At 72.2% G+C, this 55,464-nt stretch carries 54 protein-coding genes, 1 tRNA gene and 1 pseudogene (2 of these 56 only partly in view); 29 read left to right on the top strand and 27 right to left on the bottom strand.

The window, feature by feature from the left end:
- The 5 genes in view from P3X83_RS24615 to P3X83_RS24595 are tightly spaced (at most 35 nt apart) and all read right to left on the bottom strand, a layout consistent with a single transcriptional unit that may run on beyond the window.
- A protein-coding gene (locus P3X83_RS24615; RefSeq protein WP_277307557.1) for a hypothetical protein crosses the window boundary here: on the bottom strand, nt 1–237 show its 5' portion. 93 nt of this gene lie to the left of the window's left edge; only the first 237 of its 330 coding nucleotides appear in the window; the start codon lies at nt 235–237; its stop codon lies beyond the left edge, outside the window.
- The gene (locus P3X83_RS24610; protein ID WP_277307556.1) at nt 234–1,067 is read right to left on the bottom strand and encodes a hypothetical protein; all 834 of its coding nucleotides are present in this window, start codon (nt 1,065–1,067) and stop codon (nt 234–236) included. The genes P3X83_RS24615 and P3X83_RS24610 overlap by 4 nt, the downstream gene beginning before the upstream one ends.
- Entirely contained in the window at nt 1,064–1,924 is an 861-nt protein-coding gene (locus tag P3X83_RS24605) for a PD-(D/E)XK nuclease-like domain-containing protein (protein ID WP_277307555.1), read from the bottom strand. The genes P3X83_RS24610 and P3X83_RS24605 overlap by 4 nt, the downstream gene beginning before the upstream one ends.
- Entirely contained in the window at nt 1,921–2,214 is a 294-nt protein-coding gene (locus P3X83_RS24600) for a DUF5131 family protein (protein WP_277307554.1), read from the bottom strand. The genes P3X83_RS24605 and P3X83_RS24600 overlap by 4 nt, the downstream gene beginning before the upstream one ends.
- Nucleotides 2,215–2,249: 35 nt before the next feature.
- Nucleotides 2,250–2,615: an HNH endonuclease gene (locus P3X83_RS24595; protein ID WP_277307553.1), complete on the bottom strand. Its 366-nt coding sequence runs from the start codon at nt 2,613–2,615 to the stop codon at nt 2,250–2,252.
- Nucleotides 2,616–3,058: 443 nt separating this feature from the next.
- Here P3X83_RS24595 and P3X83_RS24590 point away from each other — a divergent pair, with 443 nt between their 5' ends.
- Nucleotides 3,059–3,253, top strand: a complete 195-nt coding sequence (locus P3X83_RS24590; RefSeq protein WP_277307552.1) for a hypothetical protein — start codon at nt 3,059–3,061, stop codon at nt 3,251–3,253.
- 91 nt (nt 3,254–3,344) lie between these two features.
- Here P3X83_RS24590 and P3X83_RS24585 read toward each other — a convergent pair whose 3' ends face one another.
- The 3 genes from P3X83_RS24585 to P3X83_RS24575 all read right to left on the bottom strand — a co-directional run bounded on the left by P3X83_RS24585 (nt 3,345) and on the right by P3X83_RS24575 (nt 4,193).
- A complete protein-coding gene (locus P3X83_RS24585) occupies nt 3,345–3,614 on the bottom strand; it encodes a hypothetical protein (protein ID WP_277307551.1) in 270 nt (89 codons plus the stop codon).
- Between the two features lie 82 nt (nt 3,615–3,696).
- A complete protein-coding gene (locus tag P3X83_RS24580) occupies nt 3,697–3,963 on the bottom strand; it encodes a hypothetical protein (protein WP_277307550.1) in 267 nt (88 codons plus the stop codon).
- On the bottom strand, nt 3,960–4,193 hold the full coding sequence (locus P3X83_RS24575; RefSeq protein ID WP_277307549.1) for a helix-turn-helix transcriptional regulator: 234 nt from the start codon (nt 4,191–4,193) through the stop codon (nt 3,960–3,962). The genes P3X83_RS24580 and P3X83_RS24575 overlap by 4 nt, the downstream gene beginning before the upstream one ends.
- Before the next feature lie 145 nt (nt 4,194–4,338).
- On the opposite strand from P3X83_RS24575, the gene P3X83_RS24570 reads away from it, so the two are divergent.
- The 3 genes from P3X83_RS24570 (at nt 4,339) to P3X83_RS24560 (ending at nt 7,031) form a co-directional block, all read left to right on the top strand.
- The gene (locus P3X83_RS24570; RefSeq protein WP_277307548.1) at nt 4,339–4,941 is read left to right on the top strand and encodes a helix-turn-helix transcriptional regulator; all 603 of its coding nucleotides are present in this window, start codon (nt 4,339–4,341) and stop codon (nt 4,939–4,941) included.
- A 147-nt stretch (nt 4,942–5,088) separates the two neighbouring features.
- Nucleotides 5,089–5,367, top strand: coding sequence for a hypothetical protein (locus P3X83_RS24565; protein ID WP_277307547.1), 279 nt, complete (start codon nt 5,089–5,091; stop codon nt 5,365–5,367).
- 71 nt (nt 5,368–5,438) lie between these two features.
- Entirely contained in the window at nt 5,439–7,031 is a 1,593-nt protein-coding gene (locus P3X83_RS24560) for a site-specific integrase (RefSeq protein ID WP_277307546.1), read from the top strand.
- Here P3X83_RS24560 and P3X83_RS24555 read toward each other — a convergent pair.
- Nucleotides 7,013–7,086 (bottom strand) — tRNA-Ile (locus P3X83_RS24555). The two genes, P3X83_RS24560 and P3X83_RS24555, sit on opposite strands and share 19 nt — an antisense overlap.
- 189 nt (nt 7,087–7,275) lie before the next feature.
- On the opposite strand from P3X83_RS24555, the gene P3X83_RS24550 reads away from it, so the two are divergent.
- The 3 genes from P3X83_RS24550 (at nt 7,276) to P3X83_RS24540 (ending at nt 10,120) form a co-directional block, all read left to right on the top strand.
- Nucleotides 7,276–7,527 carry an ROK family protein gene (locus P3X83_RS24550; RefSeq protein ID WP_277307545.1) on the top strand — a complete coding sequence of 84 codons (252 nt, stop codon included), beginning with the start codon at nt 7,276–7,278 and terminating at the stop codon, nt 7,525–7,527.
- Nucleotides 7,528–7,580: 53 nt separating this feature from the next.
- A complete protein-coding gene (locus P3X83_RS24545) occupies nt 7,581–8,729 on the top strand; it encodes an NAD(P)/FAD-dependent oxidoreductase (protein ID WP_277307544.1) in 1,149 nt (382 codons plus the stop codon).
- Nucleotides 8,730–8,860: 131 nt separating this feature from the next.
- Nucleotides 8,861–10,120 (top strand): lamin tail domain-containing protein, encoded by a 1,260-nt coding sequence (locus tag P3X83_RS24540; protein WP_277307543.1) that lies wholly within the window; start codon nt 8,861–8,863, stop codon nt 10,118–10,120.
- A gap of 18 nt (nt 10,121–10,138) precedes the next feature.
- Here the strand turns inward: P3X83_RS24540 and P3X83_RS24535 are convergent, their stop codons facing one another.
- Nucleotides 10,139–10,873 (bottom strand): NIPSNAP family protein, encoded by a 735-nt coding sequence (locus P3X83_RS24535; RefSeq protein WP_277307542.1) that lies wholly within the window; start codon nt 10,871–10,873, stop codon nt 10,139–10,141.
- A gap of 127 nt (nt 10,874–11,000) precedes the next feature.
- On the opposite strand from P3X83_RS24535, the gene P3X83_RS24530 reads away from it, so the two are divergent.
- Complete coding sequence (locus tag P3X83_RS24530; RefSeq protein ID WP_277307541.1) at nt 11,001–12,044, top strand: helix-turn-helix domain-containing protein; 1,044 nt, start codon at nt 11,001–11,003, stop codon at nt 12,042–12,044.
- Here P3X83_RS24530 and P3X83_RS24525 read toward each other — a convergent pair.
- Nucleotides 11,982–12,848, bottom strand: a complete 867-nt coding sequence (locus P3X83_RS24525; protein WP_277307540.1) for a BTAD domain-containing putative transcriptional regulator — start codon at nt 12,846–12,848, stop codon at nt 11,982–11,984. The two genes, P3X83_RS24530 and P3X83_RS24525, sit on opposite strands and share 63 nt — an antisense overlap.
- A gap of 115 nt (nt 12,849–12,963) precedes the next feature.
- On the opposite strand from P3X83_RS24525, the gene P3X83_RS24520 reads away from it, so the two are divergent.
- A complete protein-coding gene (locus tag P3X83_RS24520; RefSeq protein WP_277307539.1) occupies nt 12,964–13,182 on the top strand; it encodes a DUF397 domain-containing protein in 219 nt (72 codons plus the stop codon).
- A gap of 95 nt (nt 13,183–13,277) precedes the next feature.
- Here the strand turns inward: P3X83_RS24520 and P3X83_RS24515 are convergent, their stop codons facing one another.
- Complete coding sequence (locus P3X83_RS24515; RefSeq protein ID WP_277307538.1) at nt 13,278–14,162, bottom strand: helix-turn-helix transcriptional regulator; 885 nt, start codon at nt 14,160–14,162, stop codon at nt 13,278–13,280.
- A gap of 399 nt (nt 14,163–14,561) precedes the next feature.
- On the opposite strand from P3X83_RS24515, the gene P3X83_RS24510 reads away from it, so the two are divergent.
- The 4 genes from P3X83_RS24510 (at nt 14,562) to P3X83_RS24495 (ending at nt 21,170) form a co-directional block, all read left to right on the top strand.
- Nucleotides 14,562–16,586: a right-handed parallel beta-helix repeat-containing protein gene (locus P3X83_RS24510; RefSeq protein ID WP_277307537.1), complete on the top strand. Its 2,025-nt coding sequence runs from the start codon at nt 14,562–14,564 to the stop codon at nt 16,584–16,586.
- Nucleotides 16,583–16,984 (top strand): hypothetical protein, encoded by a 402-nt coding sequence (locus P3X83_RS24505; protein WP_277307536.1) that lies wholly within the window; start codon nt 16,583–16,585, stop codon nt 16,982–16,984. The genes P3X83_RS24510 and P3X83_RS24505 overlap by 4 nt, the downstream gene beginning before the upstream one ends.
- Nucleotides 16,985–16,987: 3 nt before the next feature.
- The gene (locus tag P3X83_RS24500; protein WP_277307535.1) at nt 16,988–18,223 is read left to right on the top strand and encodes a hypothetical protein; all 1,236 of its coding nucleotides are present in this window, start codon (nt 16,988–16,990) and stop codon (nt 18,221–18,223) included.
- Between the two features lie 103 nt (nt 18,224–18,326).
- Entirely contained in the window at nt 18,327–21,170 is a 2,844-nt protein-coding gene (locus P3X83_RS24495; RefSeq protein ID WP_277307534.1) for a LuxR family transcriptional regulator, read from the top strand.
- Between the two features lie 85 nt (nt 21,171–21,255).
- Here P3X83_RS24495 and P3X83_RS24490 read toward each other — a convergent pair whose 3' ends face one another.
- Nucleotides 21,256–24,678, bottom strand: coding sequence for a M28 family peptidase (locus P3X83_RS24490; RefSeq protein ID WP_277307533.1), 3,423 nt, complete (start codon nt 24,676–24,678; stop codon nt 21,256–21,258).
- Nucleotides 24,679–25,110: 432 nt separating this feature from the next.
- Between P3X83_RS24490 and P3X83_RS24485 the strand changes: the two genes are divergently transcribed.
- A complete protein-coding gene (locus tag P3X83_RS24485) occupies nt 25,111–25,491 on the top strand; it encodes an ATP-binding protein (protein WP_277307532.1) in 381 nt (126 codons plus the stop codon).
- On the opposite strand, the gene P3X83_RS24480 is transcribed toward P3X83_RS24485, so the two are convergent.
- The 6 genes from P3X83_RS24480 to P3X83_RS24455 are packed head-to-tail and all read right to left on the bottom strand — an operon-like array spanning nt 25,482 to nt 31,295.
- Nucleotides 25,482–27,053, bottom strand: coding sequence for a fused response regulator/phosphatase (locus tag P3X83_RS24480; protein WP_277307531.1), 1,572 nt, complete (start codon nt 27,051–27,053; stop codon nt 25,482–25,484). The two genes, P3X83_RS24485 and P3X83_RS24480, sit on opposite strands and share 10 nt — an antisense overlap.
- Nucleotides 27,046–28,710, bottom strand: coding sequence for an ATP-binding protein (locus P3X83_RS24475; RefSeq protein WP_277307530.1), 1,665 nt, complete (start codon nt 28,708–28,710; stop codon nt 27,046–27,048). Before P3X83_RS24475 ends, P3X83_RS24480 begins: the two co-directional genes overlap by 8 nt.
- Nucleotides 28,707–29,699 carry an ATP-binding protein gene (locus P3X83_RS24470; RefSeq protein WP_277307605.1) on the bottom strand — a complete coding sequence of 331 codons (993 nt, stop codon included), beginning with the start codon at nt 29,697–29,699 and terminating at the stop codon, nt 28,707–28,709. The genes P3X83_RS24475 and P3X83_RS24470 overlap by 4 nt, the downstream gene beginning before the upstream one ends.
- Nucleotides 29,696–30,097, bottom strand: coding sequence for an anti-sigma regulatory factor (locus P3X83_RS24465; RefSeq protein ID WP_277307529.1), 402 nt, complete (start codon nt 30,095–30,097; stop codon nt 29,696–29,698). The genes P3X83_RS24470 and P3X83_RS24465 overlap by 4 nt, the downstream gene beginning before the upstream one ends.
- Complete coding sequence (locus tag P3X83_RS24460) at nt 30,094–30,459, bottom strand: STAS domain-containing protein (protein ID WP_277307528.1); 366 nt, start codon at nt 30,457–30,459, stop codon at nt 30,094–30,096. Before P3X83_RS24460 ends, P3X83_RS24465 begins: the two co-directional genes overlap by 4 nt.
- On the bottom strand, nt 30,459–31,295 hold the full coding sequence (locus P3X83_RS24455) for an STAS domain-containing protein (RefSeq protein ID WP_277307527.1): 837 nt from the start codon (nt 31,293–31,295) through the stop codon (nt 30,459–30,461). The genes P3X83_RS24460 and P3X83_RS24455 overlap by 1 nt, the downstream gene beginning before the upstream one ends.
- Before the next feature lie 282 nt (nt 31,296–31,577).
- On the opposite strand from P3X83_RS24455, the gene P3X83_RS24450 reads away from it, so the two are divergent.
- From P3X83_RS24450 to P3X83_RS24425, 6 genes are all read left to right on the top strand, one after another.
- A complete protein-coding gene (locus tag P3X83_RS24450; RefSeq protein ID WP_277307526.1) occupies nt 31,578–32,747 on the top strand; it encodes an alkaline phosphatase PhoX in 1,170 nt (389 codons plus the stop codon).
- A 245-nt stretch (nt 32,748–32,992) separates the two neighbouring features.
- Nucleotides 32,993–33,247, top strand: a complete 255-nt coding sequence (locus P3X83_RS24445) for an acyl carrier protein (protein WP_277307525.1) — start codon at nt 32,993–32,995, stop codon at nt 33,245–33,247.
- Between the two features lie 19 nt (nt 33,248–33,266).
- Entirely contained in the window at nt 33,267–33,701 is a 435-nt protein-coding gene (locus tag P3X83_RS24440; RefSeq protein ID WP_277307524.1) for a thioesterase family protein, read from the top strand.
- A complete protein-coding gene (locus P3X83_RS24435; RefSeq protein WP_277307523.1) occupies nt 33,698–34,837 on the top strand; it encodes a beta-ketoacyl synthase N-terminal-like domain-containing protein in 1,140 nt (379 codons plus the stop codon). The genes P3X83_RS24440 and P3X83_RS24435 overlap by 4 nt, the downstream gene beginning before the upstream one ends.
- On the top strand, nt 34,827–35,378 hold the full coding sequence (locus tag P3X83_RS24430) for a beta-ketoacyl synthase N-terminal-like domain-containing protein (RefSeq protein ID WP_277307522.1): 552 nt from the start codon (nt 34,827–34,829) through the stop codon (nt 35,376–35,378). The genes P3X83_RS24435 and P3X83_RS24430 overlap by 11 nt, the downstream gene beginning before the upstream one ends.
- 73 nt (nt 35,379–35,451) lie before the next feature.
- Nucleotides 35,452–36,030: a GNAT family N-acetyltransferase gene (locus P3X83_RS24425; protein ID WP_277307521.1), complete on the top strand. Its 579-nt coding sequence runs from the start codon at nt 35,452–35,454 to the stop codon at nt 36,028–36,030.
- Between the two features lie 405 nt (nt 36,031–36,435).
- Here the strand turns inward: P3X83_RS24425 and P3X83_RS24420 are convergent, their stop codons facing one another.
- Together P3X83_RS24420 and P3X83_RS24415 are read right to left on the bottom strand one after the other, a co-directional pair.
- Nucleotides 36,436–37,014, bottom strand: a complete 579-nt coding sequence (locus P3X83_RS24420; RefSeq protein ID WP_277307520.1) for a sulfite exporter TauE/SafE family protein — start codon at nt 37,012–37,014, stop codon at nt 36,436–36,438.
- A gap of 275 nt (nt 37,015–37,289) precedes the next feature.
- Nucleotides 37,290–37,922: a hypothetical protein gene (locus P3X83_RS24415; protein WP_277307519.1), complete on the bottom strand. Its 633-nt coding sequence runs from the start codon at nt 37,920–37,922 to the stop codon at nt 37,290–37,292.
- 199 nt (nt 37,923–38,121) lie between these two features.
- On the opposite strand from P3X83_RS24415, the gene P3X83_RS24410 reads away from it, so the two are divergent.
- The 4 genes from P3X83_RS24410 (at nt 38,122) to P3X83_RS24395 (ending at nt 40,367) form a co-directional block, all read left to right on the top strand.
- Nucleotides 38,122–38,382: a hypothetical protein gene (locus tag P3X83_RS24410; RefSeq protein ID WP_277307518.1), complete on the top strand. Its 261-nt coding sequence runs from the start codon at nt 38,122–38,124 to the stop codon at nt 38,380–38,382.
- A 265-nt stretch (nt 38,383–38,647) separates the two neighbouring features.
- Entirely contained in the window at nt 38,648–39,490 is an 843-nt protein-coding gene (locus P3X83_RS24405; RefSeq protein ID WP_277307517.1) for a hypothetical protein, read from the top strand.
- A complete protein-coding gene (locus P3X83_RS24400; RefSeq protein WP_277307516.1) occupies nt 39,462–39,722 on the top strand; it encodes a hypothetical protein in 261 nt (86 codons plus the stop codon). The genes P3X83_RS24405 and P3X83_RS24400 overlap by 29 nt, the downstream gene beginning before the upstream one ends.
- 318 nt (nt 39,723–40,040) lie before the next feature.
- Nucleotides 40,041–40,367 (top strand): hypothetical protein, encoded by a 327-nt coding sequence (locus P3X83_RS24395; RefSeq protein ID WP_277307515.1) that lies wholly within the window; start codon nt 40,041–40,043, stop codon nt 40,365–40,367.
- Nucleotides 40,368–40,428: 61 nt separating this feature from the next.
- Here P3X83_RS24395 and P3X83_RS24390 read toward each other — a convergent pair.
- A pseudogene (locus P3X83_RS24390) lies at nt 40,429–40,848 on the bottom strand (ABC transporter ATP-binding protein); the annotation flags it as partial.
- A 5-nt stretch (nt 40,849–40,853) separates the two neighbouring features.
- Between P3X83_RS24390 and P3X83_RS24385 the strand changes: the two are divergent.
- On the top strand, nt 40,854–41,012 hold the full coding sequence (locus P3X83_RS24385) for a hypothetical protein (RefSeq protein ID WP_277307514.1): 159 nt from the start codon (nt 40,854–40,856) through the stop codon (nt 41,010–41,012).
- A gap of 5 nt (nt 41,013–41,017) precedes the next feature.
- Here P3X83_RS24385 and P3X83_RS24380 read toward each other — a convergent pair whose 3' ends face one another.
- Both P3X83_RS24380 and P3X83_RS24375 read right to left on the bottom strand, forming a co-directional pair.
- Nucleotides 41,018–43,711 (bottom strand): DUF6493 family protein, encoded by a 2,694-nt coding sequence (locus tag P3X83_RS24380; RefSeq protein ID WP_277307513.1) that lies wholly within the window; start codon nt 43,709–43,711, stop codon nt 41,018–41,020.
- Nucleotides 43,708–45,081 carry an SWIM zinc finger family protein gene (locus tag P3X83_RS24375; protein WP_277307512.1) on the bottom strand — a complete coding sequence of 458 codons (1,374 nt, stop codon included), beginning with the start codon at nt 45,079–45,081 and terminating at the stop codon, nt 43,708–43,710. Before P3X83_RS24375 ends, P3X83_RS24380 begins: the two co-directional genes overlap by 4 nt.
- Before the next feature lie 150 nt (nt 45,082–45,231).
- On the opposite strand from P3X83_RS24375, the gene P3X83_RS24370 reads away from it, so the two are divergent.
- The 4 genes from P3X83_RS24370 (at nt 45,232) to P3X83_RS24355 (ending at nt 52,071) form a co-directional block, all read left to right on the top strand.
- Nucleotides 45,232–45,726 carry a carbonic anhydrase gene (locus P3X83_RS24370; RefSeq protein ID WP_277307511.1) on the top strand — a complete coding sequence of 165 codons (495 nt, stop codon included), beginning with the start codon at nt 45,232–45,234 and terminating at the stop codon, nt 45,724–45,726.
- Nucleotides 45,727–45,972: 246 nt separating this feature from the next.
- Nucleotides 45,973–46,956 carry a hypothetical protein gene (locus tag P3X83_RS24365; protein WP_277307510.1) on the top strand — a complete coding sequence of 328 codons (984 nt, stop codon included), beginning with the start codon at nt 45,973–45,975 and terminating at the stop codon, nt 46,954–46,956.
- The gene (locus P3X83_RS24360) at nt 46,923–51,212 is read left to right on the top strand and encodes an AAA family ATPase (RefSeq protein WP_277307509.1); all 4,290 of its coding nucleotides are present in this window, start codon (nt 46,923–46,925) and stop codon (nt 51,210–51,212) included. The genes P3X83_RS24365 and P3X83_RS24360 overlap by 34 nt, the downstream gene beginning before the upstream one ends.
- The gene (locus P3X83_RS24355) at nt 51,205–52,071 is read left to right on the top strand and encodes an SIR2 family protein (RefSeq protein WP_277307508.1); all 867 of its coding nucleotides are present in this window, start codon (nt 51,205–51,207) and stop codon (nt 52,069–52,071) included. Before P3X83_RS24360 ends, P3X83_RS24355 begins: the two co-directional genes overlap by 8 nt.
- Here the strand turns inward: P3X83_RS24355 and P3X83_RS24350 are convergent.
- From P3X83_RS24350 to P3X83_RS24340, 3 genes are all read right to left on the bottom strand, one after another.
- Nucleotides 52,057–52,860, bottom strand: coding sequence for a hypothetical protein (locus P3X83_RS24350; RefSeq protein ID WP_277307507.1), 804 nt, complete (start codon nt 52,858–52,860; stop codon nt 52,057–52,059). The two genes, P3X83_RS24355 and P3X83_RS24350, sit on opposite strands and share 15 nt — an antisense overlap.
- 614 nt (nt 52,861–53,474) lie before the next feature.
- Nucleotides 53,475–54,446, bottom strand: coding sequence for a LysR family transcriptional regulator (locus tag P3X83_RS24345; protein WP_277307506.1), 972 nt, complete (start codon nt 54,444–54,446; stop codon nt 53,475–53,477).
- Nucleotides 54,447–54,545: 99 nt separating this feature from the next.
- On the bottom strand, nt 54,546–55,464 hold the 3' portion of the coding sequence (locus P3X83_RS24340; protein WP_277307505.1) for an LLM class flavin-dependent oxidoreductase. 140 nt of this gene lie beyond the right edge of the window; only the last 919 of its 1,059 coding nucleotides appear in the window; its start codon lies off the right edge, out of view; the stop codon is at nt 54,546–54,548.

Below are 55,464 nucleotides of genomic sequence, written 5' to 3'. Positions count from 1 at the left end.
GTGCTCGCGGGTCGGGTCGGACGCGTTGCGGCAGGCGCAGAGCGCGGTGAGGTGAACTCGGTTGCCGTTGCTTAGCGGGTCCGGGATCGCGCCCGGGTCCGGCTGTGGTCCGTTGGCGGTGGCGTAGGTGAGCAGGTGCCTCCAGCCGTTGACGTCGCGCTGGGCCTCGCCGAGCCGGTCCTCCGACGCCTTGAGCTGCGCGCGCAGGTGCTCGATGTGCGCGGTGGTGAGCGTCATGACGCCTCCCCCTGCGGGGGCGCCTGCTCGCCGATGACGTCCGACGCGGTGACACGCGGCGCCGGGAACACCTCGTCCGCGCTCAGTTCACCGTTGCGGATGCTGCGGTAGGTGATCTCCAGGCGGGAGACGTCACGGGGCGTCCACTCGCCGCGCGGGATGCCGAGCTTGCGTTCGATGCGGTCGGCCGTTACGCCGAGCGCATCGAACGCGGCGATGGCCTCGGTGACTCGCGCGGGCAGGACCCGCCCGTCGCCGGCCTCCAGGGTGGCACGGCAGATCGCCTGCGCTTCCTCGGAGAACCACGGCGGCAGCGTCGCGAAGATGGCTTCCCGGACGCGACGGGCGCCGTTGTTGGTGTTGTTCTCGTACACGCCGCGCATGTCGGTGATGGGCTTGGCGCCGCGGCGGGTGTCCCGCTTATGCGGGACGATGAACGTGCTGGAGACGCGGGTGTTCTTCTCGACGTCCCAGGCGAACGCCTGCATCTCCGACTGGCCGTGGTCGTCGTCGCGGGACAGTTCGTGGATGCCGTGCTGGATGTTTCCCCAGATCCGGGCCAGCTCGCGCGCCAGGTAGATCGTAGGGCCGGTGACGATCTTGTCATCGCGGGGGAAGTCGTAGAACGCCTTCTCCGCGAGGGCGAGCCGCTCGCAGGAGCGGCGCATCTCGGCGAGCGCGGCGTCGGTGTCGCGGGGGTTTTGCTGGGCCACCAGGATGGCGGCGTGGACTTCGGCGACGGCCCTGCTCTGCTCGATGGCGGTGGCCTGGCCGACTCGCCGCGGGGCGGGGAGTTGCGGCATGGCCCGATCGACGGTGTTGCCGGTCATGAAGCCTCCAGGAGGAATCGGTTTTCCAGCCACGCGGGCAGGCGGATGAGTTCGATGTCGTCGCTGTAGCCGGGCCACCGGCCGGTGGCGGTGCACTCGGCGTAGATCTCGATGGCCTGCCGGTTCAGGGCGCGTCCGATCCGCAGGGCGGTGGCGTCGATCTCGGCCACGGTCACCAGGTAGGGCGGTTCCTTTTCCTGGCAGATCAGGACGAACGCGGGGGCCGGGTCGAGGCCGAGGGCGGTGATGCCGTCGAGGTACCACGCCCCTTGGCAGTGGTAGCCGTAGGTGTGCACGGCACGCTGGATGGCGTCGGGATCGGCGGAGCGGCAGGTCTTGTAGTCGCCGACGATGAACCGGCCGCCCCCCGGGTGGCGCAGCCAGTCGAGCATCGCCCGACGCCAGACCCCGGTGACCAGGTCTCGCCAGATGAGCGTCTGCTCGGGGTCACCACGGTCGGGGTCGAGCAGCGCGGCGGCGATGCGGTGGCTGCGCAGCGCGGCGGCCATGGCGCGGACCTGGTCGTAGTCGGCGGGCCGCAGCGGGATGTCCCCTGCGGCGCGGACGGCGGCGACCTGCTGCTTGACCTTCCTGCTGCGCCATTCGGCGGCGTCGATGCGCACCAGCTCGGGGCCGGTGCCGAGGACGAGCCGGTGCGCGGCGGTGCCGAGGTCCCACGCGGGTTTGGGGAGCGTGCCGTGGTCGGCTTCCCACCGGTAGCGGGCGGGGCAGCCGGGCGGGAGGATCCGCCGGGCGCCGGTAGAGCTGAGGCTGCCGCCCGGCACGGGATCGGCGTGGTAGGTCTCGGCGGGGATGTCGTAGACGCCCGGGACGGTCGCGGGTGTGGTGGCGGTCATGCTGTCGCCGCCGGGTACTGATCCCAGGTCCGGCCGTCCAACAGGCGGCCGGCGGCCTTCTTACCGACGCGGCGGACCGTGATGTCCCGGCCGCGGCTCATCGGCGCAGCGACTGGCTTGCCGTTGACCAGGGGCCGGTGGGTGCCGTCGGTCGCCAAGAAGCCTGCGGGTGCCGTGTCGCGGTGCAGCCACAGCGACTCGGGGACCCAATCGCCCCACTGCTTGAAGTGGAAGGCGACGCCCGCTTGCTGGCACTGGTCACGGAGCCCGCGCGCCCAGTCCGGGTGCATCGGCCGTGCGCCGGGTCCGGACTCGCCACCCGTGACTATCCACGAGAGCGACGGTCTCCCCTGACGATCCTGGAGATCGTCTGCTCCCGCACGCCATAGTCCGCAGCGAGAACACGTAACAGCACCCCGTCCGCGCGGCGCGAGCAGATCTCTCGAACCTGCTCGGTCGTCAGCTTCGCCATCGCGTTGCGCGACCCGAACTGGTCGAGCCTCCCCCTTCGCAGGACTTGCCGTGCGTGCCGCGCCTGCTCCTCGGGAGTTGCGAGTTCCAGATTGCTGGGCCGGTTGTCCGTCTTTGTGCCGTTCTTGTGGTTCACCGTGAGCCCAACCGGAATCGGGCCGTTCAGGTGAAGCCACACCAACCGGTGCGCCATGGCGTTCACCCGCACGCTGGCGAACATCACCCGAACTTGGAGGTACGTCCCGGTCGGATGCTCCGCCCTGCGAGGCGAGCACGGAATCACTCGCGTTGGTCCGCCCCAGCGGTCGCCCCGACGCGCCGCTACCCGCCAGATCCTCCCTTGAGAGTCGATCGTCAGTTCTCCGGCCTCGACCGCCCGGTATACCTCGTTCTCCCGATATAAGGGGGCAACCACAGATTTCGTCCTTTCTTAGCCAACGGGACAGGTCCACCGGCCCCAACAGCGGCTCAGCTGAGATCCACCGGACGGCGGCAGGCGTCTCCAGCAGTGCCGGGATACGGACGTCCGCCCACTGCTGGGTCTCTACGCTCACGCCCAACCACAGATTCGACAGCACGGCGTTGGGCCAACGGGTGAACCACGCTCGCATCCGCGCGTGCCGCTTCGTGAGCACCTGGTAGGTGTGCTGCGGAGTCGCAGCCATGACCTCCCACACCTGGGCGATGTACTTGTCCGGCACGGCGTCGTGGAACAGGTCGCTCATGGAGTTGACGAAGATCCGGCGCGGCTTGCGCCACTTGAGCGGCTGGTCGAGCCGCTCCGGGTGCAGCGTCACCTCGAAGCCGTACGGGAACGCCCTGCTCCCGGCGAAGCGGCGGGCGATCGTCTCGGCGTAGCAGTTGTCACACCCGGCCGAGACCTTCGTGCAGCCGGTGACCGGCGACCACGTGGAGTCAGTCCATTCGATGCTGGAGTTCGCGACGGCCATCAGACAGCCCGCCCGTCGTTGGTGGGCTGCGGGGCGCGGAGCTTGGCGGCGGCCTCGGTGGCGGCCTGGGCGAGGCGGTCCATCGCGGCGGCGTCGGCCTCGCGGTCGCCAGCCGCGCCGCCGAGTTCGAAGTAGCCCTTGTTGCTGGGGGCCAGCTCCAGGACCACGATGCCGGGGAGGCGGTCGGCGCTGGTCACGTTGATGTGCTCGGCGCGGGGGTTGCGGATGACGATGGTGGCGGTGACGGTGGTGCGCGTAGGGTCGGTCATGGATCTTCGCTCCCAGAGGTTGAGGTGAGCGGGGGTTTGGGCGGGCGCCCGGCCGGGCCGTGGTCGGGGCCCGCGCTGGCCGTCAGTGCGAGATTTCGAGGCCGCGCACGGCTGCGGCGAGGACGCGTTCCATGAGGTCCTCCAGGCCGAGCGTGCGGAGAAGGTCGACCTTGGTGACTCGGTAGGTGTGGCCGAGGGGCAGCACCTGGCACGGGAAGTCGCCTGAGCGGACGAGTTCGTGGGCCTTGGTTCGGCCGACTCCGAGGGCGCGTCCGGCGGTGACGATGTCTACGGCCAGGGGCAGGGCGACCAGCTCTTGCTCGGTCATGCCGATGGGGCCGGCCTTCACGGTTGCTCGTCCCGCAGGTCGATCACGAACAGCTCGTCGAAGGTCATGCCAGTCGTCTTGAGGAGTGCGCGGGCGAGCTTTTCACCGGGAGCGGCCTTGCCTCGCGTGGCTCGGCTCCAGGTGGCGGGGTGGATCCCGACGCGCTCGGCGACCTCGCCATCGGTCGCGCATCCGAACGTCGCCTTGAGGCGCTCGGCGACCCCTTCGCGGAGTCGTGTGGTCGGTGCCATGAGCTCTCCCTGGTCTCGGAGGGTTGCCGTGCCGGAACCGTACCTCGCCCTTGCCGCCTGCGCAAGACACTTACGTAAGTTGTAAGGCGCAAGAACTTGATGACCGGATGCGGTCAATACAGCCAGTCAGGCGGCGGTTTGTGAGGTGACCTCGCACCTTGCGAGCGCCGCAACATTGACCGATCTTGCGCTTGCGTCTATCGTCTTGCGCATGGTCAGGAGTCAAGGCACGCCAGAGCCCGCGCTGCAGCTCGGCGCCCTGCTCGATCATGTCCTCGACAAGTCGGGGCTCACCCAGGCGGCGCTCGCCGCCGTGGTGGGTGTGAGCGAGGCGCAAATCTCACGCTGGAAGAGCGGGCGCAGCCAGCCCAAGTTCTCCAGCCTCGTCACCCTCGGCACCGCTCTGCGGGACCGCTTTCCCGTCCTGGGTGTAGGGCCAGAGGAACTGGTCGCCGCGGCAGGTTACGAAACCACAACACCCAAATCCCAACCGCCATTGCAGGCTGCGCCGAGTGGCAGCGAGGAGAATGATGCCGAATTCGATTTGGCAACGTTCGTTCCGACAACGCCCGTAGAAAAAGCACTCTTTGCGATCTATCAGGCGAACGAGCAGCGGATGGAAACGCTCATCGCCGACCAGCAGCGACAGTTCCGCGAACTGTCCAGCAAGCTGGACCGGCTCGCCGGACGTCAGCCCGAAGACGATGACGACGCGAACGGCGGCATGTCGGCGGGCAAGTCTGCCTGAAAAAGGCGGGTAGGGCCGCCTACCAGACGCAAATTATGTCACAAGCCGGTCACATCGCCGTAGAACATATGGACTATACCCGTCGTTTGGCGTCGGCTATTAGCCAGGCGAGGACGGGGCAACTCACCCACGTGGGGTGGAGGCGATGTGACCAGCAATACCGATCCAAGTTCCAGTCCTCAGCCGGACGCGCTCGACGCCCTCGTGGACCGCGCAGTCTTCTTAGCCAACAAGTTCGCCGGCGGCCAGGCCCGGCCGGGGGTGGCCGCCGCTGTGGGGCGGCGGGCTGCGGAGGCGGGCCGCGTGGAGCGCGCCGCGCGCACGTGGCCGCCTGGCACGGTGATCCGCGGCGGCGGTCGGCGCTCGGCGGGCAGGCGGGCGGGAAGGCAGGATGAGGGCCTGACGCGTCTGCGGGAGGTGCGGTGACCGGCAACGGGTTCAAGCGCTGCAAGTGTCGTACAGGGGACGGTCGGGAGTTGGGCGCGAGGTGCCCGAAGTTGCGCCGCGCGAACGGCTCGTGGAATCCGACCCATGGGAGCTGGTACGGCAAGGCCGAGGTGCCGGCCGGACCGGACGGCAAGCGTATCTATCTGAGGGCCGGAGGTTTCGCCAGCGCTGCCGAGCTGGACGCCTTCTACGAGAGAGCCGGGCGGCTCCTCGACATCCCGGACGCGGGCACGGAAGGGCATGAGGCGCGGATGGAGATCCTCGCCATGATTCGGGCTGCGCATCGCAGGGAGCTGCCGATGCCGGACTATGAGGAACTGCATCGGAAGTTTCGGGCTGGCCAGCCGCTGCAGGCCATGACGTTCGGTGACTACTGGGCGACGTGGCGGGCTCGCAGGGGCAGGCTCCAGGACATCCGGGAAAGCACGCTGATCAGTTACACCTCGCACTATGAGACCCATATCCGCGAGGTGCTGGAGAAGGTGCGGTTGGACCGGCTGTTCGTGCCGACTATTGAGGCGGTGTTTACCAGGATCGACGAGAAGAACGCTGCCCTGCTCGCGGCGCGGGCGTCGGAAGATCCCGGGATCCGGGCGGCGACCAGAGGCAAGCGGATCACCGGTCCAGTGACGAAGCAGCGCATTCGGGCGACCATCCGAACCGTCCTGGCCGCAGCCGAGCGGGAGCATCTCGTCGAGTTCAACGCCGCCGCGCTGGTCAAGCTGGACAGTGGGCAGAGGGCTAAAGGTGTGGTCTGGACGCGCCCGCGAGTGGAGGCGTTCGCGGCGGCGTTCAGGGAACGCCTGGAGGCTGAGCGGACGGCATCGGTACGCCCGGCGAAGCCGCTGGAGAAGTTCAGGGTCTGGCTGGCGACGACGCGTCCATCTCGTGTCATGGTGTGGACGCCGGTCCAGCTCGGCACGTTCCTGGACGCGATCGCAACCGAGCGGCTTTATGCCCTGTACCACCTCGTCGCTTTCCGAGGATTGCGCCGCGGCGAGGCATGTGGCGCGCGCTGGGTGGACGCCGACCTTGACGAGGGGCTTCTCACAACGGCGCGGCAGCTCACCACCGTGGGAAAGGTGGTGAAGGAGGGCGCTCCCAAGACGGAACTCTCGGATGCTGCGGTCGCGCTCGACTCCGTGACGGTGTCCGTGCTGCGAGCGTATCGGGCGCAGCAGCTTGAGGAGCGGCTGGCCTGGGGTGAGGCGTGGACGGACACCGGCCGGATCTTCACTCGTGAGGACGGGCGGGAGTTGTCCCCGGACTGGGTCAGCGAGCATTTCGAGCGGCTGGCGTTCGCGGCTGGGCTACCGCCGATCCGCCTTCATGATCTCCGGCATGGCGCGGCCACGCTGAGCCTCGCGGCGGGCAACGATATGAAGACCACGAGCGCGATGCTGCGGCACTCGTCGGTACGGATCACGTCGGACATCTACACGAACGTACTTCCGGAGGTGGCCCGCGCTGCGGCGGAGGCGAGCGTGAGCTTGGTGCCGCGGGCGGTGCCGGTAGGGGAAGGGTCCGAAACTGCCGGTCTCCCTTCGGTCTCCCATCTCCCGCAAGGGCGACCCACGGATTCCGACGGGGATACGAAGCCGCAGGCTGTGGGCCTGAACGTGGGTAGGGCGGGTGGGACTTGAACCCACGACCCACGGATTATGAGTCCGCTGCTCTGACCAGCTGAGCTACCGCCCCGCAGACGTGCAGTCTCTCACATATACCGCGTGATGCCAGTACAGATCACCGGTTACGGGGAGGGGGAAGTCTAGCGAAATCTGGTGAATCGGCGGTAGGGGAAGAGGGGGAGATCCGCGCCATTACGGCGCGGATCTCCCTCCCGTCCGCTACCTGCCGCCGGCCCGCAGGCTCGCCGACGAGTTCGGCGTGCGGGTGGCCGTGGACAACAACGCCCGGCTGGCCGCGCTGGCCGAGGCCACCTTGGGCGTCGGCAGGCCGATGCGCGACATGGTGTACGTGCGCTGGTCGGTCGGCGTCGGCGGCGAGATGGGGCACGTGTCGCTCGACGCCGAGGGCCCGCCGTGCCACTGCGGATCGCGCGGCTGCCTGGAGGGGCGTATCGGTTGCGGGCGGCTGCTCGCCGAGTGCGCCATCAGGGGCGTCGAGCTGCGGGCCTGAGCCGCGCGCCGGCGCGGGTTTCGGCGGGGGAGCGGGGTGGCAGGCTCTGGCGGGTGGAAGAGTCGTGGGATGTGGTGGTGGTCGGGGGCGGGCCCGCGGGCGCGGCGGCGGCGCTGGGGGCGCTGCGGGTGCGGCCGCAGGCCCGGGTGCTGCTGCTGGACCGGGCCGCCTTTCCCCGGGACAAGGCGTGCGGTGACGGCATCGCCGCGCACTGCCGGGACGAGTTCGCGCTGCTCGGCGTGCCCGGCCTGATCGACGACTACCGTCCGTCCGGGCGGCTCTCGATGATCTCGCCGGGCGGCGCGCACGTCTGCGCGGCGGTCGCGCGTCCCAACCACGTGGTGCCGCGGATGGTCTTCGACGCGCGGCTCGTGCGGGCGGCGGGGGAGCGCGGGGCCGAGGTGCGCCGCCACCGTGTCCGCGCGCTCGCCGTAAGGGGCGACCACGTGCTCGTGGACGGCACGATCCCGGCCCGCGTGGTCGTCGCCGCCGACGGGGCCAACTCGACCGTGCGCCGCCTGATCGGCGTACCCGCGCCGCCCGCCGGGCAGACGGCGATCGCGGTGCGCGGCTACGCCGACGTCCCGCCGTCCGATGACGTGCAGTTCATCGCCATGACCAGGGACGGCTGGCCCGCTTATGCCTGGTCGTTCCCCATCGGCGACGGCACCGCCAACGTCGGCTTCGGCATGCTGCGCACCCGCCTCGCGGCCACCGGACGGCCCGGCCGCGAGGTCCTGCACGGCGGGCTCGCCGCCCTCCTGCCGCACCTGCCCGCGCGCGACCTGCGCGCCCACCACCTGCCGCTGTCGCCCGGCAGGCCGGTCCCCGGCGTGGGCCGGGTGCTGCTCGCGGGCGACGCGGCGGGCCTGATCAACCCGCTGACCGGGGAGGGCATCTACTACGCGCTGGTGTCCGGCAGGCTGGCCGGGCAGGCCGCCGCCGGGCGGCCGGGCGCGCCCCTGCCCGCCTACCGCGGCGCCCTGCGCGAGGCGCTCGGGCGTCACCTGCGCACCACGGACGTGCTGGCCCGCGCCGCCCGGCGGCCGGGCTTCGTGGACGCCGCGATCGAGTCCGCCGCGCGCAGCCGGTCGATGTTCGACCTGCTGGTGGAGGTCGGCCTCGGCGCGGGCACGGTGCCGCCCGCGATGGCGCTGCGCGTGATGCGCAGGTGGCTGCTGAACGGGGCCGCCGGCTACTGACCCGACCTGGACAATCACCCCGTTTCGCCGCATAGCGCGATTTAGCCGTAAGTAGCGGGGCTGTGTAGTACAACGTGGGTACGTTCCAAGTCGGCGGGACCTGGGGGCAGTCCCAGAGTTGAGGGGTCGTCATGGGCTACACACTGCTGCGCGGCGAATTCGTGATCCGCTATCCAGACCTTCCTCGCCAGGGTCCCGAACCCGACGGCGACACCGTGAAGTTCCGCCCCGACTCGCCCACCCTGGTCGAGGGCCTGTCGCGGCCCTCCGGCACGCCCCCGGGCATCAACGCGCGGGGCATCTCGGTCCGCCTGGAGGCGATCGACGCGCTGGAGACGCACTTCGGCGAGACCCACCAGGAACTCGCCGGGGCCAACGCCGCCCGCGACGAACTGCTCCGCCTGCTCGGCTTCACCAACGTCGTCTACTTCCCCGACCTGCCCAACAAGGTGCAGTCCGCCGACCAGGACACGGTCCGCGGCCACGTGCTGTCCAACGGCATCGACGCCAACGGACGCCTCATCGCGTTCGCCTTCGCGGGCGAGCACCCCGGCCCCGACGGCTCGGTGATCTTCCTCGACGAGGCGCTCACCGACACCTCCGCCAACGCCGCGCTGCTCGCCGCCGGGCTCGCCTACCCCGCGTTCTACGCCACGCTGCCCGCCGTCCTGCGCGACCACCTCGCCGCCGTGTCACGCGCGGCGCGGGCCGCCGCCGCGCCGACCGGCCTGTGGCCGCGATCCGTCGCCGACCCCGACGGCGCGGCGACGGTCGCCGACCTCGACGCGTTGCAGGCGCTGGTCGTCTGGCCCAAGCTGTTCCGGCGGATCGTCCCCTACCTCGCGGCCGGGAACACCGGCTTCGACGGGTTCGACGCCTGGCTGCGCGCCGACCCGGTGCACCGCGACGACGAGCTGTTCCTGCTCGACCGGCTGGAGCGCGGGAACATCCACGACGTGGTCCGCGCCTCCGGGCAGCGGATCCAGCTCACCGTCTGGCCCGAGGACTTCGTCATCAGCCCCGACCCGGCCCTGCCGGGCACCCCCACGACGCCCAAGCCCGCCGCCGTCGGCGACCTGCTGATCGTCGCCGCGCTGCCCGACCCCCTGGGCGCCGACCGGGGCCACGAGACGGTCACCCTGCTGAACACCACCGCGCGGGAGATCACCCTCACCGGATGGAACCTCGCCGACACCGGCGGCGGACGCCAGGGACTCGGCGGCGTGGTCGCCGGGGGAGCGGTCACGCAGATCACCCTGGGCTCCGCGGTCCAGCTCGGCAACACGGGCGACGCGCTCACCCTCACCGATCCCTCCGGCGCCCTGGTCGACCAGGTCTCCTACAAGCAGGACCAGGTCAAGGCCGGCCGGACGATCTGCTTCGGCCGCTGAGGCCCCCGTACGGGCGTGTCAGCGCAGCAGGGACCGGGCCGTCGGGGACAGCCGCAGCACCTCCGGCGGCCCGGTCAGGCGGGCGCTCAGCTCCGTCTCCACCACCTCGTGCCACTCGGCCGGGAGACGGTCATCGGGCCACGCGGTGAACCACACGAAGACGTGCGTGTCCGTCCGCACCGGCAGGCGCGGGAACGTGTTGGGCGCGCTCTCGGTCTCGAACCAGGCCAGCGGGGCCGCCCCGGCGGCGGCCAGCGCGGGCCGCACCCGATCCTCGAAGGCCCGTACGAACCCGGCGTCCACCGGACGGTCGCGGTGGCAGATCGCCGCCGCCATCCGCCTCCCCGGCACGCCCGCGTCCCCCACCGCCGCGCGGGCGGCGGCCAGCGGCAGGCTCCCGCCCACCGGGCGCAGCAGCAGCGCGTCGGAGGAGTCCACCATGGTGGCGCCGGCCGCCGGGCCGTGGACCCGCCATGTGGGGCCGTTCACGTAGAAGGCGGTCAGCGACTCGGTACGCCGGGCCATGTCCGGGAAGGCCCGCATCCAGACGAACCGGTCGGGGTCGTCCTCGTCGCGGAACTGCCCGAGGATCCGCATGCCGGTCTCCTCCTGGGTCTCCACCAGCTCCCGGTCGAACAGGTCGATCATCGTCTCGCGGGCGCCCGGGTGCAGGGTGTACCGCCGCAGCTCGACCACCGGCCACGGCACGTCACGGGCGGCGCTGTGCGCACTGGAATCAGTTGAAGCGGTCATGAGTGCTCCATAACGGACAGGGGATTCGTTCGCGGTCCACCATGTCAGCCGCCCCGAGACCTACACGAGTGGCAGAAAGGCCGATATACGCACGCTTTCTGCCACCGGCGGCCCTAGAGTGCGGAGCATGGCCGCACGCCCCCTCGCACACACCGTCGCCCTCGCCGTGATCGACGACATGCCGCTGTTCGAGCTGGGCATCGCCTGCGAGGTGTTCGGCCCGCCCCGGCCGGACCTGGCCGACCCGTGGTACGACCTGCGGATCTGCGCCGCCACTCCGGCCCGCTCCGAGTTCGGGTTCCAGGTGCGCACGGTCGCCGGGCTGGACGCCGTCGCGGAGGCGGCCACGGTGATCGTGCCCGCGCTGCCGTACGCGTGCGTCATGGACGGGCGGCCGGTGCCCGCCGAACTGGTGGAGGCTCTGAGCGCGGCGGCGCGGGCGGGGGCGCGCATGGTCTCGCTGTGCACCGGCGCGTTCGCGCTCGCCGCCGCCGGCCTGCTGGACGGCAGGCGCGCCGCCACCCACTGGATGTACGCCGACCTGCTGCGACGGCGGCACCCCCGGGTCCAGGTGGACGACTCGGTGCTCTACGTGGACGAGGGCGACGTGCTGACCAGCGCCGGCCGTACGGCGGGCCTGGACCTGTGCCTGCACGTGGTGCGCACCGACCTCGGCGCGCACGTCGCCAACCAGCTCGCGCGCCGCATGGTCGCCCCCGCCCACCGGCCGGGCGGCCAGGCCCAGTACGTCGAGGTGGCCGTGCCGAAGACCGACGGCGACGCGCTCGGCCCGCTGCTGGACTGGATCACCGAACGCCTCGACCGCCCGCTGACCGTCGCCGCGCTGGCGCGAAGGGCCGGGATGAGCCCACGGACCTTCGCCCGGCGCTTCCTGGCCGCCACCGGGACGACCCCGCTGCGCTGGCTGCTCGCCCGGAGAGTGATCCGGGCGCGTGACCTGCTGGAGGCCACCGACCTGCCGATCGACCAGGTGGCCGAGCGCAGCGGGCTGGGGTCGCCGGCCAACCTGCGGCGGCACTTCGCCGAGCGGCTAGGCGTCGCGCCCGGCGACTATCGCCGCGCGTTCCGGGCGCGGACACGGGCGGCCTCAGCCGACCGGATAGGTGATCCCCTGCGGGGAATCAGCGGACATCTCGATGAATCCCGCTGAATCACGCTCCAGCAGGAGGTCCGGATCCTGGCGGATGATCCGCCCGCGTAACCCTTCGAGTTCGGGACCGGGACCTGCCCCGGTCGCGTCCGCCAGCCGCGCCCGGTAGGCCGAGAAGGCGGCGAGCGCGTCCTCGCGCAGCCCCGCCCGGTGGTAGGCGAGCATCAGCAGCCCGGTGATCTGCTCGTCCGGCGCCTCGGCGTCGGCCAGCTCGCCCAGTTCGGGGATGAGCTGCTCGTGCAGGCCGAGCCGCAGCTCCGCGCCCAGGCACGAGATCAGCGTGGCCCGGTGCTCGGCGAGCAGGCTGCGCCGCTCTGCCGCCGCCCAGCGGCCGGTCAGGCCCGTCAGCGGGTCGCCCACCGGCGCGCGGCCGGAGTCCCACTCCCGCGCCCGAGGGGGCAGCCACTCGCGCAGCGCCGCCCGCAGCGCCCGCACGGCCCGCTCGTCGTCGCGGTGCAGCAGCGACCGCCCCTCCCGAGCCTGGTCGCGGAACCGGTGCACGTCCACCTCGTCACGCCCGGCCAGGACCCGGTAGAGCCCGCCCTTGCCTTCGGGTAGCAGGAAGGTCCCGGAACCGGTCTTGCCCAGGTGGCGGCGCAGGTCGCTCGCGTAGTGGTGGATGACCTTGCGCGCGCTCTTGATCGGCTCGTCGTCCCAGAGACTGCCGATCAACTCGTCGATGGAGACCGGCCGGGCCTCGGCGAGGAGCAGGACGGCCAGCAGCAGTCGTTGCTTTCGATCACCGAGATGTACCCATACCCCCTCCCGATGAGCATCGACTTCACTCAACAATCGAAACCGCATCGCCCGCTCCTTCTCGATCTACAGGCCACCGCCCGGCGCGATATTCGATCCTCATTTCCAGAGCGGGCGACACAAGGACCCCCGCATTAGATCCCACAAGGGAAGGGGAAAACCGATGGGTACCGCACAGGAAAAGCGGCGACAGGGCGCCGTATGGTTCAAGGCCACCGCCAGTGACAACGGTGGCGGGTGTGTCGAGGTCTCGATGCGCGACGAGGGGGTTTCGGTGCGCGACTCGAAGGACCCGGGAGGGCCGGTGCTCCACTTCAGCGGCCAGGAATGGGCGGCTTTCATCGCATGCGTCCACGCCGGGGAGTTCGACGGGACGAGGTGATCCGCACTTGAGATCAGCGGGGGACCACGCCTGCCACCTGCCCACCCGCGCTGCGGGGTGGGTGGCGGGCGGACTTTCCTGCCTGGTCACGGCGGTCAAGACGAGGCACCGCGAATCTCGGCGCGCAGGGCCGCGAGGAACTCCGCGGCCTCCTCGTCGAAGATCGCCGTTCCGCTCAGCAGCGACCACTGGCGGTCGTAGATGGCGACGTCCTCGGCGTCGTTCGCGTTCAGCCGTACGTGGGTCGTCTCGACCTCCACGAAGGTGTCCTCGGCGCTCTCGTCGCCGATGTAGACGGTGAACCCGTGCGCGGGGCAGACCACAGCTTCCCGGTTGTGCGGTATCAGTCCGATGGAGATGTTCTCCAGGGTGCTCAATGAGCCCAGCCGGTCCAATTGTGCGAGCAACAGTTTGACCGGTCCCGGCCGGCACCTGAGCGCGGCCTCGGTGATGAGGAATTCGAAACGCCGGCTTTCCTCATAAAGCGCGAGCTGGCGTTGCAGGCGCGCCGCGACGGCCATGGCGAGGTCGCTCTCGGAGTACGGCGGGTCGAATAGCGAAAAGACCCGCCTGGCGTACTCCGCGGTCTGCAGGAGACCCGGAACCAGGGTGGGCTGGAACACGCGCACGATCTGCGCCTGATCCTCCTGGTCCCGGATGTCGTCCTGCAGGTGTGCCTGCCGCTGCAGTGCCGTCCGCCAGGTGTGCACCTCGGTGAACGCCGACTCGGTAAGGTCGCCCAGCCACTCGCGGGTCTGGGTGGACGCCGCCACGGCCTGCGCCCACGCGGTCACCTCGGGCATCGACGGAATGACGGTGCCCGACTCGATCCGCGACACCTTGGACTGGCTGATGCCGATCCGGTGCGCCAGGTCGCGTCCGGAGATCCCGGCGAGGTCGCGGAGCCGCCGCAGCTCGGTGGCGAGTCGCTGACGCTTGGTCAGATGGACCGCGCCGTCGCCACCGCTTCCGTCTTTCACCGAGCCCCCCGTGGCGTTGCCCCAATCAAGCATCATTGGATTACCTGATTTAGCGTGATTCCAAATGATGTAGCACTCAATCAGGTTGAGTCGATGATGTCAAACCAGTAGCAGACCGGACATCTCCTTCGCTTCGCCCTGTCAGCCGGGCGTGCTGGCGCCCAGACGGGCCATCCCCGATGCATGATGATTCAGAATGATTCAGAAGCCCGATCTCGGTGGCGTCATGTCCCTCCGTGATGACGGTGTGCCGATTCGGCCGCGCCAGGGGCGGCCGGGGCTGATTCATGAACATGCCTGACCGGCGCGGAGAAATTCGGCGCCATCGCGGGCCGCTTTGAGGTCACACTTGCGCATCGAGGGGCAGACGTGAGGTCGCGTCACATTTACCTTTGCGGCATGCCTTGGTCGAGGAGACTCGCGTCCGCCGCCGTTGCCACCCTCACAGCCGCCGTCCTCCTCCTGTCCGCCTCCACCGCACTGGCCCACGAAGAACGCCCGGTCGCCTTCCCCGACGGCTCGGGGAGCGTCCCCGTGTTCCGCACGCAGGGCCCGGAGTTATTGGTCTGCAAGACCGACAGGGCGGACTTCGAGCGCCGCGTGGCGGTCTTCCCCGCCGATCTCAAGGCGCGCAACCTGGAGCTCTTCGAACGCTGCGCGGCCAAGGGATACCGCCACCTCCAGGAGGCGGTGGACCAGGTCCGCGGACCCGGGTCGATCATCCGGATCCTGCCGGGCACCTACCTGGAGGAGCCGAGCCTGGCCGAGCCCGCCGAGGCGTGCAGGAGGCTCCAGGCGCGCTGGTCCGACCTGGGCTACCAGATCCTCTCCTTCGAACAGCAGCGGCAGTGCCCGCACAACCAGAACCTGGTCGCCATCATGGGCGTGCGCGACCTGCAGATCGAGGGCACCGGGGCCGCCCCACAGGATGTGATCATCGACGCGCGGTACCGCAAGCTCAACGCCATCAGGGCGGACACGAGCGACGGCGTCTACTTCCGCAACTTCACCGCGCAGCGGACCACGTTCAACTCGCTGTACGTGCTGGCCACCGACGGGTTCGTGATCGACCGGGTGCTCACCCGGTGGAACGACGAGTACGGCTTCCTCACCTTCGCCTCCGACCACGGCCTCTACAAGGACTGCGAGTCGTACGGCAACGGCGACTCCGGCATCTACCCCGGCAGCGCCTCCGACCTCAACGACGACCGCGGCCACGACGTGCGGCGCTACGCGATCGAGATCACCGGCTGCAAGAGCCACCACAACATGACCGGCTACTCGGGGACGGCGGGCGACTCCGTCTGGGCGCACGACAACGAGTTCTACGAGAACATGTCCGGCGTCGCGATGGACAGCCTCTTCCCCGGCCACCCGGGCCTGCCGCAGAACCACGCCAAGTTCGAGCGCAACGACATCCGCGACAACAACGCCGACTACGTCAAGTACATCCGCGACGGCACCTGCGCCAAGCCGCCCGCCGAGCGCGGCTACGAGCAGGGCGTCGTGTGCCCGCAGATCGGCACCGCGCCGGGCACCGGCATCCTGACCGCCGGGGGCAACTACAACGTCTTCTCCGGCAACTGGATCCACGGCCACGAGCGGGCCGCCTTCCAGTTGTTCGGCGCCCCGGCGTTCTTGCGCGGCGAGGAGGACCTCGCCAAGATGTTCGACACCTCGCACCACAACGCGTACATCGGCAACCGGCTCGGTGTGAGCCCTTCGGGGGAGCGCCGGCCGAACGAGGCCGATCTGTGGTGGGACGGGCAGGGCACGGCCAACTGCTGGCAGGCCGACGCCGTCACGACCAGCCCGGCCACGGTGCCGGTCTGCGGGAGCCGTCCGGGCGAACTGGCCGGGCCCGCGACCGGGCGCGTGCTCGGCGAGCCGGTCAAGCTGGCCAAGCTGATGGTCTGCGCGGAGTACAACGCGCGGGAGGCGCGGGTGCCCGCCGGGTGCGACTGGTTCGGGGCCACGGGGCTCGGCCGGGTGGACGTGCAGGTGACCCTCGGGCTGTCGGTGTTCCTCGGGCTGGTGACCGGGTTGCTGTGGTGGCGCCGGCTGCGCGGGTCGGTCCTCGGGACGCTCGGCGCGGTCGCCGTGCTCGCCGGGCTGGCGCTGGACGTGCCCGCCGTGGCGTACGACCACACCGTGCTGCCCGCCGTGGCGCTGGTGCTGACCGGTGCCGGGTGGGTGGCCGCGGGGCTGGCGCTGCGGCGGTCGCGGGCGGCCTTCGGCTGGACGACGGTGGCCGTCGGGGCGCTGGCCCTGGTGGACGCCTTCGACAAGGCGGTGCTGATGTTGCCGCTGCTGCCGCTCGGTCCCGGCTGGATCCGCGGGCTGGTGTCGGTGGTGTGGGTGCTGTGGGCGGTCGTCGTGCTGGCCCACCGGGAACCTACAAGGACGGCGGAGGCCCCGGCGTGATCTGCCTGGGCGGAACGCGGACGGTCGCCATGGCGCTGCTGGCCGTCGCGCTGACGGCGGCCTGCGGGCCGATCTCCGAGGGGCACCACCCGCCGGGGTCGTCGCACGCGACGGCGTCCGGACCGGCCGGGGAGGAGCTGCCGCTGGCGAACATCGCCGTGCGGGACGGCCGGGTCGCGCCGCCGCCCGGCCGCCTTGAGGTGAAGGTGGGGGAGCGGGTGAGCCTGTCGGTGACCTCCGACCGGGCCGACGAGGTCCATGTGCACGGGTTCGACGTGGGAGGGAAGCTCGTCCCCGGGAAGCCGCTGACCGTCACGTTCGTCGCGGACCGCACGGGCGTGTTCGAGGTGGAGACCCATGAGTCGGGGCTCCTGCTGACCCAGCTCGCGGTGCGGTGATCGGTGGAGGTTCTCGCGCACGGCATCGGCACGCGGATCGACCTGCCGATTCCGGTCTTCTACGCCTTCGCCGCCGCGCTGGCCGCGCTGTTCGTGTCGTTCCTCGGCCTGGCCGTGCTGTGGCGGGAACCGAGGTTCCGGGGCGCGGCGGCCGGGCGGCCGGTGCCGTTCCTGGAGCGGGCGGCGGACTCGCGCGCGGTTCGCGGGGTGCTGCGGGCGGGCGGCCTGGCGGCGGCGGCCATGATCACGTGGTTTCTGGTCGCCGGGCCCGCCGACCCGGCGCGCAATCCGGCGCCCTGGCTGGTCTACATCGTGTTCTGGGTCGGGCTGGCGCCGGTCTCGCTGGTCTTCGGGCCGGTATGGCGGCTGGTCAACCCGTTGCGCACGGTCGTGCCGCTGGTGCGGGCGATGTGGCGGCGTCCGCCCCGGCCGCTGCCGGAGCGCCTCGGCCTGCTGCCCGCGACGGCCGGGCTGCTGGCGTTCACCTGGATGGAGCTGGTCTGGCCGGAGCCCGCCGCGACGTCCACCCTGATGGTCTTCGGCGCGGTCTACACCGTGGCGCACCTGGCCGGGGTCGCGGTGTACGGCACGGCCTGGCTGGACCGGGCCGACGCCTTCGAGGTCTACTCCGCGCTGGCGGGCGCGCTCTCGCCGCTGGGCCGCCGGTCGGACGGACGCCTGGTGCTGCGCGGGCCGTTCAGCGGACTTTCCGCGCTGCCGGGTGAACGTGGCCTGGTGGCGACGGTGTGCGTGCTGCTCGGTGGCACCGCTTATGACGGGCTGTCGAGCGCCCCGGCGTGGGCGGATCTGCTGCAGAGTGGATCACTCGGGCCAACCCTAACAGGAACGCTGGGCCTGCTCGGCACGATCGGCGTCGTGGCCGGGTTGTACCTGGTGTGCGCGGGACGGACCACGGAGTTCGCGCACTCGCTGGTCCCGGTCGCGGTGGGCTACCTGGTCGCGCACTACTTCTCGCTCCTGGTGATCGACGGACAGCGGGCGGTCATCCTGGCCCTGGGCGTCGACGCGAAACCCGACGACACTGTGGTGACCCCCGCCACGATCGCCACGGTGCAGGTGATCGCGATCATCGTAGGGCATGTGTTGGGAGTGATTGCCGCGCACGATCGAGCCCTACGTCTGTTTTCGGCTGGTCAGGCGGTTTCGCGGCAGATTCCGTTGTTCCTACTCATGGTCGGCTATACCCTCGGCGGTCTGGCCCTTCTCCTGGTGACCTAGATGTAGCCCAGAGGGTTGACCGATGGACGGAAGGTAGTGGATAACAGTAAACCGGGAGGGGGCCCCGTAATCCAGATCTGTTCTGACCATATCGGAGCCGCCGATGGCGAGTGTCGCCGCTTCCGTTCTCGTCGGCCGTGACGCGGAACTCACCGCGCTCATGGACGTCATCACCTTGCCGCCGGCCGTGGCGCTGCTGGAAGGCGAGGCGGGGATCGGTAAGACGCGTCTCGTTCACGCGGCCATCGGGGGCCTTCCCGCCGAGGAGCGCACCGTGCTGCTCGGACACTGCCACCAGATCCGGGAGCCGTTCCCTTACGGTCCTGTATTCGACGCGTTGAGACACGTGTCGGGATTGTCAGATCGTGCGCTTAACCCGGTAATCGGGGCATTGCGTGAGTATTTGCCGGAATTGTCCGGAGAACTGCCGCCGTCGCTGCAACCGCTCGACGACGCCAGGGCCGAGCGGCACCGCCTGTTCCGGGCGGTGCACGCGCTGCTGGCGGCGATCGCGCCGGCCGTCCTGGTGATCGAGGACCTGCACTGGGCCGACGACGGCACCCGGGACCTGCTGCGTTTCCTGACCGACGAACCTCCCGACGGCCTGGCGATGATCGTCACCTACCGGCGGGAGGACCTTCCGGTGCCCGGCCTGCCGTTCGGGCGCGCCTACCGGCGTCCCCCCGGCACCCGCAGCGGGGTCATCGCGCTGCGCCCGCTGGGCGCCGACGACGTCGGCAAGCTCGCCGGGGCACTGCTCGGCCGATCCGATCTGAACACCGGCTTCGTGCACAAACTGCAGGAGCGCACGGCGGGCATCCCGTTCGTGATCGAGGAGGTCCTGCGGTCGTTGCAGGACGGCGAGGGCGCCCCGTTCGCCGCCGACGCCGGGCCCGACGCCCTGGACGGCATGGCGGTGCCCCTGCTGCTTCGCGAGGCGATCGCCGAACGGCTGGCCGGCCTGTCCCCGCCCGCGCTCAGCGCGGTGCGTGCGGCGGCGGTGCTGCGCGTCCCCGCGGGCGAGGCGCTGATCGCCGCCGTCGGCGGCGTCACCTCCGGCACCGGGCTGCGCGAGGCGCTGAAGGCGGGCGTGCTGCACGAGTACCGCGAAGGCCGGTACGGCTTCCGCCACACCCTCGCCCAGCAGGCCGTCTACGACTCGACCCCCGGCCCCGACCGGCGGCTGCGGCACGAGCGGGCGATGGCCGCGCTCGCCCCCCTGGATCCGCCGCCCCTGGTCCAGCTCGCCTTCCACGCCCGCCGCGCGGGCGAGTTCGAGGCGTGGCAGCGGTACGGCACGGCCGCCGCCGCCCACGCCGCCTCCGTCGGCGACATGCCGATCGCCGTCGAGGTGCTGGAGGGCATGCTCGCCGACCCGGAGCTGCCCTCCTCCGCGCGGGGCTCGCTGGTCCTGCGGCTCAGCCGGGTCGCCGCCGTCGGGCTCTCGCACCGCAGGGTGGTCCGGCTGCTCCGCCACCTGCTGGTCGACGAGACCCTGTCCCGCCAGGTGCGCGGCGAGGCGCGGATCAACCTGGGCGTGCTGCTCAGCAACCAGGGCGGCGCGGTCGCGGAGGGACGCAAGGAGATCCAGGCGGCCCTCGTCGATCTGGACCACCGTCCCGCGATCGCGGCGCGCGGCCTGGCCCTGCTGGCCATGCCGTCCTGGGGCGAGGAGTCGCTGACCGTGCACTCCGAGTGGATGGAGCGCGCCGAGAAGCTGGTGGCCACCGCGGGCGACCCGGAGCAGGCCGCGGCCGTCCACGGCAACAAGGTGGCCTTCGCCATGCTGGTGGGGGCGCCCGAGGCGTTCGACCTGGTCGCGACCCTGCCGGGCGGCGATCCCTCGGCGGCGGTGCGCCGCCAGACCGCCCGCGCCTATTCCAACCTGTACGACGCGGCCATCGCGCTCGGGCACTACACCGAGGCGCGGCGGTTCGCCGGGGAGGGCAGGCGCATCGCGGAGGAGTCCGGCGCGCTCTACCCGGTCTACCTGTTCGAGGTGTCCAAGCTGCGGCTGGACTGGCTGTGCGGCCAGTGGGAGGGGCTGCGCGAGAGGGCCGCCGCCGTGGTCGAGCTGACCAGGGAGACGCCGCTGCTCGCGGTGGACGCCCGGCTGGTCCTCGGCATGCTGTCCTCGGCGCGCGGCGAGTGGGAGGAGGCCGAGGGGCACTTCCTGGCGGCCGGGCTGCGCGACGAGGAGTCGGGGTTCCTGCCGGTCATGTGCGTGGCCTCCGGCGGGCTCGTCGAGCTGTACCTGACCCGCGACTCCCTGCAGGACGCGCTGGCCGAGGTCGACCGCGCGGTGTCCAGGCTGCGCCGCAAGGGCGTCTGGGTCTGGGGCGATCACCTGGTGCCCTCCGCGGTGGCGGCGCTGCTGCGGGCGGGCTGGCAGGCCGACGCGCGCCGCCTCGTGGACGAGTTCGCCGAGGGGCTGGCGGGCCGTACCGCGCCGTCGGCGATGGCCGCGCTGGAATTCGCGCGCGGCACCCTGGCGTACGACGGAGGCGACTTCGCGGAGGCCGCGCGGCTGTTCGGGGCCGCGCGGGCGGGCTGCGAGGCGATGCCCAAGCCGTTCACCGCGGCGCGGACGGCGGAGGCCGAGGCCACGGCGCTGATCGGGCTCGGCGACCGGCCGGGCGCGGCGGAGCTGCTGGGGGGTGCGGCGGAGCGCTTCGCCGGGCTCGGAGCCACCCACGACGCGGCGCGGTGTCGTCGCACCCTGCGCGAGATCGGCGCGGGCAGTCCGCCGCCGAGGGTGAAGAAGAGCAAGGGGAACGCCCTTTCTCCGAGAGAGCGGGAAGTGGCCAGGCTGGTCGGGCTCGGCCGGACGAACAGGGAGATCGCCGAGGTGCTGTTCCTGTCCCGGCGAACGGTGGACACCCACGTGGCGAGCGTCCTTCGCAAGCTCGGCGTCCGGTCGCGCGGTGAGGTGCGTCCGCCCGACTAGACCCCGATCCGGCAAGGTCCCGGCCGGTGGCAGCGCACTGGGGCAAGCACGCTGTCACCGGCCGGGGCGGGGATCCCCCTTCCTCTTAGACGGTTACGCTCCAGGAGTCCAGGTAACCGGTGTCACCGGGGTACACGTCCTGGATGTACAGGAGCCACTGGCCACGTGCCTGCTGGCTGACCGGCACGGAGTAGGTGCGGGTGCCGTACGGCGTGCAGCTCGTGCCGCCGTAGCGGTCCACCGCGTACCACTGACCGTTCGGCCCGCGGAGCAGGATGTCCAGGTCCTCGGCGCAGGTGTGGTTGATCGAGATGCTCACCCGGACCGGGGACGAGGCGGCGCCCGTCGCCGTGGAGTTGATCGGGCTCTGCACCGTGCCGTAGTCGTAGATCATGTAGTTGGTGTCGTTGGTGAAGGTCCTGCCACCGGTGTCACCCTGCACGGTCAGCGCGTAGGTCGCCGTGCGCGTGGTGGTCTCGCCGGTGCCCGTGACGGTCACGTTGTACGTGCCGGGCGGGGTGGTGGACGAGGTCGAGATGGTCAGGCTGGAGGAGTTGCCGGAGGTCACCGACGGCGGGTTGAAGTTCGCCGTGGCGCCGCTGGGCAGGCCGGTGGCCGACAGGTTCACCGTCTGGGCCGTGCCGGAGGTGGTCTGGGTGTTGACCGTGGCGGTGGCCTGCTGGCCCGGGTTGACACTGCCGGACGACGGGTTCAGCGAGACCGTGAAGTTGCGGTCGGGCGAGGGGCCGCCGACGGCGTACTTCCAGATCGCGTAGGCCGCCGCGTCGGACGCCCGGTCCAGGATCGTGTCGTTGATGTTGCTGGTGGTGTCGCACGCCGAGTGGTAGCAGGAGTCGTACGCCGCGTTCGCGGTGCCGCCCCACTTGCTGGCCTGCGCCTGGCTCTTGATGGCGCTCGCGCCCGCCGCGACACCGGAGGTGGCGATGCCGGCGTTGCGGAAGGAGGCGTCGTCGGAGCGGTTGGCGCCCTCGACGTTCTCCTCGGGTGCGAGGCTGAGCGCGGTGTAGAAGGCCCGCAGGTCGGCCGCGGCGGCGGTGCTGATGTTGTTGATGAAGTAGCCGCCGTTGCGCGAGCCCACCATGTCGTAGTTGTGGTAGATCTTGATCTTGGCGCGCTCGGTGGAGCTCAGCGAGTTGACGTAGAAGCGCGAGCCGTTCAGGCCCTGCTCCTCGTCGGTCCACCAGCCGAAGCGCACGTGCTTGGACAGGGTGGGCCGCTGCGCGGCCAGGGTGAGCGCGACCTCCAGCAGGGCGCTGGAACCGGACGCGTTGTCGTTGATGCCGGGTCCGGCCGAGACGCCGTCGAGGTGGGCGCCGGCCATGATGGTCTGGTTCTCGTCACCACCGGGCCAGTCGGCGATCAGGTTGGGACCCGAGCCGGCGGTGCAGCCCGAGGTGCAGGGCTGGCGGACGACGGTGTAACCCGCCGCGCGCAGCTTGTTCTCGACATAGGTCACCGAGGCGGTGTAGCCGGCGCCGGTGGAACGGCGGTTGCCGCCGTTGCTGCTGGCGATCGAGCCGAACTGGGTCAGGTGAGCCTTGACGTTGCTGAGGCTGACGTCCGGAGGATCGTTGCCGCCGGGGCCGCCGTCGCCGACCTGGAGGTTGAAGACCACGCTGTGCACGGGGTTGCCCGCGCCGTTGACGGTGATCTGGTAGGGGCCGGGCGAGACGTTGGCGCCGACGTTGACCGTCATGGTCGAGTTGGCGCCCGAGGTCACCGTGGTCGGGTTGAAGGACACCGAGACGCCGCTGGGCACGTTGGAGGCGGCGAAGGTCACCGACTGCGGGCTGCCGGAGACGGTCTGGGTGGTGACCGTGGTGGAGATGGAGTTGCCCGGCTGCGCGGTGCCGGAGGCCGGGTTCAGCCCGATGCTCCAGTCGTTGCCGGGGGTGCCACAGGCCGGCTCTCCGGACTGGGTCGGCACGGCCACGGCGGACCACGCGGCCTTGGTGGCGTTGCACTCCGCGCTGTTGGCGCCGTACAGCTCGACGACCGCGGCCATCGAGGCGGAGCGGACGTTGACGTACCGCCAGCTCGACGTCTTGCGGTTGAGCGCGCCCATGAAGATCTTGCCGGCCTTCTGGATGCCGATTCCGGTCACCGAGGACGGGCCACCGGAGCAGATCGGGCTGTTCGGCTTGCCACCGCCGGGGCTGCTGCCCTCGGCCAGCAGGTAGAACCAGTGGTTCAGCGGGCCGGCCGCCGCGTGGACCTCGGTGTTCGGGATCTGCGACGAGTAGCAGTTCGGGTCGTTGCCCACCAGGCTCGGATTGTACATGTTGCGGATCGGGCCCCGGCCGACCAGGTTGACCTCTTCGCCGACGAGGTAGTCGGGCTCGTCGTAGGTGGCCGGGTGGTTGACGTAGTGCTCGGTCAGGGCGCCGAAGATGTCACCGGTGCCCTCGTTGATACCGCCGTTCTCGTTGCCGGAACCGGCGCCACCGGGCGTGGTCTGGAAGATCGCGTGGCCGTACTCGTGCGCCACCACGTCGATGGGGGTGGCCTGCAGGGAGTTGGCCTGGTTGTGCCCGAAGTTGGTGTAGCTGCCGTTCCAGTACGCGTTGACCTCGTTCAGGCCGACGCGAGCGGGGAAGCCGCGACCGCTTCCGTTGATGCCGTTGCGACCCAGCCAGTCGCGCAGCATGTTCCATTCCTTCTGCACGCCGAACAGGGCGTCGACGCAGGCGGTCTCCAGGTTGGTACCCGAGCCGGTGCCCCAGGAGTCGTCCGTTCCGGTGTAGGCGGTGCCGCCCTGGCCGCCGCAGCTGATGCCCGGCCGGGTCGTGTCCGTCATCGAGTACGAGCTGCCCGAGCCGCTGGTGTCGATGGTCACCGAATTGCCGTTGTAGCGGCTGTTGCCGGTGCCGGCCCGGACCTCGTCGTAGGAGTCGACGATCTTGCCCGACTTCGCGTCCACGAAGACGTGCTGCTTGCTCGGCTTGTCCTTGGCGACGCCGGAGACCACGGCCTCCCAGACCAGCGTCGGCTTGTCCCACGCCAGGACGACCAGGCGCGGGGCGGCGCTGTCGTCGACCCTGCTCAGCCTGGTCTTGGCGGTCTTCAGCGCCTGCGCGGCGTCGATCTTCGCCTTGGTCGGCACGTTGTCCGGGCTCGGCCCGGAGGCGGCGGTGGTGTCGCGCACGTTGCCGGCGGAGTCCGTCACGACGACGGCGTCGCCGCCGACCACGGGAAGTCCCTTGTAGGTGCGCTCGTACGCCACGAAGTACATGCCGCCGGCGCCCGGTGTGACGTTCAGGCGGCGGTACTCCTCGCTGGGACCCCGGCGCAGTTCATCGACCCTGGCGGAGACCGCCTGGTCGGCGACGGCCGCGGCGAGCGACTTGGGGTCGGCCGCGGACTTGGTGATCCGCGCGGTGGTGGGCTTGGCCCCTGGTGGGGCCGCGAGGGCCGACGACGCCGGTAGCGCCGTCGACGCGACCACGGCGGCGCCGAGCGCCGCCGCGACTAAGGTTCTGCGTTTCACGTGCTGTTGTCCTTTCGGCTCTCCCAGGCCAGGCCGCCGATCGGCGGCCAGCGGCCACCGCACCGCCGGGGGTCGCCCGGCGGTGCGGTAACGGGAAACGGGGGGTGAAGGATGTTTGCAGGGCGTCGAAGGTCATGGGGGGTGATCGACCCGCTTCGCCCTGTGCCGCATGACGCTAAGGGGTGACCCCGCTCAGAAAAATCCGTAAGGCTATCGGTAGCCATACGTAAATCGACCGAGGACCGTACACCGGGTGTACGCATGGGGCTGGAGCGGGGCCGAGAGGTTCCCCTAAGGTGGCGGACGGGCTCTCACGCGAAACGTGCCGTACTCGGCCGTGCCTGACCGCGGGCGGCGTGCTGAGGTGGATTCCCAGGTGAGGCGGGTTCTGTGAAGGAGAGCGGCCATCCGCCCGTTTCCGCGCGATCCCTGATGGCCTTCGGGTTATCGGGGCTGGCCGCCGTACGCGATCTCGCCGGTGGCTTCGCCCGGCGGCTCGGCATGGGCGACGACTGGATCGCCGGGTTCGTGCTGGCGGTCAACGAGGTGACCACCAACGCGGTCACGCACGGCGCGGAGACCGCGAGCGTCCGCGTCTGGGACGAGGACGGTCACCTGGTCGTCCAGGTCCACGACGACGGCGCGTGGCGGCCCTCCCCGGCAGGGCAGGCCGCCCCCGGGCCGTTCCCCACCCGGGGCATGGGACTGTGGGTGGCCCGCCGGATGGCCTCCGTCCTCGACCTGGACACCGGTACGGCCGGCACCACCGTGACGATGCGGTTCGACCGCCGGGCCGTCCCCGGTCAGCGCTGAGGCCGCCGCAGGGCCACCAGCGCGACGTCGTCCGTCCGCGGGCCGAACCGCCGCGCGAGCCGGTCGCAGAAGCCGTCGAGGTCGTCGTCGATCGACTCCGACAGCTTCCTGACCACCTCCAGGTTCTCGTCCAGCGGCGTGGCGGGGTCCTCGACCAGCCCATCGGTGAACAGCACGATGCTGCCGCCCGGCGCCAGGTGGATGCGGTCCACCCGGTACTCCTCGTCCGCGACGCCGAGCAGCAGGTTGCCGAACCGGTGGTACTCGGTTTCGCCGTTCACCAGCAGCGGCGGGATGTGCCCGGCGTTGGCCAGCTCCACCTCGCCGGTGGCCGGGTCGATGACCAGCAGGCAGACGGTCGCCGTCATCCCCGGGTGGTAGCGGAGTAGGACCTTGTTCAGCAGCGTGAGCGTGCGGGCGAGGTCGGCCGAGCCGATGATCGACGCGCGCAGCGCGTGCCGCAGCTCGGCCATCACGGTCGCCGCGTACAGCGAGTGGCCCGCCACGTCTCCTATCGCCACCAGCAGCCGGTCGCCCAGCGGCAGCACCTCGTAGAAGTCGCCGCCGATCTCCACGTTGTCCGCGGCGGGCTGGTACCGCACCGCGAACGACAGGCCGGGCACCTCGGGCAGGCGCCTGGGCAGCAGGCTGCGCTGCAGGGTGAGCGCGATGGTGTGCTCCTCGGTGAACACCCGCAGCGCGTCCACGGCCAGCGCCAGCGCCTGGCCGAGCTGGCGCAGCAGGTTGACCTCGTCGGAGTCGAGCGGCGCCTGCGTCCGCACGCCCAGGTAGACGGGCGGCCTGCCCTGCTTGGTGCGGCACAGGATGCCCCACCCGGCGACGGTGGGGTCGGCCCCGGTCGCGGCCGGCCAGTCGGCTGGGTCGAGCGTGATCGTGGTGATGCCCGCCTGGTCGGTGGCGTCCAGCTTGCGGAACCGGTTGAGCGAGTCCGGCACGGTCATCTTGGCGATCGCGGTGCGGCCGGGGTGCGCGCCGTAGCTGCGGAGCCGGCCGTCGGGCGGCAGCGCCAGCACCTCGGTGTGGCGTTCCAGCAGCCCCGCCGCGCCCACCACGGCCACGTGCAGCAGGTGGTCGAAGGTCTCCGCCTCGTTGATCTTCAAGGAGATCTCGGCGAGCCGGGCCAGGCGGGCGGCCATCAGCTCGGCCCGCTGCCGCGCCCGGTAGTAGCGCAGCGTCGCCTCGACGGTGGCGGTGAACTCCTGCGGCTCCACCGGCTCGGACAGGTAGGCGTCGGCGCCGCGCTCCAGCCCCTCGGTGCGGTCGGCGGGCGTGACGGCCTTGCCGGAGATCTGGATGACGGGTGTCGAGGAGGTGCCCGGATCGGCCTTGATCCGCTCGCACACCTCGAAGCCGTCGATGTCGGGCAGCCGGACGTCGAGCACCACCAGGTCGGGCCGCAGCTCGGCCACCCTGGTGAGCGCCTCCTCGCCCCCGGACGCCTCGACGACCTGGTGACCGGCGCGGCGCAGCCAGCTCGACAGGATGTAGCGCTTGGTCTGGGTGTCGTCCACCACCAGCACGGTGGCCCTCGGGTCAGGCATTCCGGCCGTCCAGCGCGGCGCGGACCGCGGCGAGCAGTACGTCGCGGCGTAGCCCTCGCTTGGACAGGATGGCGTCGGTGGACTGTTCCGGCGAGCCGTGCGTGACCGTGACCACGGGGACGCCGCGCAGCGTCTCGTCCTCGGCCATGTGCTGGCGCAGCGCGGTGCCGTCCAGGCGGGGCATCATCAGGTCGACCAGCACCACGTCCGGCGGGTTGGCCCGCATCAGCGCCAGCGCCTCGGCGCCGTCGGTGGCCTCGTCCACGTTGGCCGCCACCCCGGCCAGCATGCGCCCGGCCAGCGCGCGGAAGTCGGCGTCGTCGTCGGCGATGAGCACCCGGTCGATCTCCGGCGAGCCGAGCCCGTGCGGCAGGCGCAGCACCGCGGTGGTGCCGGTGCCCTCCTCACTGCGCAGCTCCAGCCCGCCGCCCAGCGCCTCGGCCACGCGCCGCGCGTACGGCAGGCCGAGCCCGGTGCCCTTGGCCCGGACCTGGATCGGCCCCGGCACCTGGTAGAACTCCTCGAAGACCTGCTCGATCCTGGCCGCCGGGATGCCGATCCCGGTGTCGGCGACGGTGAAGACCACCTCGCCGGCCGCGGTGTCGAGGTCGGCCAGCAGCCGCACGGATCCCCGCTCGGTGAACTTCAGCGCGTTGGACAGCAGGTTGCGCAGGATCCGGGTCAGCATCACCTCGTCGGCGACGATCTCCCGTGCCGCCTCGGTCACCTCGACCTCCAAGGTGACCTCGCCGCCGCCCGCAGAAGGCCGCATCACCGAGGCGAGCTGCTCGGCGAGGGCCACCACGTCGATCAGCGACGCGTGCGGCTCCAGGCGTCCCGCCTCGGCCTTGGCCATGTCCAGCAGCTCGTCCACGAGGCCGAGCAGCGTCTCGCCCGAGCGCCCGATCAGGCTGACCTGGTGGATCTGCTCCTCCGCCAGCGGCTCGGCGCCGGGGCCCAGCATCAGCCGGACCAGCCCGATGATCGAGTTGAGCGGGGTGCGCAGCTCGTGGCTGACCGTGGCCCAGAATCGCTTGCGCGCGTCGCTCGCCTCACGCAGCCGGGTGGACTTCTCGTCCAGTTCGCCGTAGAGCGCGACGACGCCCCGGTTGGTCTCCTCCAGCTCGGCGGAGAGCTGGTTGTACAGCGCGAGCACGCCCTGGTTGGTCTCCTCCAGCTCGGCGTTGAGCCGCAGGACCTCCTCCAGGGTCTGCGCCAGTTCCCGGTTCTGCTCGCGGAGCTCCTCCAGCGCGGTGACCGGGGCGAGGTGCGCGAGCTGGGCGCGCAGCACCTTCGGGTCCGTCACCGGCCGGTTGTACGGCAGGCCCTTGGTCATCGTGATGTGTCCCACCGCCTCGTCGATGGTGATGAGGTCCACGAGCCGCCCGGCCAGCACCACGCCCGCCGAGGCGCCGATGCCCAGTGCGGGCGGGTAGTCCACCGTGATGATCACGTTGTCGTCGTCCACCGAGAAGATCACCGAGGTGTTCCCGTCGGCGCTGAACGCCTCCCGGCCGACCTCGGACAGCGCGGTCGCCACCCGGATCTGGTCCTGGCTGCGCAGCCCCACCCGTTCGGCGATCTCCCGGCCCACCCGGCGGATGGCGAAGACGTCCTGGTGGCCGGTCAGCCGTACGCGCAGCAGCTCCTCGCTCATGACGCCGCCTTCACGGCGACCACGCAGGCGTCGTCCCTGCGGCTGCCGGCCTCGCGCAGCAGGGCGGCGCTGATGACCGAGGGGGAGCGGGCGAACAGCCCGGGGACGGTGGCCGGGTTCCAGCGGGAGGTCAGGCCGTCGGAGTGCAGGACCACCGTCGCGTTCCGCGGCAGGTCGTAGCCGAACTCGCGCGGAGTCCGGCTCTGGTGCCCGGCGATGCCCGGCATCGAGGTCAGGCCGCGCCGGGCGCCCTCGCTGATGATCCACCCCGCGACGTTGCCGATGCCCGCGTAGGTCACCGCCGCGCGGCCGATCCTGGCGATCGCCAGCGCGCCGCCACGGGTGTGTCCGATGCCCTCGTGGACGCGGGTGAGGATCTCGCCGGGCGGCAGGTGCGCGGCGCGGCGGAAGATCTCCATCGCCTCGGCGGACGCCTCGGCGGCGGCGGGCCCGTGCCCCAGCCCGTCGCAGAGCGCCACCGTGATCAAGTCGTCGGTCTCGACGGCGGCGTAGGCGTCGCCGCAGACCATCTCCTCGCCGATCGGCCGGGTCAGGCCGCTGGCCCGCAGCGGCGAGACGGGGACGTCGTCGGGGGAGAAGTGCATGGTCAGCACCGTGCCCTTGCCGGGCACGGAGTAGATGTCGTAACCGGAGGCCAGCCTGGAGATCGCGCCGAGCCCGACGCCGAGGGTGCCGGCGGTGGAGTAGCCGTCGCGCAGGGCGCGCCCCAGGTCGGCGAAACCGGGGCCCCGGTCGATCGACACATACTCGATCACGTCGGGCCGCTCCGGGTGCGGCCGGACCAGGACGACCCCCTCGACGGCGTGCTTGACCAGGTTGGAGGTGGCCTCGCTGACCGCGATGACCAGTTGCTCGGTGCGGACCTCGGAGAACTTCGCCGCCCTGGCGAGGTCCAGGGCGGCCTTGCGCAGCGCGCCGACGGCACTGCGCTCCTCCGCCCAGACCCAGGTGCCGGACTGCGCGGTCATCGCGCCCACTTGGTCACCGTGACGACGGTGCCCTTCCCTGGAGTGGACACCAGGTCGAAGTCGTCCATCAGCCGGCGGGAGCCGGTGAGCCCCAGGCCGAGCCCGCGCCCGCTGCTCCAGCCCTCGGTGAGGGCCTTGCCGATGTCGGGGATGCCCGGCCCGTCGTCGCTGAACTCAAGGCGGATGCCGCGCCTGCGCCCCTCGTCGACGACGTGCAGGCGCATCCGGCCGCCCCCGGCGTAGACCAGGGCGTTCCTGGCCAGCTCGCTGGCCGCGGTGACCACCTTGGTCTGGTCCACCAGGGACAGGCCCAGGTCGAGCGCGGCCTCGCGGACGCGCTGCCTTACCAGCACCACGTCGCCGTTCTCGACGATGGGCACATCGGTCGGTCCGGTCACCGCGAGTCGGCCCTGAGCTGCTCCAGCAGGGCGAGGCCCTTTTCCAGATCCAGCGCGGTCCGCACTCCGCCGAGTGAGAGGCCCAGCTCCACCAGGGTGATCGCCACCGCCGGGCGCATGCCGACGACCACGGTCTGCGCGTCGAGCATGCGGACCACCGCCGCGATCGTGGACAGCATCCGGCCGATGAAGGAGTCGACGATCTCCACGGCCGTGATGTCGATGATCAGACCGCGCGCCCCGGTGTTCACCACGGCGTCCGCCAGATCCTCCTGGAGGACCAGGACGCTCTGGTCCTCCAGGTCGATCTGGATGGTGACGACCAGGGTGTCGCCGAGTTTGAGGATGGGGACCCGGTCCATCAGGTGGTCTCCGCCTTGAATCTGAACCGCGTGGAGCGCTCGTCGCGTATCTGCACGCCGCTGCGCCACAGCGCGTGGGCCAGCGCGTCGGCCAGAGTGGCCTTGGTCACGATGTCGCCGAACTCGATGCCCAGGGTCACGATGGTGTGCGCGATCTGCGGGCTGATGCCGGAGATCGAGCACTCCGCGCCCATCAGGCGGGCCGCCGCGACCGTCTTGAGCAGGTGCTGGGCGACCTCGGTGTCGACCGCGGGCACGCCGGTGATGTCGATCACCGCGTGCTCGGCGCCGGTCTCGACCAGCTTCTGCAGCAGCTTCTCCATCACGACCTGGGTCCTGGCGGAGTCGAGCGTGCCGATCAGCGGGACGGCCACGATGCCCTCCCAGAGCTTGACCACGGGGGTGGACAGCTCCAGCAACTGCTCGGCCTGGTCCCGGATGATCTTCTCGCGGGCGGCGGAGTAGGTCTCGAAGGTGAACAGCCCGAGATCGTCGATGAGCTTGGAGAACCAGATGAAGCCCCGGAGCGCGTCCGAGTCCCCATCGGCCTCCACGGTCTCGTACACGGCCTCCTTCAGCGCGAACACGGCGCGGGAGGTCTCGGAGGGGGTGAGCTCCAGCCGGGCGCGCGAACGGGAGAACTCGGCGAGGAGTCCCTGAACGTCGCTGAAGTCGCCGTGGGCGGGACTCATCGCGGCGCGCAGGGCCGCGTACATTTCGCGGAGTTCGTCGGCTGGTGCTTCGGAGATGTGGCGCCAGCGCTGGAGGATCTGCTCCTCGCCGGAGCCGAGCAGGTCTCCGATGCGCCGCCGTCCGGCGTCCGTCGAGATGGTCAAGAGTGCTCCTGGGGTGTCTGCTGAATACCGCTTGTTACCCTAATGGCGGTCGCTGACACCTCATAATGGACAACTTCCCAGTATGAGGTGGATCTCCTACGCAGCCCGGTCACACAGGGCGACCGCGCCACCGTCCCGGGCCTTCCCGGCGGGCGGCCCCGCGCCCTCCGATACTCCCCGGAGTCATCCGGTGTTCATCCCGTGACCGGTCCCCGGTCAAACGAGCGGCCTACCTTGTGCGTGGCGCGATGCCGGGTCGCGCCGCGAGGAAAGGGAACACCGATGAAACGCCGCACGTTACTTCGCGCTTCCGTGGTCGGGGCCGGCGCTCTGGCCGTCAGCGGAAGCCTCTGGGAGAGCGCGCTCGCCGCGCCCGCGCAGAACGCCACCGGCCCTTACGGCGCGCTGCAGGCCGCCGACGCCAACGGCATCCGCCTGCCCGCTGGCTTCACCAGCCAGGTGGTGGCCCGCTCGGGCCAGGTCGTCTCCGGAACCTCCTACACCTGGCACGGCGCACCCGACGGCGGCGCGTGCTTCGCCGACGGCGCGGGCGGCTGGATCTACGTCTCCAACGCCGAGCTCGGCGCCCCCTCCGGCGGCGCGTCGGCGATCCGATTCAACTCCTCAGGCACCGCCACCTCGGCGTATCGCATCCTGTCCGGCACCGACCGCAACTGCGCCGGCGGCGCGACCCCCTGGAACACCTGGCTCTCCTGCGAAGAGGTTCCCACCGGCAGGGTCTGGGAGACCTACCCGCTCAGCGGGTCGGGCGGCACGGCGGTGGTCCGCCCGGCGATGGGCCGGTTCAACCACGAGGCCGCCGCCTGCGACCCGGTGCGCCGCGCCATCTACCTCACCGAGGACATGAGCGACGGCTGCTTCTACCGCTTCCTGCCCACCACGTGGGGCGACCTCTCCTCCGGCACCCTGCAGGTGCTCCGCGCGAGCACCGCCACCTCCGGATCCTTCACCTGGGCGAACGTGCCCGACCCTGACGGCTCGCCCACCGCCACCCGCAACCAGGTCTCCGGCGCCAAGCGATTCAACGGCGGCGAGGGCTGCCACTACGCCTCCGATACCGTCTGGTTCACCACCAAGGGCGACAACCGCGTCTGGCAGGTGAACCTCGCGGCGGGCACCTACGAACTCGCCTACGACGACAACCTGGTCAACCCCGGCCCGGCCCCGTTGACCGGCGTGGACAACATCACCGGCTCCACCTTCGGCGACCTGTACGTGGCCGAGGACGGCGGCAACATGGAGATCTGCCTGATCACCCCGGACGACAAGATCTCCGTCTTCCTGCGGATCAGCGGCCAGAGCTCCTCCGAGATCACCGGCCCGGCCTTCACCCCGGCGGGTGACCGGCTGTACTTCTCCTCCCAGCGCGGCACGTCCGGCTCATCCTCGGGCGGCATCACCTACTGCGTGACCGGGCCGTTCCGCCGCTGACCCCCCTCCCCCCCTCGCGAGGCCGCCGCCGCGCGGCGCCGCCGGACCAGGCCCCCGGCGGCGGCCTCGCCCTCTCCATCAGGTGATTGACCGGCCGAAATCACCCCGGTAATGCGACCTTTCCATTTCCCGGGAAAGACCTCCGAACGTTCCCGTCCTTGTCGTGACAGCGCAATTGACGAACGACATTGAGCGGTACATGCTGACCGTATTGAGACGGCCGGCTCGCGAACCGTGGAGGTGGGATGGAAATCGAGGACACCATAACCAAGATCTTGGTGACCGAATTGTTCGTCGAGACGACGACCGGCCGCATCAACCCTCATGAGAGCCTGCGCGACCGCTACGGTCTCGATTCACTCGGATTCACCGAGTTACGGGTCCAGTGCGAGGACGCCTTCAATGTGCGAATCGACGACGAATATTTCGTCCCGGAGAACTTCCGGACCGTCGCCGATCTGGCCGACTTGATCCGGCGGCTTCAGGGAGACGACGCGTGAACGTCTTCGCGAGCCGGGAATGAGCGGACTGCGCCCGCTGCGCCGCCGGGTGGAGCACGTCGACACCGACGCGGCGGGGGTGGTCCACTTCACCCGCTACGCCTCGCTCATCGAGACCGCGCTGCTGGAGAACCTGGAGGAGCTGGGCGTGGGCACTCACCTGCTGAGCGCGCGGGCGCTGGAGCCCGCGGTGACCGAGCTGCGCATGACCTACCGGGCCGCGGCGCGGTTCCCCGACCTGCTCGTGGTCCGCGTCGACGTGGACCACGTGGCGGGGGAGACCTGCGGAGTCAGCGGCACCGTCCACCGGGTGGAGAACGGCGCGGCCGGGGGCGAGACCCTGCTGGCCACCGGCGGGCTGGTGCTGGGCGTGGTCAGGGCGGGCGACGGCGCGCCGGCCGTGCTGCCCGACACCTTCCGCGCCGCGCTGCGCGCCCGGATGGAGGACCGGTGACGACCGGTCCCGCAGTGGCGAACGTCTGCGTCACCGGGATGGCGTGGACCACCGCGCTGGGGGACGACCTGCCGGGGGTGTGGGACCGGCTGCTGGCGGGCGACGACGGCTTCCGCGAGGTGCCGTCCGAGCACCCGGTGCGCAACCCGCTCGCCGCCGTGCTGGACGCCCCGCCCCTTGAGCGCCGGCCGTCCGAGCGCCAGCGGGCGATCGCGGCGGACGCCCTGTGCCGCGCCCTGGACGACGCCGCGTCCCCCGAGGACCCATTGGCGGTCCTCGGCACCGGCTTCGGCGCCCTCCTCGACGACGATGACGGCGACCTGTACGCCTGGGCCTCCGACGTGCGCGTACGCGCGGGGCTGCGCCGTCCCCCGGTGGCCGTGGGCACGGCCTGCTGCTCGGGTGCGGACGCGATCGCGGTCGGCTTCGAGCTGGTCCGCTCCGGCGCGGCCGAGGTGTGCGTCTGCGGCGCGGCCGACGTGCTCACCCCGGTCAAACGGCTCGCCCACACCGCGCTCGGCACCATGTCGCCGACCCGGCTGCGCGCCTTCGACCGCAGCGCCGACGGCACGCTGCTCGGCGAGGCGGCGGGCTTCGTGGTGCTCGAACCCGAGGACGCGGCGCGGGCGCGCGGCGTCAGGCCGTACGCGGTGCTGAACGGCGCGGGCGCGGCCAACGACGGCGGTGGCCTGACCGCACCCGACCCGGCGGGCATTGGCGCCGTCCTCGCCGCCCGCCGCTGCCTGGCGATGGGCGGCCTGCGGCCCGGTGAGGTGACCGTGGTCAACGCCCACGGGTCCGGCACCCCCGCCAACGATCACGCCGAGTCCCGCGCCCTGGCACGCCTGTTCGCGGGCTGCCGCCCACGACCGGTCGCGTTCGCCACCAAGGGCGCGTTCGGCCACACCCTGGGCGCCTCCGGCGCGATCGAGGCGATCGCCCTCATCCTGGCCCTCGGGGCGCGCACGGTCCCCCCAGTCGCCGGCCTGGCCGAGCCGCTTGGCGGTTTCCCCGTCCCCCTCCCCACCACCACCCCCCTCCCAGTCCTCCCCGGCACCGGCCTAAGCCTGACCCTCGGCTTCGGCGGCTTCGTCACCGGCCTCGCCTTCACCCCGGGAGAACGCCGTGCATGCTGACGCCCTGCCCGCCGGTGGTCTGCGCACGGTGGGGAGCGGGACGGCCCGCACCGGCGACCCGGCCACGGCCGGGCGCCGCGCGGCGTGCCTGTACGCCGACCCGGCCGCCTGGCTGGTCGTGGCCTCGGTGGAGGCCGCGCTCACCGCGACGCCCCCCGACGTGCGGGCCCGCGCCGCCGAGTTCGGCGTCCTCGCGGTCAGCGCGCACGGCACCCGGCACACCATGCGCGAGCTGGCCGCCTCGGCCGACCGGGGCCGGGTCTCGCCGCTGCGCTTCGCCGGGGCGAACCCCGCGTCCCTGGCCGGGCTGCCCTGCATCGCCTTCGGCTTCCGCGGCCCCAGCCTGTTGCTGTGCATGCGCCCCGGCGACGCGCGGTCCATCGTCGCGATCACCGCCTCCGGCTGGCTGGCGAGCGGCCAGTGCCGCTACGTCGTAGTAGCCGAGCACACCGAAGAGGACGGCACGCACACCGTGACCAGCCGCGTCCTCGCCACCATTGCGCTATATCTAGAAGGCGAAATCGCCGCTCCGGCGCAATAGCGGTGGGATATCTGAAAGCGGTCATCTAATGCGCGCTCTGGGCGACTGGCTGGCGGACGTGGAACATGGGCTGATGCCGGAACCGTCCGGCCGCACGGTTGTCGTGCCACAGCCCTCGCCGCGCGACTTCGGCGTCATCGCCTTCACCGGCCGCAACCTGGTCTTCGCCGATATCGACCCCGCCTGGATCCACGGCCTCCTGCCGCCGGACGACGTCTCGGCCCCGCTGAGCCCGCCGTTCCTGCACGCCCTCGGGAACAAGACCGGCCGCGAGATCGGCACAGTGGACCTGCTCGCCCTCGCCCCGCCGCTGCCCGGCCCACCCCCGATCCCGCTCACCGAGGTCACCCCGACGGGCCACCCCCGCGTCGCCCGCGCCCTGCGCCACCGCGACGACGTCCGGGTATGGACCTGCCCGGAGGGCGTCGTCCTCACCGGCCGCGGAGTCGCGGGCCGCTGGGAGGTCGCCGTCGAGGTCGACGAGGCCCACCGCGGCCACGGCGTCGGCCGCACCCTCGCCCGAGCCGCCCGCCACCTCGTCCCCGGCCCTTTATGGGCCCAGATCGCCCCCGGCAACGCGGCCAGCGTCCGAGCCTTCCTCGCGGCGGATTTCATCCCGGTAGGCGCAGAGGTCCTTCTGACCAACCCGTGAGCCTACGGCAGGGGGAGGCGGCCGGATCAGACGGCGCGCAGCCCGTGCCGCCCGGGGCACGCGCCTGCGACGCGGGATGGAAGCCAACCTCGCCGTCGCCGCTCCACCTGGTAGTGGGGAGGTGGCGCGCACCTACCCGGCCGGATCGGCCGAGGGCCTCCCGGATCGCACTCACCTACGCCGCCGCCCCCTGTGTCCGGCGACGCGATCAGGCCGAGATGTCGCCACCCGGTCGCCCGACTTGTCGGCGCAGCCGTCCATGACCAGCGCGTGCGCCGCCCGCCCGATGACCGCCACCGCCCCGGCCGAGGCCGATGTCTGCGACGGCGACGGCGGCACCCGCGCTCGGCCGGGAACTGATCGGCGGCGCCACGCTGTGCTGTGATCCGAGTTCGGGCGATGGGCTCAACCGGTGTAGGCGTTCCAGCCGAGCTTGATCGCGACGGTGAGGCCGCAGGCGGCGGCGAGGTAGCGGAGGCTGTGGCCGGGCAGGCGGCGTGCGATCTTGGGGCCGACCCACCCGCCGAGCAGGAAGCCGCCGGCCGCGCCGAAGTAGCCGGTGTAGCAGGTGACGACGAACAGCGCGATCCGCCCCAGCGTCCCGTGCTCACCCCGCCCGCCGCCGGAGGGCGGGCGGACCAGCAGGAGCGAGGCCATCGCGATCAGCCAGGGTGCGATGCGCTCGAACGTCGTGGCCGGCGTCACCAGCAGCAGTAGCGCGCCGGTCGCGCCGCCCAGCGCGGCGATCGGGCCGAGCCGGACCATCCGCCGGTGCGCTCCCGCCAGTTCGGGGCGGGACCCGGCGGCGGCCCCGACACCGGTGAAGGCGAGAGCGACGGTGTTGGTGACGTTCGCGGTGAGCGGCGGCAGGCCGAAGGCGAGCAGGGCGGGGTAGGAGACGATCGAGGCGAGGCTCACCACCGTGCTCACCACACCGGCCGCGAGGCCGACCCCGAGCAGGCCGACGACATCTCCGATGATCACCGCGGGTCTTTGTGCGGTCCGCCGACGTCGCGCCCGGCCCATGCATTCGCGAAGCGTTTCAGCCACTCACGCGGGCTCGTCTCAGACATGGTCGTTGTACTCCAGTGCGACCGCTCGGGTGGGGACGAATCGAATGACCACCGGCTACCGCACGTCCGTCGTCCGAAACTCCGGTTTCGTGCCAGAAGGCTATCCGATCAAGATGAGGGAGGGCACTTGTCAGTCGCCACACTGGTAGGCGATCAGCGTTTGGGCCTGGACCCTCATCATGTACCTCACCGCCTGACGGAGGAGACGCTGAAGAGTGCGACGTCCAGGAGGAGGAGCAGCACGACCAGACCACCGATGACCCATGACCCGCGCGCCACAGTGGCCCGGAGCGGGGCCAGGCCATCGGCGCGGCGGGGGCCGATCCTGCCCGCGGGGTCCCAGATGATCCGCACGGTCGCGCCCGGCGTGGCCACCGATGTGGACGCCTGCATGGCGTCCGGCGCACCACCGGGACAGCGCAGCCGGTAGTGGTATTCGGTCTCGAACATGTCGCCGGGGCTTGCGGGATCGGGGAACCCGGCCATCACGACCTCCCCCCGTTCCTCCTCCACCACGCACGCGCTGATCCGGCCGCGTTCGGTGAGCGTCTTGTCCACCGCCGTGGTGGACGCGAGCATCAGCGATGCCCCTCCCGCGAGGTACAACGCGGTGACCAGCAGGGGCCGCTCGAACATGGCCACCGAGGCGACCCAGTAGGCGCCCAGCCCCACCAGGACGGCCACGGCCACCAGCGCCGGCCGCCGCCAGCCGTCCGGCCCGGACACGTACAGGTACGCGACCGGCCATGACGCGGCCACCGCCACCACCGCAGCGTCGATGCCTCCGAGGACTCTCCCGCTGGGGCGGACGCGGATCACGTAACGCTCGCACGGCGAGGGGCCGTTTCCTCCCGTACACCGTCCTGGCGGTGTGGGGAGGGGACCAGAGCCATCATGAAACAGATGGTAATCATCCGTAGCGCTTAGTGATCGGCGATGTCGCCCATCCCTGCGGCCGCTCGGTGGCGAATAGAACTGGCCGGGGTTCCCCGGCGTTCCAAGCAATACAGGAGCAGACATGCAAGCCGACATTTCCCGTCCTACCCGCCGCTGGGTCCGACTGCTGGCATCCCTTGCCGTCACGACCGCAGGCTTCACCGTCGCCGCCATCGGTCCGGCGACACCCGCCAGCGCCTGCTGCTTCCAGCCCCGACACCCCGATGAGGAGGGCTACAGGGTCGTCGAACACCCCGGCTTCGGCAATTACGACTACATCTACGAGAGCGGGCTGGTGCGGGAGTACCGCAGCTTCACGTTCTTCCGCGAGTACCGCCGCTGACGGCGAGCGCGAGAGGAGGCGCGTGCTCGGGCGGGCGGCGCGCTGGGACGTCTCTAAACAATGACAGGATCCTCTCCGAGGACACGTTCTTCAACCGGTTCAAGAACGACCCGCCGGTGGAACGGTCCCGACCATGGCGAATCTCCGCTGGCCGGGGGCATCGGCGTAAGGTAGCGATTTAATCAACCGCCACGGAAACGGCCGCCGTCTCCGTGGCGGTTGCTCGCATTTCTCATCATCCCCCCGACTGAATGGCCCCCTCCGCATGGATCTGAACGATGCCGTCACCTATTACACGGACCTGCTCCACTCGTCCGCCCCGTTCGGGGAGACTCTGGCATGGACCGTCGTCCGCCCTGTCCAGGGGCCGCCTCCCTCGGTGGAGGACGTCGCCTCGCGGCTGACCGGCGGTGGCAGCCCCGTTCTCGTGGAGTCCGACGAGGAGTTCACCGAGGAAGCGGTGTTCATGGACGGCCCGCCCGTCTACCTCGGAGCGACTGGGGCGGTGATCATGCTGACCGAGCCCAGCGGGTTCAGCTACGCCGCCCGGCAGCAGGTGATGGCGTGGCTGAGCCAGGACGCGCAGGTCTGGCACCTGTCATGGAATGTCGCGGGAACCCCCGGCCTGGAGTACGCGGCCCACGGACGGTACCTCGCCCGGATTCCCTCACTCGAACCGGAATCCCTGTACGGAGTGGATCCCGGCGCGCTGGAAGAGGAGGCCGCGGCCCTGCAAGCGGTGGCCGGAGCACCCTGGCCGGCCCAGAAGGCGACCGCGATGGCCGTCATCGAGGCACGGACCGGGGCACGGCTGCCCGGGGACTGGTACGAGCACCCCCGCACGGTGGCGACCATCGATCCGCTGCTCGGCGAGGAATGCCCGCCGATCGGGCCTGCGGCACCACGAGCCGGATCTGGACGCCAGACTCCGCCTGGCGGCTCCGGAGCGCCGCCGTACGATCCTGCTGCACCTGATCGACGTCCTGACCGAGCGGTTCGACCTCGGCTCGGCCGCCGTCACCCGAGCCAGGCGAGCGGCGCACGACCGCCTGCCGATCGGCGCCGATCTGCTGGCGGACGTGACGGGCGAGTGGGAGACCCTCGGTGAACGGTGGGCCGGGCAGGGCGCCGCGTACCGGGAACAGGCAGAAGACGAGTGGCGGCGATGGGTGGCGGCCAACGGGGTCCGTCATGCTCTGCGCTCTCTCAACGAAGGGGCGAGCGTCCTCGACGGCCTCACCTATGCCCGATTCGCCTTGTCCGACGAGTGGCCGGGCATCCGGGCGCGGATCCGCGCCGAACTCAGATCCGGGCTTCCCGGCTCGCGTCAGGTCGTCTGAGCCGGTGGCGGTTAGGAGTCGGTTCTCATTTAGAGGAGGGATGCGCAGGAGGTGGCGGTCAGGAGGCCGACCGGCAGGTTCTCCGCGGTGTTGAAGGTGAGGGCGGCCGGCATCGGGGCCCCGAGCACCGCTAGCCTCTGCCATGGAGCCGGTCGGGGGGTGCTCGTCTGATCTCTTCCGGTTCTCGCCCATCGCGCCTGCTCTGTGGCACCGTCCATGCGGATACCGCACCAAGCCCGCCGGTCCCACCAACCGAATTCATCCGTGCCCGGCTTGATCGATTTGGCCTTGTCGCACGTGTGTTCGATGATGGGGTGCGTGGATGTCACCCTGCCGCTGCGTGTGCGGCTGCTCAACTGGCCTTCCGACGGCGGGCACGGCGGGCAGATCGCCCCGGCCGACGAGCCGATCGAGTACTGGACGGTCGATGCCGTGCACGCCCGCTACGTCGCGCCGCACGGCCCGGGCCGCTTCCGGCTGAAGGCGGTGCTCGTCGATGTCCGCGGCCGTACCGGCACGGCCCGGTCGGCGCTGCCCGACCTGGAGCGCGTCCTGGTGCATCAGGTGCCGCGGGTGGGCTGGTGGATGCTCAAGCGGCCCAGTGGCCATGACCTGCGGCGGATCGAGCGCTACCGCGACCGGTGACGTTCTGTCATGGGTGGCGTCTGATCTGTCCCTCGCCCGTTCGTCTTCAGGATGTGAGCCTTCATGAAGGAGTTGCCATGTTCTCGTAGACGGTCCCGTCGGCGCCGAAGATGAGGAAGCGGTCGAAGTCGGCGGCGAACCAGCGGTCGTGGGTGACCGCCAGCACGGTGCCGGCGAGGGACGCGAGGCCCTGTTGCATCTGCAGCCGGGCCTGCTGCCCGCCGGACAGGGTCTCGAACCGCTGAGCGGCGGCCGGTGCGAGTTCGTAGCGGGCGAGCGCGGCCATGGCCTCGTTCAGCGTGAGGGCATGCCCGGCCGTCGCCAGCTCGGCGGGGGTGCGGCCGTGCAGTTCGGGCCTGGCGTGGGTCTGCACGAAGTGGCCGGGCGTGACCCGGGCGCCCAGACGTACGGAGCCGGTGTGCCGGACCGAGGGGACCGCGCCGTCCGTCGCTTCGGCCAGCAGGCGCAGGAAGTGGGATTTAAGGCGTGCCACAAGCCGCCCGGGAGTACTTCCGCGCCAACAGTGACCGGTACCCCGTCCTCGCCGTCCATGGCCCCCTCGCCGCCGACCGCGACTGGGACGCCAGTTTCGGCATCGGCCTCGCCTGGCTCCTCGACGGCATCGAGGCCAGCCGCCACCGCTGAACCGGTCAGGGGCGGGCGAGGTGGTCGTGCAGGCGGCGGCAGGCTCGGGCGTAGGCCGCGGTGCTCGTGCCCGCGGCGATGCGGGTGACGGCTGGGATCGGAGTGTGCGCGCCGGTCCATTCCGCCACCGTCGCCGCCGCCTCGGTCAGTTCGGCGAGACCTGCGCGGGGGCGCTCGCCCTGGGCGGGGAGCAGGGCCGCGAGCAGGGCGGCGAGTACCCGCCAGGCCGCCGCGTGGGCGCCGCCGGCGGCGGCGTCGCGCAGGGCGGTGGCGATCGGTGCGACCTTCGCTCCGGAGTGCCGGGCCAGCAGGGCGAGCTGCTCGCCGAGGCCGGTGACCGGGAGGTCGCCCCGGCCGGCCATGGACAGCAGGACCGCCACGCCGGGCGCGGAGTCGCCTTCTGGCAGCAGCCGCGCCAGCAACAGGGCCGACGCGGGCCCCATGGGGCCGTCGCCGGCGGCGAGCGCCGCCACGTGCTCGGCGGTCACGATCGGGTGCCGCCAGTGCGTTCCCTGCGGGGCCGCCATGTGGACGGCCACGACCTCGCGGTGCGAGGGCAGCACCCCGGGCCACGGTGACATGTCCCCGTGCACGTGGTGGGGCGTGGGGGGCGCGCCGAGAACCTCGTCGACCAGCTCCACGCCGGTCGGCGCGGGCGGCAGCGACTCGATCATCGGGCGTGGGGTGCCGTTGTGCCACCTGGTCCACCGCACGACGGCGGCCGGGTCGGGCAGGCCGTCCGAGGCCAGCAGGCGCGCCGCGGTACGGCCCGCCGCCGAGGTCAGTCGCCCCGCGCGGTCCGCCGCCGGCGGATGGGAGCCGCGCGGCAGCCGCAGCAGCGCCTGGGCCAGGTCCGCGGGCAGCGGCTCGACCCCCGCCGCCTGGCACAGCTCCAGCCGTTCGACCAGGACCTCCGGGTCGAGCGCGCCGGTGGCGAGCGTGGGCGTGGCCAGCAGCACCGGCGGCAGGCGGTCCTCCCGGAACGCGTGCAGGATCTCCGCGCACCTGCGCAACCGCAGCAGGTGCAGCGGCCCGATGTCCTGCACCCTGGGCAGGCGGGCACGACGGCCGGGGAAGCTGACGCCGGTGGTCGATGCGCGCACCAGCGCCCAGACGGCGTCGGTGGCCGTGCCGTCTCCCTCGGGGGCGTCGTCCGCGCCGATCAGCTCCTGGGCGATGCCCGCGATCCACTCCTCCTCGCGCGCCCACATCTCAAGGGCGAAGATGGCCAGGTGCGCCCCGCGATAGCCGGGCGCGAGCGAGGCCCGCAGGGCCTCGCGGTCGGCCCGCACCAGCCTGACGAACCCCTCCAGCCAGCGCTCGGTCTCGCGCCAGCCGCCGGTCGGGGCCAGGGGGGCCATCTGTCGGCCGCTCTCGTACAGCGGCGGGAAGGGCTCCGGGGAAGCGGGCTCGCGCAGCGGAGGCGGGACGAAGACCTCGGCGGACTCCTCTGCCGGGGGCTCCCCGCCGAAGGCCTCGGCGACTGGTGCGCCGAGCGCGGACGGCAGGTCGCCCACCGCCGCGCCGACCTGGCCTGCGGCGTCCGGCCCCAGCCGCGCCCGGTGCTTGACCGCCAGCCGGGCCGCGCGGCTCTTGACCTCGTAGGACTCGTGCCGGAAGGCCAGCACCAGCGCCGGGACCAGTGCGTCGGCGAGGCCGGGCCGTTCGCGCACCGCCTTGTCGAGCCAGCTCAGCGCGGCCTTGGCGAGCTTGGCCTCGGGGCGGAACAGCAGGGACTCCAGCGCCTCGGCCAGGTCGTCCGGCTCGGGGACGGGCAGCCGCCGCAGCCGGGCGACCGCCGACTCGGCGATCAGGGCGGGCGTGTTGGGCAGCATCCGCAGGTAGTCGCGGCGGTGGGTCTCGGCCTCCGCGTCCGTGGGGTCGAGCAGTTCGTGCAGCCGGGAGAAGAACCGCAGCTCCTGCGCGTCGCCGCCGCGCAGGAACCGGCGCACGCACCCGTCGACGACCATCGCGCGGTCCACCGTGCCGCGCCGGATCATGGTCATGATCCCCGACAGCCACGGCGAGTCAGGGAGGGCGCGCTCGTGCTGGAGCGCGCGCCCCACGCCCTCGGCCTCGAACAGGCGCGGCAGCAGCACGCGCGCCAGCGGATCGGACGCCTTCGCCGCCCCCTCCGACACCCAGGCCACCACCAGCGGGTCGTGCTCAGGCGGGGTCACACCGGTGTGCCGGAGCATGGCCAGGGCCAGCGCGGTACCCGCGTCGCGCGGGCCGCGTACCCTCCGCGCGAGACGTCCGGCCAGTTCCGCCTGCCAGGCGGACGGCCGGCGCGACAGCAGCCGGACCATGAGGACCGGGTCGCCGTACCGGCCGCGCGAGGAGGACTCTCCCCAGGTGAGCAGGTCGCGCCGGTTGACCCAGGAGACGACGTCGGTGACCGCGCTCAGCGCGCCCGCTCCGGCCAGCCGGGTCAGCTCGGCCCAGTCCTCCCACGGCTCGTGCGGGAAGCGCGGGCTGGAGAAGTTCCAGCGTTCCGGTTCGCGCTTCATGATCCGCAGCGACTCCTCCCAGCGCCGGGCGCGCTTGGCCTCCGCCCGCTCGGCCAGCACGCCGATGTGACCGCGCAGCCGCGCCGCGACCTCTTTGCGTTCGCCGTCGCCGAGCGCGACGAGGGCTTCGACGAGCAGGTCGGCGTCGCCCCGGTCGATCAGGCCGCGGACGTCGTCCCACGCGGTCATCGGGGGACCGCCTCGGTGACCCTGGCGGCGATGCGGGCGGCCAGCACGTGCTTGCAGGGGCCGCGCGAGCCCCGGTGGTCGAACCACCATTCGCAGGTGCAGGAGCCGTCGCCCAGCCGGACCTCGCGGAGGCCGCCCGGCGTGGTCACCTCGGCGGTGTCGGGCCCGGTGACGCGGACGGCCCCGCTCTCGACCAGCGCGCGGGCCGAGGCCAGCCGGGGGTTCAGGGTCTCGACGTGCTCGCGGTCATAAGGCAGCTCCCGGTGGAAGTGACCCGCCTCGGCCAGGTCGTATCCGACCCGCCCGGCCGTGCCGAGCTGGGTGAGCGCGGCACGCACCCGGGCCGGGGACAGGCCCGCCCGTTCGGCGAGCAGCCCCACCTCGACGGCGGGCTCGAAGTTGAGCAGCATGCCGACCACGTCGGCGTCGGCGGCGACGTCGTCGCCGGACAGGTCGTCGAGCACCGCGCCCTCGCCGGAGAAGCCGCGCCACGTCTCCGGCGACAGCACCAGTGTGTAGCGCATGCCGGGCAGTTCCAGCTCCCAGGCGCTGGGCGCGACGTCGTGACCGGAGACGGGCGGTCCGTACACGCGCAGCGCGGTGGCGAAGCGCAGCAGCGGGTGCAGGGTCACCAGCCGGCCGACGCCGGACAGGCACACCGCGCCCGCCGTCGGGGAGCCGGACGCCGATTCCGCGGGGGAGAACGCCCGCAGCTCGCGGCCCTGCGGCAGCGTCCACAGGTTCGCCGACGCCTTCCTCGGCAGCCCGCGCAGGAAACGGACGGCCCTGGCGGCGTCGAGCTCGGCCCGCAGGTCGAAGCCGGAGGCGATCACCTGCACCTCGGCGAACCCGCGCAGCCACCGGGACGGCAGCGGCACCTTCTTCTCCACCACGGCCCCGTCGAGCGTGGTGACCGCCATCTCCTCGGCCCCGACGCCAAGGTGCAGCGGGTCGCGCCCGCCAACCCTGGCCAGCGCCTCGCGCAGCGGCCGGTTGACGTCGACGTTGGTGGTGCCCCGGTCGAACACCTCGCCGTCGAGCGCGCCGCCGAGCAGGTCGAGGCGCGCGTAGACGCCGCCGCAGGCGGAGAAGGACTCCATCCGCAGCCGGTCGCCGTCGCAGGTGACCACCGGGTCACGGGACCAGACGCCGCCGCCCGCACGGGGCCGGTGGTAACGCGCCATCGCGACGTCGGCGAGGCCGAGCAGCGCCGCCGCCGCGGGAGCGGCCTGGGTGACCAGGCCGCTGAAGAATCGGGGACGCGTGGCCGGTCCGCTCGGCGTCCGCCCGCCGGACGTCGATAGTCCCAGTCGATCCCCCGTCATTCGGGAGGGGGAGGCGTAGGAGTACGCCTGCACCGTGTTCGTCATGGCGCAGACGATAGAGATCGACTCCGACAGAACCGTGATCATTCGGACGTAGTCGATCGGCCACATTCGGTGAAAATCCCTATTGAAAGAGTAGGTAAAATGCACAATCCTGGTGGGGTACTTCTGAGCGACGGACGAAGGGAACCCCTGATGAGCGTGACCGACGAGGTGCTGGCCAACGCCGAGCGGTATGCCGCCGGCTTCGACAAGGGCGAGCTGGCGCTGCCGCCCGCCAAGCGGCTCGCCGTACTCGCCTGCATGGACGCCAGGCTCGACCCCTACGCGATCCTCGGCCTGAGCGAGGGCGACGCGCACGTGATCCGCAACGCGGGGGGCGTGGTCACCGCCGACGCCCGCCGCAGCCTGGCCATCAGCCAGCGCCTGCTGGGCACGCGGGAGATCATCCTGATCCACCACACCGACTGCGGCATGCTCACCTTCGCCGACGACGTGTTCCGGTCCGAGATCCAGGCCGAGACCGGCGTCAAGCCGGACTGGGCCGCCGAGGCGTTCCCCGACCTGGAGGACGACGTCCGGCAGTCCATCGCCAGGATCAGGGCCGACACCTCGATCAAGCACACCGATCAGGTGCGCGGATTCATCTACGAGGTGGAAACCGGCAGGCTCAGGGAGATCAAGCCCTGAGCGCCCGGTTCGCCGGGCGCCGGGGATCGCCCCGGCGCCCGGCGGAACCCGGGCGCGTTCAGACAGTGCTAGCGGGCGTGCGCGTCGCCTCCGTTGCCGCACGCGGCGGGGGTCCACGAGCACCGGCACGCCGCGCGGCCGGTGGGTGAAGAGCCGGTACCGGTTCGACGGTACTGACGGAAACCGATGACCTGTTCAGAGGTATTCGGTTAGATAGGTCGCGCATGCTGGAGTTGGGGGAAGGGTGTGCCTGATGGGGGAGATGACCCCGTTGCGGGTGCAAGATCCGGTCCGCTGCGCGAGGCGGTCGAGGCGGACGGGCCCCTGGGGGACGACGCACTCGAACGGCTCGCCGTGGCCACCCTCACCGCGCTGGCCTCGCTCGCCCAGGCGGGGCTCTCCCATCGAGGCCTGAGCCCGGGGAACGTCCTGCTCGGCCCGGACGGCCCGAGGCTCTGCGACCCGGGCGTCGAGCCGGGGGAGGGCGGCTCCTGGGCGGCCCACGCGTACCGCTCCCCGAAACAGATCCTCGGCCTGCCGTCCTGGCCGCCCGGCGACCTGTTCTCCTGGGCCGCCACCATGGCCTACGCCGCCATGGGTGAGCCCCCATCCGCCGACGCCCCCGCCGACCTCACCTCGATCGCGCCCCCTCTCCGCGACGTGCTCGGGGCCTGCCTCGCCGAATCCCCGGCCGCCCGCCCCGCCCCCCAGGACACCCTCCTCCACCTCCTCGGCACCCCCGCCCGGACGACCCCGACGTGGGGGGCTCCGGTGGCGCCGTATGAGGGCGCACGGGCGGTTCCGGCGTCTTCGCCGGCTGCGCGGGAAGGGGCGGTGCGGCGGTTTCCGGTCGGGGTGGTGGCCGCCGTCGGGGTGGTCGTGGTGCTGGCCGGGGGCGGGGTGTGGGCGGCGGCGAGCTACTCGGGCCGTCCGGTGTCGAAGGTCGCGGCGGTGGTGAGCGCTTCGGCCGCGGACTCCAGGACCTGGACCGTCTCCGACACCCCCATTCCGGCGGGCGACCCGGCGCGCGGCGTCTTCGCCTACCGCTCCGGCGTGACCTGGCTGCCGCACCTGCCGTTCCTGCTGGGCGGCGGGCGAGCAGGGCAGGGTCGCCCGACTGACACTGCGCCACCCCTGACGGGCCCGGCCGGGATACCCTCCTGCTGCGGAACGGCGTGGGCCGGAGGGCGGGTGCGATGGCGCGGGACGGCGAAGGGCTTCGCGCGCTGAGCCTGGGCGTCGCCACCTTCGCCGGTGAGCGCTGGCCCGACCTGCCCGCCGCCGTGCACGCGCGGGCGTGCGCCGACCTGCGCGCCGCCCTGGCCGGGCTCGGCTACACCGTCGCCGGGCACGACGACCCGACGGCGAGCGCGCTCGGCCGGGCCGTCCACGCCGAGATCGGATCGGAGTCGCCCGGGCCGCTGGTGGTCCACGTCAGCAGCCACGGCGAGCCGCATCGGACCGGCGCGCTCTACGTGGTCGGCTCCGACGGCGCCGTGGACGACACCACCGAGGTCACCGGATGGCTGCGGATGGTCGAACGCCGCGCCGGGCGCCCGCGGACGCTGTTCCTGATCGACACCTGCCACGCCGGGCAGGCGGCCCGGCCGCCCTGGCTGTCCGAGGTCGTTGACGGCGGCAACCACGCCTGGGTGATCGCGGCCACCGGCCGCGGCGAGGCGGCCTACGACGCCCGGCTCACCAGGGCCGCCGCGACCGTCCTGGGCGGCCTGGGCGCGCTGGTCTACGCCGACCGGCCGTACGTGCCGTTCGGCCTGGTCGTCGAGAGCATCCGCGCCGAGGTCCGGGCGCTCGGCGGGCACGGGGGGCACGGGGGGCACGGCTACGAGCAGCGGGTCGCCGCGTCCCCCATCGACGGCGACTACCCCGACCTGCCGTTCTTCCCCAACCCCGGCTACGGGCGGGCGGCCCCGCTCGACCTGCTGGCCGGGGAGGTCGATCCGGGCATCGCGACCTACCTCGACGACGTCGTGGACCCCCGGCACTGGCTCGACCGCACGGCCGGCACCGGCCCGCTGACCCGCGACATCGACGGCGGCTGCTTCGTCGGCCGCCGCCGCCAGTTGCGCGAGCTGACCGCCTGGCTCGACGACGCCGCCGCGTCCCCGCCGCTGCGGGTCGTGACCGGCGGTCCGGGGGCGGGCAAGTCGGCCCTGCTCGGCGTTCTGGTCTGCGCGGCGCACCCGGCGCTGCGCGCGGCCACGGCGGGCCTGCGCGCCCACATCACCGAGCTGTGCCCGGCGCTCAACCGCGACCTGGCGGCCGTGCACGCCCGCCAGCGCGACCTGCCCGCCGTGACGGCCTCCATCGCCGGGCAGCTCGGCCTGGCGGGGGAGGGGCCGTGGACGCCGTCCCGGCTGCTCGAAGCGCTCGCCGCCCGGCCGCGTCCGGCGACGATCGTCGTGGACGCCCTGGACGAGGCCACCGATCCCACGCGCCTGACCGCCGGTCTGCTGCTGCCGCTGGCCGGTGGGGTCCCGGGGGTGCGGCTGCTCGTCGGCGGGCGTCCGGGGGCCGCTCTGGAGCCGCTGGCGGCACTGGGCGAGGTGACCGACCTCGACCTGGTCGCGCCCGGCGAGCTGACCGACGACCTGCGCGACTACGTCGCCCGGCTGCTGGAGTTCACCGGCGGGCACTCGCTGCGGGGCAGTCTGCGCACGGCCTTCGCGGGAGGGCTGGCCGGCGCGCTGGCGTCGGACGCCGGGGCCGAGCCCCGCTGGGGCCCGTTCCTGGTCGCCGGGCTCTACACCTACCAGGTGGTCCGGGCCGCGACCCCCGCCGCCGACCCGGCGGCGGCGCGTGCGCTGGGGGAGGGCGTGCCCCGCGCCCTGCACGAGCTGTTCCGGCTCGACCTCCGCAGCCGCCCCGGCCACGCGCCCTGGCTGCTGCCGCTGCTCACCGCCGTCTCCCACGCACGGGGGCAGGGCATGCCGTTGCGGGTGCTCGCGCGCCTCGCCCCGGTGTGGAAGCCAGGCCACCAGGGGGAGGCGACGATGGGCGAGCTGCTGGGGGCGCTGGGGGAGGCGTCCTTCTACCTGCGGCGGTCGCCCGACACCGACGGCACCGCGCTCTACCGGATCTACCACCAGGGGCTGGCGAACCACCTGGCCGAGAGCGCGGGCGGCGGCGCCGACGTGCTGGAGGCCGTCCTGGGGCGGGGGTCCGGCTCGGTGCGGTCGCGGGGGTGGGAGCACGCCGAGCCGTATCTGCTGCGGCACGCCGTCCAGCACGCGGAGGACGCGGGCGCGGCGGCGGAACTGCTCGGCGACGCGTCGTTCCTGGCGCACGCCGACCCGGCCTTCCTGCTGCCCGCCCTCGACCGCCTGCGGCTGCCGGGTGACGACCGCAGGCGGCGGCTGGCCAGGGCCGTCTACCGCACCTCGGCGCACCGCCATCGCGACCTGCCGCCGCCGCGCCGGGCCGAGGTCCTGGCCGTGGACGCGGCCCGCTGGGGTTCACCCGGCTGGGCGAGCGCCCTGTCGGATCAGAGCGCACAGACCGATCCGGCCGCACAGACCGGTCCAAGCGCGCGGACCGAGGAGGGGCGGCCCCGCTGGCGTCCGGTCGCCGCCAGCGGCAGCTCCCTCACCCCGGCGCACCGGGCCACCCTCACCGGCCACGAGGGCCGGGTGAACGCCCTGGCCACCGGCTTCGCCGACGGACGGCCCAGCGCGGTCACGGCGGGCGACGACCAGACCGTCCGGCTGTGGGACCTCGCCGGGCACGCCCAGCGCGGCCTGCCCATGCGGGGCCACCGGGGCCCGGTGACCGGCGTGGCTCTCACCGCGATCGACGGGACCCCGGTGGCCGTCAGCACCGGCGCGGACGGCACGGTCCGGCTGTGGGACCTGCCGGAGGGCCGCCCGAGGGGCGCGCCACTGGAAGGACATCTCGGTCCGGTCCAGGGACTGGCCGTCACCGAGGCCGACGGACGGCCCCTCGCCGTCACCACGGGCGCCGACGGCACGGTCCGGCTCTGGGACCTCGCCGGGCACCGGCCGGACGGCCTGCTGCGCGCCCACGTCGGCCCGAGCCACGCGGTGGCGTGCGCCGCTGCCGGACGCCGCCCGGTGGCGGTCAGCACCGGAATGGACGGCACCGTGTGGATGTGGGACCTGGTCGAACGCGTGGCCGTCGGACATCTGCCCGGCCCGCGCGGGCTGGGCACCGCCGTGTGCGGCGCTTCCATCGACGGCGAGCCGGCCGTGCTGATCGCCGACGTCGGCGGCGCGATCCGCGTCTGGCCGCTCGTACGGCCCGCCGCCCGCCCCGCCGTCTCCTACGGCAGACCCGTCCGCGCCCTGCACGCCACCGACATGGACGGCGTTCCCGTGGTGATCGCCTCCGGCGACGACCATGCGATCCGCGCATGGGACCTGCGGCGCGGCGAGCCGCACGGCGACCCCTTCACCGGCCAGGGCGTGGTCACCGCGATCGGCTCCATCGCCGTGGACGGCCGGCCGCTGGCCGTGACCAGCGGCGGCGACGGCACCGTGCGGGTATGGGACCTCGACGTGGCCGGACCGGTGGGCCGCCCGCTGTCCGGGCACAGCGAGCAGGTGAACGCCGTCGCCGCCGCGCGCTCCGGTGGCCCGCTGGTGCTCACCGGCGGAGACGACCGGGTCGTGCGCGCCTGGCGTCCCGGCGGCCGTCTCGCGCCCGAGGCGGTGTTACCGGGCCACGAGGGACCGGTGCTCGCCGCCGCGTGCCTGCCCGACCGGCCGCTCGCCGTGACCGCGAGCGCGGACGGCACGCTGCTGCGCTGGAACCTCGACCCGCCGACGCCCATCGGAGCCCCGCTGATCGGCCACACCGGTCCGGTCCTCGACGTCGCGGCCACGGTCGTCGACGGCCGGCCGGTGGCCGTCTCGGTGTCGCAGGACCGGAGCATCCGGCTGTGGGACCTCACCGAGGACGAACCCGAGGGCGAGGTCCTGCTCCGGAGGGCCGGTCGCCGGCACCTGGCCCGCCGCGTCGTCTGCGTCGCCGCGGCGTCCGGATCGGTCGCGGTGACCCCCACCTATGCCGGGAAGCTGCGGATCTGGGGGCTATCGGAGGGTGGATCTCATGAGACCGTCACGGTGTGGCCCGACGGCACGACCATCCGGGCGCTCGCCGCGCTGGAGGCCGGCGGGCGCTCGCTCGTCGTGGCCTCCGGCGCGGGCGGGTCGCTGGGCGTGCTCGACCTGGACACCCGGGTGGTCACCCCGATCCCGCCCGAAGCCGAGGGCGGCCCCGTCCGCGCGCTGAGCTGTGCGATGATCGGCGGCGTCGCGGTCGCGGTCGCGGCGTGCGGCGAGCGCCTGCGCACCTGCCGGGATCTGCTCGGCGAGCCGCGCTGGGATGAGCACGCGCTGCCCGCCGAGGCCCGTGCGGTCGCGCTGGAGGCCGAAGGCCGCCTGCTGGTGGCGCTGGCGGGAGACCTGGTGGTGTTCCGCGCGGAAGGGGTGGGGGCCGATGGATGACGCCGACTGGACGCGCCTGACCCATCAGGCGCTGCACGGGGATCTGGTCCCCTTCCTGGGGGCGGGGGTCAACGCGGGCGTGCTGCCGACGGGCGGCGACCTCAGCGAGGTGTGGGCGCGGCGATTCGCCTACCCGTTCGCCGATCGCCGCAACCTGCCCCGGGTGCTGGAGTACGCCGAGACCGTGACGGGCGACCCGACTTACGTCAAGGAGCTGATCCGCCGCGACCTGAGCGCCCACGGCCCACCCGACTTCACCGACCCCGGCAACCCCTATGCCCCGCTCGCCGCGCTCCCGTGCAAGCTGTTCGTGACCACCAACTACGACGACTTCATGGCGCGGGCGCTGCGGCACGCCGGGAAGGATCCCGCAGGCGAGATCTGCCGGTGGTACGAGGGGGACGATCCCGGCGAGCCGGACCGGCCGAAGCCGACGGCCGAGCACCCGCTGGTCTTCCATCTGCACGGCAGCTTCGACTCGCCCCACTCGATGGTGCTCAGCGAGGACGACTACCTGCGGTTCGTCGTCGCCATGGCCGACGCGGAGCGCCCCCTCATCCCGGTGGACGTCCTCGGTGAACTGCTGTCCAAGCCGCTGCTATTCCTCGGGTACAGCATCCAGGACTGGACGTTCCGTTCCCTGTTCAGCTCGCTCTTCAACAGCGTGCCCGGCACGCGCCGCCGCCGCCACACGGTGGTCATGTTGATGCCCGAGCTGGACGTCACGAGCCCCGCCGCCGCCGCCCGGGCGCGCGACTACCTGTCCCGCTACCTCGGGGGGTGGAGCGTGGCCCTCTATGTCGGGACGGCCGCCGACTTCCTGCGGGAACTCGGCAGGCGGATGTCAGAAGTCTCCTGAGACCAGGTCGCGCACGTCGGGGCAGCCCAGATAGGCCCGGACGCGGTGGAAGTCGAACCTGGCGATGCGCACCGGGGGCGACTGCTCAACCCCGTCGAAGCGGGAGCACAGGTCGGCGGGGACGGCCACCAGGTCGCCGACGTCGGCGAGGTTGACCCAGCGCTTCACCCCCGGGGGCCGCGCGCCCCGACCGGCCTCGGGGGCGGGCCGCAGCCGCTGGAAGATCACGCCGTTCATGCCGAGCGGGCTGCCCAGGGTGATCAGGGTGGGCACCGAGAGGCCGGGATCGGCCCACAGCGCCTCGTAGGCCACCACACTGCCCAGGGAGTGGGCGATGACGACCTCGGGCCGGTGGTCGCGGATCGCGGCGGCGACGGCCTCTCTGGCGGCCGTGCGGAAGGAGTCGTCGGCGTGGTGCAGGTAGGTGTGGACCTCGCGGACGAAGATCGCGGCCAGGCGCCTGGCGGCCTCGCCGTACCGCTCGGTCAGCCACTCGCCCGCCTGCCGGGCGCGCGCGGTGATCTGCCCCTGGGCCGCCTGCGGGGACGGCTGGAGCTGGTCCACGAACGCCACGAAGAGCTCTTGCTCACCGGGCGTGAGCAGGGCCACGTCGCCCTGCGGGGTGCCCCGGTGCAGCAGGTGGGAGTAGTAGCCCACCGCGACCTCCGAGTCGCCCTGCAACCAGTCGGTCCAGTCGCGGCTGATCGTCTTGGCGGCGGCCTCGGCCCCGCCGTTCCTGTCCACGTAGTCGTGGTTGCCGATTCCGTGCACACCGACGATCCGTGCCATGGAGCGCTCCAGGTCCGCTGGGGGTGGACCTTGAGTATGCCTCTCGCGGCGGGCCGCCGCGCGGTTCCCGGAACCGGGGGGCGCTCCGGGAACCGGCGGTCGGGCGGCGTCGCGAAAGGCGACGCCGACGGCATGGGAGCCGGGCCCTGTGCGGGCGGCCACGTTCGCCCGCGATGGGCCGGTTCCGCCGCGGCAGAAGGTCAGTGGGCCGATACGGCCGGTGCGGCGGTTCCCGGGCACGCGCGTTCGCGGCGGTGGTCTCGCGGGCCGCCGCCAGTCCGGTGGCGGCGGCGGGCGTTCCGGGCTCCGTCCCGCTGGATCTCCTCGGGGGCCGGGCATGGGCCGCGTCGCGTGCGGTGTTCCGGGCACGGGCGACGGGGCGGAGGCCGCGACGAGGGCGTCGTCGGCGGTCTGGCCGTGGCCGTGACGCGGGCGGTGCGCGTGTGCGCCGCGCCCACGATCGGGCAGTGGTGTCGAGGCAAGGGCTCTCCTCGGTCGGTGCCGTCAACGTACGGCCTGCTCCGAAACCGGGGACCTATCAGTGTGCCTATAACGTCCTGTTATGCCGATCGATGATAGATGTCATGGCTTTAAGGGCCAGGTGTTATGCCCCCCTATGGCACCGTGCCGAACCCAGGATGCACGCTGAGCCAGCTCAGGTAGCTGTGACTGCGGCGAACCGAGTCCATGTGCGCGGCCTTGGCGTGGACGACGATGGAGGGGGCGGCCACCGCGGCCGGTGCCTCTGGGTGCCAGCCGAGCACCTGCCGCCAGCGTAGCGGCGCGCCCGAGATGGGCAGCATCCGCACGCCCGCGGTCAGGCGGAACGTCGCCTGGCACAGCGCCACGGCCCTGCCGACCTGGGCCAGGTGGGCGCAGGTGGCCGGGTCGGTCTCGTAGATCGTGCGCGGGGTGAAGCCGGCGCGGGCGCACGCGGCGGCGAAGCAGTCGGCGAAGCAGCCGTCGCCTGGGGCGACCGCCCACGCCTCCTGGGCCAGCGCGCCGAGCTCGATCTCCGGCTCGCCCGCCAGCGGGTGGTTGTCGCCGACCAGGACGCACACGGCGTCCACGGCGACCGTCCGCCAGGCGAGGTTGTCGCCGGACGGCGGGCTGCTGTCGCCGCACACTCCCACCAGGGCGAAGTCCAGGCGGCCGAGCATCAGCATCTCCGACAGCTCGTTGGCCGACCAGGAGGTCTGCGTGCTCACGCTGGAGTTGGGATAGGAGGCGGCGAGCCGGTCCACCAGCCCCCCGATGATGGGGCTGTTGGTCGCGCCGAGGCGGTAACGCTGCTGCTCGTTACCGGTCGCGTCGGCGAACCTGGCGAAGCGGGCGGCCTCCTCCTGGAGCTGACGCGCGGCCGGGAGGAGGACCCTGGCGCGGGTGAGCACCAGCTCCCCGAGGGGGGTCGGGCGCGCGCCGGTGTGGTCGCGCTCGAACAGGGCGCCGCCCAGCGCACGCTCGATGCGTTTGAGCTGGGCGGTCAGTGCGGGCTGTGCCAGCCCGAGTACGGTGGCGGCCTTGGATACACTGCCCGCTTCCGCGACGGCACGCACTATCCTAAGGTGGCGAAGCTCGAGATCCATAGCCGCACGGTATGGCCCGAACGTCTCCCTGCCAATGAAAACAAGTCATGAAGTTTGACGAGATTCAGTCGGAACGTTCCTAAATGCGGCACAAGGTCATTAATCGGTCATCTTATGTGCTTCGGCGATCAACCTGAAAGATCGGATCCGGTGCGCGCCGCCGTAGACCCCGGTCGTGATCATCAGTTCGTCCGCGGCCGTCCGATCCAGCAGCGCCGCCAGGCCCGCGCGCACGGCGTCGGGCTCGCCGTACACCACGTTCGACAGCCAGGCGTCGAGGAACTCCTCCTCCACCGCCGTGTACGGGTGGTTCTCGGCCTCCTCGGGGGTGGGCACCGGCGCGGGGGTGCCGCGCCGCAGCCGCAGCATGGACAGGCCGCCCGTGCGGGCCAGCCGGTAGGCGTCTCGCCCGGTGTCGGCGGCCACGGCGCTCACGCCGATCATCGCGTACGGCCGGTCGAGCGCCGCCGAAGGCCGGAAGCTCTTGCGGTACAGATCGAGCGCCGGTTCGGTGTTGGCGGCGCTGAAGTGGTGCGCGAACGCGAACGGCAGGCCCAGCAGGCCCGCGAGCCGGGCGCTGAACCCGCTGGAGCCGAGCAGCCAGATCGGCGGGCGGCCACCGGGGTCGCGCGGCACGGCGCGGATCCTCTCGTAGCGGTGCCCCGGCTCGAAGGAGCCGTCCAGGAAGCCGGTCAGCTCGGCGACCTCCTGCGGGAACCGGTCGGCGTCGCCCCTGCGCAGCGCGGCGGCCGTGGCCTCGTCGGTGCCGGGCGCGCGGCCGAGGCCGAGATCGACGCGGCCGGGGTGCAGCGCGTGCAGCAGCCCGAACTGCTCGGCGACGACCAGCGGGGCGTGGTTGGGCAGCATCACGCCGCCGGAGCCGAGCCTGATCGAGGTGGTGCTCGCCGCCAGGTGCGCGAGAAGCACGGGCGGTGACGAACTGGCCACGTTGGGCATTCCGTGGTGCTCGGCCACCCACAGCCGGTGGTAGCCCCACTCCTCGGCCTTGCGCGCCAGT

It is taken from the genome of Spongiactinospora sp. TRM90649 (assembly GCF_029382225.1).
In the GTDB taxonomy this organism is placed as follows: domain Bacteria; phylum Actinomycetota; class Actinomycetes; order Streptosporangiales; family Streptosporangiaceae; genus Spongiactinospora.
This window is presented reverse-complemented; position numbering and strand designations above follow the sequence as displayed.

Coding starts and splice junctions, on each gene's coding strand:
- P3X83_RS24610 (WP_277307556.1), bottom strand. CDS start 1,067: ATGACCGGCAACACCGTCGATCGGGCCATGCCGCAACTCCCCGCCCCG.
- P3X83_RS24605 (WP_277307555.1), bottom strand. CDS start 1,924: ATGACCGCCACCACACCCGCGACCGTCCCGGGCGTCTACGACATCCCC.
- P3X83_RS24600 (WP_277307554.1), bottom strand. CDS start 2,214: ATGCACCCGGACTGGGCGCGCGGGCTCCGTGACCAGTGCCAGCAAGCG.
- P3X83_RS24595 (WP_277307553.1), bottom strand. CDS start 2,615: ATGTTCGCCAGCGTGCGGGTGAACGCCATGGCGCACCGGTTGGTGTGG.
- P3X83_RS24590 (WP_277307552.1), top strand. CDS start 3,059: ATGACCTCCCACACCTGGGCGATGTACTTGTCCGGCACGGCGTCGTGG.
- P3X83_RS24585 (WP_277307551.1), bottom strand. CDS start 3,614: ATGACCGACCCTACGCGCACCACCGTCACCGCCACCATCGTCATCCGC.
- P3X83_RS24575 (WP_277307549.1), bottom strand. CDS start 4,193: ATGGCACCGACCACACGACTCCGCGAAGGGGTCGCCGAGCGCCTCAAG.
- P3X83_RS24540 (WP_277307543.1), top strand. CDS start 8,861: ATGGGCTACACACTGCTGCGCGGCGAATTCGTGATCCGCTATCCAGAC.
- P3X83_RS24535 (WP_277307542.1), bottom strand. CDS start 10,873: ATGACCGCTTCAACTGATTCCAGTGCGCACAGCGCCGCCCGTGACGTG.
- P3X83_RS24530 (WP_277307541.1), top strand. CDS start 11,001: ATGGCCGCACGCCCCCTCGCACACACCGTCGCCCTCGCCGTGATCGAC.
- P3X83_RS24525 (WP_277307540.1), bottom strand. CDS start 12,848: ATGCGGTTTCGATTGTTGAGTGAAGTCGATGCTCATCGGGAGGGGGTA.
- P3X83_RS24520 (WP_277307539.1), top strand. CDS start 12,964: ATGGGTACCGCACAGGAAAAGCGGCGACAGGGCGCCGTATGGTTCAAG.
- P3X83_RS24510 (WP_277307537.1), top strand. CDS start 14,562: ATGCCTTGGTCGAGGAGACTCGCGTCCGCCGCCGTTGCCACCCTCACA.
- P3X83_RS24495 (WP_277307534.1), top strand. CDS start 18,327: ATGGCGAGTGTCGCCGCTTCCGTTCTCGTCGGCCGTGACGCGGAACTC.
- P3X83_RS24485 (WP_277307532.1), top strand. CDS start 25,111: ATGGCCTTCGGGTTATCGGGGCTGGCCGCCGTACGCGATCTCGCCGGT.
- P3X83_RS24480 (WP_277307531.1), bottom strand. CDS start 27,053: ATGCCTGACCCGAGGGCCACCGTGCTGGTGGTGGACGACACCCAGACC.
- P3X83_RS24475 (WP_277307530.1), bottom strand. CDS start 28,710: ATGAGCGAGGAGCTGCTGCGCGTACGGCTGACCGGCCACCAGGACGTC.
- P3X83_RS24470 (WP_277307605.1), bottom strand. CDS start 29,699: ATGACCGCGCAGTCCGGCACCTGGGTCTGGGCGGAGGAGCGCAGTGCC.
- P3X83_RS24460 (WP_277307528.1), bottom strand. CDS start 30,459: ATGGACCGGGTCCCCATCCTCAAACTCGGCGACACCCTGGTCGTCACC.
- P3X83_RS24450 (WP_277307526.1), top strand. CDS start 31,578: ATGAAACGCCGCACGTTACTTCGCGCTTCCGTGGTCGGGGCCGGCGCT.
- P3X83_RS24445 (WP_277307525.1), top strand. CDS start 32,993: ATGGAAATCGAGGACACCATAACCAAGATCTTGGTGACCGAATTGTTC.
- P3X83_RS24440 (WP_277307524.1), top strand. CDS start 33,267: ATGAGCGGACTGCGCCCGCTGCGCCGCCGGGTGGAGCACGTCGACACC.
- P3X83_RS24425 (WP_277307521.1), top strand. CDS start 35,452: ATGCCGGAACCGTCCGGCCGCACGGTTGTCGTGCCACAGCCCTCGCCG.
- P3X83_RS24410 (WP_277307518.1), top strand. CDS start 38,122: ATGCAAGCCGACATTTCCCGTCCTACCCGCCGCTGGGTCCGACTGCTG.
- P3X83_RS24405 (WP_277307517.1), top strand. CDS start 38,648: ATGGATCTGAACGATGCCGTCACCTATTACACGGACCTGCTCCACTCG.
- P3X83_RS24380 (WP_277307513.1), bottom strand. CDS start 43,711: ATGACCGCGTGGGACGACGTCCGCGGCCTGATCGACCGGGGCGACGCC.
- P3X83_RS24375 (WP_277307512.1), bottom strand. CDS start 45,081: ATGACGAACACGGTGCAGGCGTACTCCTACGCCTCCCCCTCCCGAATG.
- P3X83_RS24370 (WP_277307511.1), top strand. CDS start 45,232: ATGAGCGTGACCGACGAGGTGCTGGCCAACGCCGAGCGGTATGCCGCC.
- P3X83_RS24360 (WP_277307509.1), top strand. CDS start 46,923: ATGGCGCGGGACGGCGAAGGGCTTCGCGCGCTGAGCCTGGGCGTCGCC.
- P3X83_RS24355 (WP_277307508.1), top strand. CDS start 51,205: ATGGATGACGCCGACTGGACGCGCCTGACCCATCAGGCGCTGCACGGG.
- P3X83_RS24350 (WP_277307507.1), bottom strand. CDS start 52,860: ATGGCACGGATCGTCGGTGTGCACGGAATCGGCAACCACGACTACGTG.
- P3X83_RS24345 (WP_277307506.1), bottom strand. CDS start 54,446: ATGGATCTCGAGCTTCGCCACCTTAGGATAGTGCGTGCCGTCGCGGAA.